The 57671-nt window shown below is 42.0% G+C and carries 40 protein-coding genes (2 of these 40 running past the window's edge); 19 read left to right on the forward strand and 21 right to left on the reverse strand.

Translation table 11 applies throughout. The features are described from left to right. The 6 genes from DWZ47_RS04555 to DWZ47_RS04580 form a co-directional block, all read right to left on the reverse strand. A protein-coding gene (locus DWZ47_RS04555) for an efflux RND transporter permease subunit (protein WP_004307479.1) crosses the window boundary here: on the reverse strand, positions 1-2064 show its 5' portion. 1368 nt of this gene lie to the left of the window's left edge; only the first 2064 of its 3432 coding nucleotides appear in the window; it begins with the start codon at positions 2062-2064; its stop codon lies off the left edge, out of view. Positions 2065-2079: 15 nt separating this feature from the next. Beyond that, positions 2080-3255 (reverse strand): efflux RND transporter periplasmic adaptor subunit, encoded by a 1176-nt coding sequence (locus DWZ47_RS04560; protein ID WP_032841908.1) that lies wholly within the window; start codon positions 3253-3255, stop codon positions 2080-2082. Positions 3256-3439: 184 nt separating this feature from the next. Beyond that, positions 3440-6547, reverse strand: coding sequence for a glycoside hydrolase family 2 TIM barrel-domain containing protein (locus tag DWZ47_RS04565; protein WP_117512396.1), 3108 nt, complete (start codon positions 6545-6547; stop codon positions 3440-3442). A 283-nt stretch (positions 6548-6830) separates the two neighbouring features. Then, complete coding sequence (locus tag DWZ47_RS04570; RefSeq protein WP_004298336.1) at positions 6831-7307, reverse strand: HU family DNA-binding protein; 477 nt, start codon at positions 7305-7307, stop codon at positions 6831-6833. 333 nt (positions 7308-7640) lie between these two features. Next, a complete protein-coding gene (locus DWZ47_RS04575; RefSeq protein ID WP_004307475.1) occupies positions 7641-7985 on the reverse strand; it encodes a hypothetical protein in 345 nt (114 codons plus the stop codon). Positions 7986-8461: 476 nt separating this feature from the next. Beyond that, entirely contained in the window at positions 8462-9073 is a 612-nt protein-coding gene (locus DWZ47_RS04580) for a DsbA family protein (RefSeq protein ID WP_117512397.1), read from the reverse strand. Positions 9074-9410: 337 nt separating this feature from the next. Here DWZ47_RS04580 and DWZ47_RS04585 point away from each other — a divergent pair, with 337 nt between their 5' ends. After that, entirely contained in the window at positions 9411-11327 is a 1917-nt protein-coding gene (locus tag DWZ47_RS04585; RefSeq protein WP_117512398.1) for an Ig-like domain-containing protein, read from the forward strand. After that, positions 11272-12147: a DUF3108 domain-containing protein gene (locus tag DWZ47_RS04590; RefSeq protein ID WP_087317595.1), complete on the forward strand. Its 876-nt coding sequence runs from the start codon at positions 11272-11274 to the stop codon at positions 12145-12147. Before DWZ47_RS04585 ends, DWZ47_RS04590 begins: the two co-directional genes overlap by 56 nt. Positions 12148-12316: 169 nt before the next feature. Here DWZ47_RS04590 and DWZ47_RS04595 read toward each other — a convergent pair whose 3' ends face one another. The 3 genes from DWZ47_RS04595 to DWZ47_RS04605 form a co-directional block, all read right to left on the reverse strand. Next, positions 12317-12727, reverse strand: coding sequence for a PaaI family thioesterase (locus DWZ47_RS04595; protein WP_004298330.1), 411 nt, complete (start codon positions 12725-12727; stop codon positions 12317-12319). Between the two features lie 32 nt (positions 12728-12759). Next, a complete protein-coding gene (locus DWZ47_RS04600) occupies positions 12760-13752 on the reverse strand; it encodes a FecR family protein (RefSeq protein ID WP_004307470.1) in 993 nt (330 codons plus the stop codon). A gap of 101 nt (positions 13753-13853) precedes the next feature. Further along, positions 13854-14450: an RNA polymerase sigma-70 factor gene (locus DWZ47_RS04605; RefSeq protein ID WP_004310927.1), complete on the reverse strand. Its 597-nt coding sequence runs from the start codon at positions 14448-14450 to the stop codon at positions 13854-13856. A gap of 405 nt (positions 14451-14855) precedes the next feature. On the opposite strand from DWZ47_RS04605, the gene DWZ47_RS04610 reads away from it, so the two are divergent. The 9 genes from DWZ47_RS04610 (at position 14856) to DWZ47_RS04650 (ending at position 32193) form a co-directional block, all read left to right on the forward strand. Next, positions 14856-16580 carry a hypothetical protein gene (locus DWZ47_RS04610; protein ID WP_004307469.1) on the forward strand — a complete coding sequence of 575 codons (1725 nt, stop codon included), beginning with the start codon at positions 14856-14858 and terminating at the stop codon, positions 16578-16580. Between the two features lie 57 nt (positions 16581-16637). Next, complete coding sequence (locus DWZ47_RS04615; protein ID WP_117512399.1) at positions 16638-20138, forward strand: TonB-dependent receptor; 3501 nt, start codon at positions 16638-16640, stop codon at positions 20136-20138. Between the two features lie 20 nt (positions 20139-20158). Beyond that, positions 20159-21991: a RagB/SusD family nutrient uptake outer membrane protein gene (locus DWZ47_RS04620; RefSeq protein WP_374938660.1), complete on the forward strand. Its 1833-nt coding sequence runs from the start codon at positions 20159-20161 to the stop codon at positions 21989-21991. Between the two features lie 26 nt (positions 21992-22017). Further along, positions 22018-23103 (forward strand): family 43 glycosylhydrolase, encoded by a 1086-nt coding sequence (locus tag DWZ47_RS04625; protein ID WP_004307466.1) that lies wholly within the window; start codon positions 22018-22020, stop codon positions 23101-23103. A gap of 3 nt (positions 23104-23106) precedes the next feature. After that, positions 23107-24183, forward strand: coding sequence for a metallophosphoesterase (locus tag DWZ47_RS04630; protein WP_008023982.1), 1077 nt, complete (start codon positions 23107-23109; stop codon positions 24181-24183). Between the two features lie 39 nt (positions 24184-24222). After that, entirely contained in the window at positions 24223-26031 is a 1809-nt protein-coding gene (locus tag DWZ47_RS04635; RefSeq protein ID WP_117512400.1) for a glycoside hydrolase family 2 protein, read from the forward strand. Between the two features lie 282 nt (positions 26032-26313). Continuing rightward, entirely contained in the window at positions 26314-27516 is a 1203-nt protein-coding gene (locus DWZ47_RS04640; RefSeq protein ID WP_117512401.1) for a glycoside hydrolase family 88 protein, read from the forward strand. 151 nt (positions 27517-27667) lie between these two features. After that, positions 27668-29218, forward strand: coding sequence for a sulfatase (locus tag DWZ47_RS04645; RefSeq protein WP_032847435.1), 1551 nt, complete (start codon positions 27668-27670; stop codon positions 29216-29218). Positions 29219-29331: 113 nt separating this feature from the next. Continuing rightward, positions 29332-32193 (forward strand): chondroitinase family polysaccharide lyase, encoded by a 2862-nt coding sequence (locus tag DWZ47_RS04650; RefSeq protein WP_117512402.1) that lies wholly within the window; start codon positions 29332-29334, stop codon positions 32191-32193. A gap of 139 nt (positions 32194-32332) precedes the next feature. On the opposite strand, the gene cysS is transcribed toward DWZ47_RS04650, so the two are convergent. Together cysS and DWZ47_RS04660 are read right to left on the reverse strand one after the other, a co-directional pair. Beyond that, positions 32333-33814 (reverse strand): cysteine--tRNA ligase, encoded by a 1482-nt coding sequence (gene cysS / locus DWZ47_RS04655; RefSeq protein ID WP_117512403.1) that lies wholly within the window; start codon positions 33812-33814, stop codon positions 32333-32335. Between the two features lie 231 nt (positions 33815-34045). Beyond that, positions 34046-34858 (reverse strand): Cof-type HAD-IIB family hydrolase, encoded by an 813-nt coding sequence (locus DWZ47_RS04660; protein ID WP_032847443.1) that lies wholly within the window; start codon positions 34856-34858, stop codon positions 34046-34048. A gap of 166 nt (positions 34859-35024) precedes the next feature. Between DWZ47_RS04660 and DWZ47_RS04665 the strand changes: the two genes are divergently transcribed. Beyond that, the gene (locus DWZ47_RS04665) at positions 35025-36194 is read left to right on the forward strand and encodes an ATP-binding protein (protein WP_004324308.1); all 1170 of its coding nucleotides are present in this window, start codon (positions 35025-35027) and stop codon (positions 36192-36194) included. Positions 36195-36254: 60 nt separating this feature from the next. Here the strand turns inward: DWZ47_RS04665 and DWZ47_RS04670 are convergent, their stop codons facing one another. The 3 genes from DWZ47_RS04670 to DWZ47_RS04680 all read right to left on the reverse strand — a co-directional run bounded on the left by DWZ47_RS04670 (position 36255) and on the right by DWZ47_RS04680 (position 43752). Further along, the gene (locus tag DWZ47_RS04670) at positions 36255-38240 is read right to left on the reverse strand and encodes a PL29 family lyase N-terminal domain-containing protein (RefSeq protein WP_004324310.1); all 1986 of its coding nucleotides are present in this window, start codon (positions 38238-38240) and stop codon (positions 36255-36257) included. A gap of 24 nt (positions 38241-38264) precedes the next feature. Further along, the gene (locus DWZ47_RS04675; RefSeq protein WP_117512404.1) at positions 38265-40766 is read right to left on the reverse strand and encodes a DUF4955 domain-containing protein; all 2502 of its coding nucleotides are present in this window, start codon (positions 40764-40766) and stop codon (positions 38265-38267) included. Between the two features lie 145 nt (positions 40767-40911). After that, a complete protein-coding gene (locus tag DWZ47_RS04680) occupies positions 40912-43752 on the reverse strand; it encodes a DEAD/DEAH box helicase (protein ID WP_117512405.1) in 2841 nt (946 codons plus the stop codon). Between the two features lie 53 nt (positions 43753-43805). Between DWZ47_RS04680 and mnmA the strand changes: the two genes are divergently transcribed. After that, positions 43806-44963: a tRNA 2-thiouridine(34) synthase MnmA gene (gene mnmA / locus DWZ47_RS04685; protein ID WP_117512406.1), complete on the forward strand. Its 1158-nt coding sequence runs from the start codon at positions 43806-43808 to the stop codon at positions 44961-44963. A 180-nt stretch (positions 44964-45143) separates the two neighbouring features. Here mnmA and DWZ47_RS04690 read toward each other — a convergent pair whose 3' ends face one another. Then, positions 45144-46670: a GH3 auxin-responsive promoter family protein gene (locus tag DWZ47_RS04690; RefSeq protein WP_117512407.1), complete on the reverse strand. Its 1527-nt coding sequence runs from the start codon at positions 46668-46670 to the stop codon at positions 45144-45146. A 137-nt stretch (positions 46671-46807) separates the two neighbouring features. Here DWZ47_RS04690 and DWZ47_RS04695 point away from each other — a divergent pair, with 137 nt between their 5' ends. After that, the gene (locus tag DWZ47_RS04695; RefSeq protein ID WP_099147220.1) at positions 46808-47818 is read left to right on the forward strand and encodes an ATP-dependent 6-phosphofructokinase; all 1011 of its coding nucleotides are present in this window, start codon (positions 46808-46810) and stop codon (positions 47816-47818) included. Here the strand turns inward: DWZ47_RS04695 and rnc are convergent. The 3 genes from rnc to DWZ47_RS04710 are packed head-to-tail and all read right to left on the reverse strand — an operon-like array spanning position 47760 to position 50304. Next, a complete protein-coding gene (gene rnc / locus DWZ47_RS04700) occupies positions 47760-48824 on the reverse strand; it encodes a ribonuclease III (protein ID WP_117512423.1) in 1065 nt (354 codons plus the stop codon). The two genes, DWZ47_RS04695 and rnc, sit on opposite strands and share 59 nt — an antisense overlap. Then, positions 48790-50052, reverse strand: coding sequence for a beta-ketoacyl-ACP synthase II (fabF, locus tag DWZ47_RS04705; RefSeq protein WP_004307441.1), 1263 nt, complete (start codon positions 50050-50052; stop codon positions 48790-48792). The genes rnc and fabF overlap by 35 nt, the downstream gene beginning before the upstream one ends. Before the next feature lie 15 nt (positions 50053-50067). Further along, positions 50068-50304, reverse strand: coding sequence for an acyl carrier protein (locus tag DWZ47_RS04710; protein ID WP_004291965.1), 237 nt, complete (start codon positions 50302-50304; stop codon positions 50068-50070). Positions 50305-50402: 98 nt separating this feature from the next. On the opposite strand from DWZ47_RS04710, the gene purN reads away from it, so the two are divergent. Further along, on the forward strand, positions 50403-51029 hold the full coding sequence (gene purN / locus DWZ47_RS04715; RefSeq protein ID WP_004307440.1) for a phosphoribosylglycinamide formyltransferase: 627 nt from the start codon (positions 50403-50405) through the stop codon (positions 51027-51029). 106 nt (positions 51030-51135) lie between these two features. Here the strand turns inward: purN and pdxB are convergent, their stop codons facing one another. Continuing rightward, positions 51136-52176, reverse strand: coding sequence for a 4-phosphoerythronate dehydrogenase PdxB (gene pdxB / locus DWZ47_RS04720; RefSeq protein WP_004322488.1), 1041 nt, complete (start codon positions 52174-52176; stop codon positions 51136-51138). Between the two features lie 117 nt (positions 52177-52293). Here pdxB and DWZ47_RS04725 point away from each other — a divergent pair, with 117 nt between their 5' ends. Genes DWZ47_RS04725 through DWZ47_RS04735 form a run of 3 tightly spaced genes read left to right on the forward strand, consistent with a single transcriptional unit; the run spans position 52294 to position 55068 of the window. Next, positions 52294-52899 (forward strand): DUF4254 domain-containing protein, encoded by a 606-nt coding sequence (locus DWZ47_RS04725; RefSeq protein WP_004324325.1) that lies wholly within the window; start codon positions 52294-52296, stop codon positions 52897-52899. Between the two features lie 3 nt (positions 52900-52902). Beyond that, positions 52903-53934: a glycosyltransferase family 9 protein gene (locus DWZ47_RS04730; RefSeq protein ID WP_004307437.1), complete on the forward strand. Its 1032-nt coding sequence runs from the start codon at positions 52903-52905 to the stop codon at positions 53932-53934. A gap of 57 nt (positions 53935-53991) precedes the next feature. Continuing rightward, complete coding sequence (locus DWZ47_RS04735; RefSeq protein WP_117512408.1) at positions 53992-55068, forward strand: glycosyltransferase family 4 protein; 1077 nt, start codon at positions 53992-53994, stop codon at positions 55066-55068. Here the strand turns inward: DWZ47_RS04735 and DWZ47_RS04740 are convergent. After that, on the reverse strand, positions 55051-56109 hold the full coding sequence (locus DWZ47_RS04740; RefSeq protein WP_004298301.1) for a glycosyltransferase family 9 protein: 1059 nt from the start codon (positions 56107-56109) through the stop codon (positions 55051-55053). The genes DWZ47_RS04735 and DWZ47_RS04740 overlap by 18 nt on opposite strands. A gap of 232 nt (positions 56110-56341) precedes the next feature. Between DWZ47_RS04740 and DWZ47_RS04745 the strand changes: the two genes are divergently transcribed. Further along, complete coding sequence (locus tag DWZ47_RS04745) at positions 56342-57253, forward strand: lipopolysaccharide kinase InaA family protein (RefSeq protein WP_004298299.1); 912 nt, start codon at positions 56342-56344, stop codon at positions 57251-57253. Here DWZ47_RS04745 and DWZ47_RS04750 read toward each other — a convergent pair whose 3' ends face one another. After that, positions 57254-57671, reverse strand: partial view of an FkbM family methyltransferase gene (locus DWZ47_RS04750; protein ID WP_004298298.1) — the 3' portion only. Its footprint extends 395 nt past the window's final position; only the last 418 of its 813 coding nucleotides appear in the window; the start codon falls outside the window, past its right edge; the stop codon is at positions 57254-57256.

Below are 57671 nucleotides of genomic sequence, written 5' to 3' on the forward strand. Positions count from 1 at the left end.
GATAAAGCTGAATCCGGAAATCATTGTACGTGACAATACCGCAGGATCGGAAGCGATCAGACTGTCTACACGTGCCAAAATCTCTTCGGAACGGTCTTGAGAAGTACCCGGAGGTAATGTTACTGCTCCCATCAGTGTTCCGGTATCTTCATTAGGTACCATACCTGTCGGGGTGGTGTTCATGAAGAATACAAGTATCGCAATGGAAGCGACAACTAATCCCATAGACAACCATTTCTTCTGGATAAAGAACAGTACTCGTTTCTTATAACGTTTCAGGATTGATTCGTATGTATCGTTGAATCTGTTTTTAAACTTCTTCGTACTCATTCCAATCAGTGCCAGAATACTAAGCACTACGAAAATAGCAGTAACTATCGGATTGATACTGAACAAACCAAAGATCATGCCGAGAATGGCAATAAGCGTGAAAGTAAGTGTAATTCCCGGATGCAACATCTTCCCGATAGCTTCGGTATATCTGTTGATCATAGTTGTATGGGCTGCCGTATAGGCTACTTTCATACGTTCTTTCAATGTGGAGTCTTCCGTTGTTCCGTCTTCTTTTTTGTGAGGTTTCAGAAGAACGGCACACAAAGCCGGACTCAAAGTCAATGCGTTCAATGCGGACAGACCGATAGCGATAGCCATAGTCATACCGAACTGACGATAGAATGTTCCTGCTGTACCTCCCATGAAACTTACCGGAACGAATACAGCCATCATGACCAACGTAATAGATACGATAGCACCACCCAATTCATTCATGGCATCGATAGAAGCCAGACGGGCAGATGTATAACCTTGGTCAAGCTTGGCATGCACACCCTCGACGACCACAATCGCATCGTCGACCACAATCGCAATAGCAAGCACGAGCGCACATAACGTCAACAAGTTCAAACTGAATCCTACCAGGGACAGGATGAAGAAAGTACCGATCAGAGCTACCGGAATGGCGATAGTCGGAATCAATGTCGAACGTAAATCCTGCAAGAAGATATACACTACGATAAACACCAGGATAAATGCTTCGATCAACGTCTTCAATACTTCATGGATAGAAGCGAAGAGGAAGTCGTTGGCATTCATGGAGATGTTCAGTTTCAATCCGGTAGGTAACGTTTTTGATGCTTCATCCAACAATGCTTCAATATCACTGATGGTCTGTGTCGCATTGGTTCCTGCCATCTGGTATACGATACAAGTCACAGATTTGTGGCCGTCTACCCGGTTGGTAAAGTTATATCCCAAACGGTCCAGCTGAATTTCTGCTATATCTTTCAGACGGAGTACTTCACCGTCAGGAAGAGATTTGATAACGATATTTTCAAACTCTTCAGGCTGTTGCAAACGTCCTTTATAGCGGATAGTATATTGGAAAGTTTGGTTACTTCGTTCACCGAACTGTCCTGGAGCTGCTTCGACATTTTGTTCTGCCAGAGCAGTGGAAACATCACTAGGTACGAGCTTGTATTGTGCCATGACGTCCGGTCGTAACCAGATACGCATAGAATAATCCTGACCCAAAACGTTAGCATCACCTACACCTTGAACACGTTGTACTTGTGGGATTAGGTTGATTTTAGCATAGTTTTCAATAAATGATTCGCTATATGTATCTGTCTCGTCATATAGAGAGAATACTACCAGCATGGAAGTCTGGCGTTTTTGGGTGGTTACACCGACTTTAGTTACTTCGGCAGGCAACAGACCTTGTGCCATAGAGACACGGTTTTGTACATTGACAGCGGCCATGTCCGGGTCTGTTCCTTGTTTAAAATATATGGATATCTCACCGGAACCTGTGTTTGACGCAGTTGAGGTCATATACATCATGTTTTCTACACCGTTGATCTGTTCCTCCAATGGAGCAATCACGGAATTCAATACGGTCGATGCACTGGCTCCCGTATAGGTGGCTCTTACCGAAACGGTAGGAGGCGCGATGTCCGGATACTGCGTGATAGGCAGTGTCGCCAATCCGATAGCCCCCAGGATGACTATCAGGATAGAAATAACGGTTGATAGTACCGGACGGTTAATAAATCTATCTAATTTCATATGATTATCTGATTATTAGTTGAAGGCTGTGGCTAAATTACCGTCGCGTTGGTCTTTCAAATGTTGTTGATAGTTTGCTTCTTTCTGCGCTGGTGTGATAGGTTGAACCTTCTGGCCATCTTTCAGGTTTTGTACTCCTTCGATTACAATTTTATCTCCTGAATTCAAACCGGAAGTAACCAAGTACTCTTTCCCGTTATCCAGATTAAAGATTTTGATTTCTGTATATTTCACTGTGTTGTCCGGTTGCAGAACATAAACGAACTTCTTATCCTGGATTTCTACTGTTGCAGACTGCGGTATAGTGATTACATTCTCCATGGTATAAGGAATCAGAGCGTTTGCCGTGCCTCCACTACGCAATACATGTTCCTTATTCGGGAAGATAGCACGAATGCTTACCGAACCGGTAGATTGGTCGATAACGCCTGTGATAGCGTCTACTTTTCCATCTACATCGTATGTGGAACCGTCGATTAGTTGCAGTTTGATAGTCGGTATCTTGCTGATTTCTTCTTTGATTGTGCTACCGGACTTGGTCATTGCCAGCAATTCCTTTTCTGTCATTGAGAAGTATACGTATACTTCGTCAATTTCGGATACGGTAGTCATCGGTGTAGCGATAGAAGGGCTTACTAGTGCCCCTATACGATAAGGAATATCGTTGATAACACCATCTGACGGGCTTTTAACTTGTGTGAATGACAAGTTCTGTTGAGCAGTGGTCAGTTGTGCTTTTGCCTGTGCCAACTGTGCTTTGGTTTGTGCCAGAGAGTTTTCTGCCATTGCCAGGTCATAGTCACTGATAATTTGCTTCTTGTTCAACTCTTTCTTATTGTCATACGTCATTTGTTGAGTGCTCACTGCTGCTTCGGCTGTAGCAACTGCTGCTTTGGCAGTGCGTACGGCTGCTTCATATTGAGTCGGGTCAACAATGAACAACACTTGTCCCTTACGTACAGTTGCTCCTTCGTCTACGCACAGTTTCGTGATGAAGCCCGATACTTGGGGGCGGATTTCTACATCTTGTTTACCTTTGATTGTAGCCGGATAAGCGGTTGTTAAATTGGCAGTTGTTTTTTGTAACTCTTGTACTGCATATTCAGGAGCCTTTCCTGTGTCATTGCCCTTATTGCCACAACTAGACAAGAGGGCTACGCAAAATGCAAATAAAACAATTCTACTTTTCATACTTAATAAATATCTGTTTTTTAATTTAATGCGTTTGTTGCCAGTGTGCTGTTCGTCCATATAGATTAAGGGGGTTAAGGAAGAAAAAGCCGGAAACTAATTCGGTTAAATTAGTTTCCGGCTGCAAAAGTACTTTAAATTCGGTATTCTTGTTCTCTGATACCGTGTTTTTTAACTATGTTTTTTACTTTATTTTATGATATACAGGAGTCATAATAAAACTTAACTCATAATCTTGGTAAGGAAGACGGTATTTTTCCAGTGGTATAGCTCCCCAACTGTTCACACAAGCAAGCCCTGCTTGTGCCTTATCGATACAGAAATTGGTGAAGTCTGCCTTTTCTACTTCCGGTGAGTGACGTTGATCTTTACCGTCACCGTCATCCAATGACTCGATGGTATAATTCAGGGCAGAAGCAGAGAAAGGAGCATCCGATATGAATTGCAATCCGTTACCACTAATGTTCAGAAGTCTCCACCAGCGGATATCCGTTTTGGTTCCGGTTTCCTGCGGGCGGATGTAAGGATAGAATTGTTCTTCTACTGTCTGGCGGTATTTGCCTAGCATGGCTCCGTGGTTACGGTCAGCATAGTTTTCTCCCGGACCACGGCCGTAGTACTCTACCTCGTTGAAGTTGACAGGCATACGCATTTGCATACCGAAGCGGAACATTTCAGAAACCTTCTTACTCTTGTCTGCCACCATCTTTTGAGTAACCTTCACTGCACCTTTATTATTAATAGTATAAGTCAGTGACAATGTTCCACCTATCGACTTCATGTCATATTCTGCACGAACCACTGCCTGATCGTTTTCAATAGCATGTTTCAGAGAAGTCAGTTTCAGTTCCGGATTCTTCCATGCAGCGTATTTATGTTGCAGTCCGGCTCCGAAATCATTGTCGGTCGGTGCACGCCAGAAGTTAGGAGTCAATGCGCTGCCGTCTTCCATCATTTGCATACCATTGACGTCGTAGCGACAAAGGTAACCATTGTGCTTATTGAAGTCCATAGAGAAGTTTTCACCTTTAACAATCAGGTAATTGCGGTCGTTGTCCAAAATACTGGGCACGATAACCGGAATATTGGAAGCCTGTTGATTTTCCAGTTTCAGTTCCGGTGCTTTGTAGTCGCGGATGCTTAACTGGTCGTAAGCGATAGTCGTTCCTGCCGGCAGCAACGTTTCGGCGGCTTTCAGTTTATAGCTCACATTCAGCAACAATTCCTTGCAAGGACAGATATTCTTCACGTCAAACGGAATTTGCACTTTCACAGTTTGCTGGGGTGCAACTTTCAGGTCGGATACAATGCCTGTTTGCACTACTTCCCCGTTTGCCAGTAATTGCCATTCCATATAATATGCAGAGAGGTCGCGGAAGAAATATTCGTTGAAGATATTGATTTCACCTTTGGCAAGATCCGCAGGAGTGGTCCATATATCCTGATAGAAATAAGCTACTTCATAAGCATGCGGATTAGGCATGCGGTCGGGGCTGATTAAACCGTTATCGTTGAAGTTGTTGTCCGAAGCGTCGTATTTGTTGAAATCGCCGCCATAACCATAGATATTTACTCCGTCTTTGTTTTTCCAGTGGCAGGACTGATCTACAAAGTCCCAGATAAATCCACCCTGATATTTCGGATATTTGCGGATGATGTCCCAGTATTCTTTGAATCCTCCCTGTGAATTACCCATTGCGTGCGCGTATTCGCATTGGATTAACGGCTTTTGGATGTCGCCTTCGCTATATTTGATACAAGCGTCGTAGTCATAATACATCGGGCAGAAAATATCGGTGAATTCGCTGGTTCCTGCTTGCTCATACTGTACGGCACGTGTCTTGTCTTCGTTCTTAATCCAAGTGTAGCATTTCTCAAAGTTCGGTCCCATGCCGGCTTCGTTGCCCAGTGACCAGAAGATGATGGACGGATGGTTGTATCCGCGTTGTACATTGCGTTGGTTACGCTCCATGTGAGCTTTAGCGTAACTCGGGTTCTTTGCCAGTGTCTGATCGCCGTAACCCATTCCGTGAGATTCTACGTTGGCTTCGGCCACTACATACAGACCATATTGGTCACAAAGGTCATACCAACGGTTGTCGTCCGGATAATGACAAGTACGTACAGCGTTGATATTCAATTCTTTCATCACTTTGATATCCTGCAACATACGTTCGAGAGAAACGACATAACCGCCGTCCGGGTCCATTTCGTGACGGTCGGCTCCTTTGAAGAGTACCGGTTGCCCGTTGACGAGTATCTGTCCGCCTTTCAGCTCAATCTTGCGGAATCCTACTTTAACGGGGATTACTTCTACTACGTTGTTGCCGTTTTTCAGTGTAGCGGTCAGCGTGTAGAGATTAGGCGTTTCGGCAGTCCATTTGGCCGGGTTGGAGATGGATAGGGTAGTGTTTAATTTGCCAGAGCCTTTCAGGTCGGCAGTTGCTACACTGTTACCTTGAGTATCTGTCAAGTCCAAGGCAACTGTGCCGCTTCCTTTCAGATCAATGGCTATGTTCAGCGTACCGTCTTTATATTGGCTATCCAAATCTGGAGTGAGGCGAATATCCTGGATGTATTTCTTGTCACGTGCGTAAAGATAGCAGTCACGTCCTACGCCAGAGTAGCGGAAGAAGTCCTGATCTTCCAGATAACTGCCGTCGCACCAGCGGAATACCTGGAAAGCAATCACGTTTTTACCCGGTTTCAGGTAGTTGGTCAGGTTGAACTCGGCTTCCAGTTTGCTGTCCTCGCTATATCCTACGTAACGTCCGTTCACCCAAAGGTACATGTTGGAAGTTACCGAGCCGAAATGTGCGAAAATTTCTTTGCCTTTCCAGTCGGCAGGAAGGATGATTTCTTTGCGGTAAGAGCCTACGTGGTTGTTTTCTGTCGGCACTAGCGGAGGGTTGTTTTTGAATTGGCTTCTCCAGGCATATCCTACGTTGACATAGATAGGGTCACCATAGCCGTTCAACTCCCAAACACCGGGAACTTGAAGATCATCCCAACCTTTGTCGTTGAAATTAGTCTGGTAAAAGTCGGTCGGGCGTGCGTCTGCGTGTCTCACCCAGTTGAATTTCCAAAGACCGTTCAGGGTCATGAAATTTGCGGAATTTTCTTTAATGCCGGCTTTAGCTTCATCAGCCGATGCGAAAGCAAAGTAATTAGTGTGCATAGCGGAGCGGTTTGCGGAATTCACTTCCGGATCTTTCCACTCGTTGAAGCTTTGCGCTTGAATTGCTGTCAGTCCCAATGCAGCCAAGCAGCAAGAGAGTAGTTGTTTCTTCATGGGTTTTTTGTATTAGGTTTGAATTTCGGGAGTCAAAGATAGGGAATATTTTATTCAGTGAAGGTCAAAAAATCATTCAATTAAGGCTAGTTTTTAATAAATTAGCTAGAAAATAGAGTATTTTACTTACTCTAATCAGTAAAAACGTGAGATACAGTTTTCCACCGCGGTGGAAAAGGTATCTCACGTTAATAAAAATTGGCTGTTATATTAGTCAGTTCTTATACGCTGTTTATACGTAGACTTGCGTATAACTAATACATATATAGATATGATTCATACGTTATGCTGCAGGATCCGGAGCCTCACCGCTACCGCCTTCGTCCGGATTTTCCGGTTTATTTCCCCCTCCATTTCCGGAAGAGGTGCCGCCGTTTCCTTCCGTCTTGTAAATACTTACATTATCCAGCATATCCTTAAATTTATATCCCGGCGTAAATACAATTTTCACTCGACGAACGGTATCGGCATCTACATCTTTTTCCTCTTTCTGGCTTTTGCAACTCATGCCCGGACGGAAACATCCGAAGTCACCTAATTGCACAGACAATCCTTTGTTGAGGTTCGTGTTCAACGCATCAATCAGTGCGTCAATCACGTGCTTCACTGCGCCTTCGGGAATCATACCGAACATGGATACTTCCTTGCATAAATCTCTGAAATTTACCGTATTGGTAATTACATTCTGTGCTACATACTTTTCAGTCTTTGTTTTGTCAAAGCCGAAAACTCTTTTCTTGACAACATACTTTAATGCCATAGTCTTTCTTCTTTTAATAGTTAGTTAATCTGTTTTATTGTTGTTTTGTGATCACGACGCAAAGATATGGTTTCCGAAATTCATGACCAAGCTGAAAAAGAATTGTGCGTTAATAAATTAGTTAATAAGTAGAATACTGCTGTATTGGGGAATTTTATGTAAAAAAGATTTGGCAGAAAGATAGAAGAAGAGGATGCCGATCAAGATATTGGGGTATCAAGTGTGGGGAAGGCATCCTCTTCGAAGATAGAACGAAAGGACTACTTGCACAAGCAATCTTTTTCGCTTTGTTTTCTATCTTCTATATATACTGGTAAGGGTTATGATTCTGAATTATTCCGTGTCTTCTTTGGTTCGCAGGCTGACTAACTCTGTCCACTTGCTTATACTTAAGTCGAACCCTCCTTTCTCCAGATGTTGGAGGGCGGTTCTAAAATGTCGTATTACTTTTTCTGTATCATTGGTTGTTTTATACTCAAGCTCTCCAAGTGCATATTCAAGACGTGCCATTTGGATGTAATCTAATAAGGTATAGTTTTCGTCAACGGATAAAGTTGAAAGATAGTTCAACAAGTCGAATGCTTTTTCTCGTTCTTCATCTGATAAGTTGGAGATGGGGCGGCGCGCGATAGGGTGCTGCATTACTAGAATAATGTTTTCTTTCAGGTCATCGTACATATCTTTGTTATGTTTGTCGCATCATTTCCCTATGGTGCGCGGTTTAAAAAAGAGAGCGTGGGAAACTATCAACTGTACGCCAACCATAGGCTCGGCAAAGACCCTCCGCGACATAAGTGATAGTCCCACGCCCATTGGGTATATAAACAAATTATATACAGAAGTGTGCGCGAGACCTGACATCACTTATTGTCATTCGCGGTAAATTTTTGCCGAATTTATGGTTGAATGCAATAAATAATCGTTCTCTATAAAAAAATAAAATGTTCCTCTCTACGTATGAAAGGAAACCGCTACAAAAGTAGCAATAAATATTGATAAAGCAAGTAATCTTGTTTTATAATTTCATAGATAGTTCTGATTTACTAAAAGTCAGTATAAATATGATTAATATAAAAAGAACCCTACACTGAATTATTGTTTTTTTGTTCAGTTCAGAATTGGAATTCCAGGTAATTCTGCTAGATGATTTTAACTTAACTTTCTGTTTTCTTTGCATAAACCACCTGTTTGCCTGTTCCATAACGGATTAAGAGTCCACGTTCGATAAAAGCATTCAGTTCTTTCAAAGCACGTTTTTTGTCGTGTCCTGTCAATCGGCTATAGTCGGTGCGGGTCAGGCAGGGATATTTGTTCAGATGCTGGTTGATTATTGTCAAACATTCTTCTTCGCTGTGCCCTTTTCTGTGGTGACGAGTCATCGATTCTCCACGTTCCAGTCTCATTTGCTGGCCTACTTCTTTCTTAAACTGGCTACTTACCCGGAAATTGACATTTTTCAGTTCTATGGATTGTGCGTGTACATCTTTTTTCTTCATTACACGAGGTCCCTTCAAAGACACTGAAAAATATCCGATATCTCCCAGTTCCACAATCCATCCGTTGGCAATCAGGTCTCTCAACTCGTTTTGGAAAGACTGCATGGCGCCCGCCAGTAAACTGCGGCTTATTCCTGTGAATTTGTGTACACGGTCTAGAAGTTCTTCCTGATCGACGGTTCCTTTGAATACTACGCGGGGATGAAGCGGTTGTGCGTCGCCTGTTTGTTGAATGTCAGGTGTGTCGTAAAGGTCATATTGTATACTCATATTCGTTTTTATTTAGTGTAGGCACATTGATAAATCCGTTTGCCTATCCGGATTTACTTCACTTGCTACTTTTATTTCGTTCCACTATAGTTTCTCTTTCGTCCCACTATAGTGCTCCGCAAGGGAAACTATAGTGTTCTTTGCGGAACACTATAGTGGAACGAAAAAAGATTAGGCAACAAAGGTAATCTCTTTAGGCAATAAAACTAATTATATTAGCAGGAAAAAAATAAAAACGTCGCAAATATTGTTTATTACCTTAAGTCACCCTTTCCTTTTTTAATAAATTAGCTAGAAAGTGTGGTGTTTATTGAATAAGAACGCTTATTTTTGCAGCATGTTACAATTTGAGAATCAAAAGATAAAACAAATAGTTCGCAAGGTGCTTCCGGTAGTAACGCTGGGGGCGATGTTATATTCCTGCGCCAGTATTGGACGGCCGGACGGTGGACCATACGATGAGACGCCGCCCCGTTTCATCGGCAGCACTCCGGAGGCGGGGGCTTTGAATAATAAAAGGACTAAAGTCTCTTTGATGTTCGACGAGTTTATTAAGCTGGAGAAAGCGACCGAGAAAGTCGTTGTTTCCCCTCCCCAGATACAGCAACCGGAAATCAAGGCTTCCGGCAAGAGAATACAAGTCAACCTGCTCGACTCTCTGAAGCCTAACACGACCTATACGATTGACTTCTCGGATGCAATTGTCGACAATAATGAAGGTAATCCGTTGGGTAACTTTGCATTTACGTTCTCTACCGGTACGGAAATCGATACGATGGAAGTAGCAGGAACGATGCTCGATGCCTCTAACCTGGAGCCTATTAAAGGTATGCTTGTCGGACTACATTCCAACCTGAACGATTCGGCTTTCAACAAATTGCCTTTCGACCGTGTGGCACGTACAGACAGCCGTGGACGTTTCTCCATCCGTGGTGTAGCTCCCGGCAAATATCGCATCTATGGATTGATGGATGCCGACCAGAATTTTACCTTCAACCAGAAGAGTGAGATGATCGCTTTCCACGATTCGTTGATTATTCCCCGCATGGAAGAACGCATCCGCATGGATACGGCTTGGGTGGACTCATTGACTTACGACACGATTGTTGAGAAGAAATATATGCATTATTTGCCGGATGATGTCATTCTCCGTGCTTTTAAAGAGCTCAACTATTCGCAATATCTTATCAAGTCGGAAAGACTGGTTCCTCAAAAGTTCACTTTCTATTTTGCCGGTAAGGCGGACACTTTGCCTGTCTTGAAAGGTTTGAACTTCGATGAAAAGGATGCTTTTGTCATCGAAAAGAATCAGCGGAACGATACGATCCATTATTGGGTGAAAGATTCTCTGCTCTTCAAGCAGGATACGCTGGCCATGAGTCTGACTTATCTTTATACAGATACTTTGAATCAGCTAGTGCCCCGTACAGATACGCTGAACCTCGTTTCGAAACAGAAATATAAGAAAGAGGAGCCGGATAAGGACAAAAAGAAAAAGAAGAAAAAGAAAGGGGAAGAGGATGAACCCGAACCGACGAAATTCTTGCCGGTGAATGTCAATGCCCCTTCGTCAATGGATGTATATGGATCTATTTCTTTGAATTTTGAAGAACCGATAGCCAGTTTCGACACTGCCGCCATACATCTGCGGCAAAAAGTAGATACGCTCTGGAAAGATATACCATTCGAATTTGAGCAGGATTCAGTGAATCTGAAGAAGTTTAATCTGTATTATGACTGGGAACCGACATTGGAATATGAATTCTCGGTAGACTCGACTGCCTTCCACGGAATATACGGATTATTTACCGATAAGATAAAACAAGGATTCAAGGTGCGTAGTGAAGATGAATATTTCACGCTTCATTTCAATGTGACGGGAGCGGATTCACTGGCCTTTGTCGAATTGCTTGACGCCCAGGACAAAGTGGTCCGTAAGCGGAGAGTGGAAGAGGACGGAATGGTCGATTTCTACTTCCTGAATCCGGGAAAATATGCAGCCCGATTAATCAATGACACAAATGGAAATGGTGAATGGGACACGGGAGACTTTGCTAAAGGCATCCAGCCGGAGGCTGTTTACTACTATCCGACGATATTGGAATATAAAGCGTTGTGGGATGTGACCCAACCGTGGGATATTCATGCGACTCCAGTGGATAAGCAGAAACCGGACGAACTTAAAAAACAAAAACCAGATGAAGACAAGAAAAAGAAAGATAGGGATCGAAATAATCAGAACCGCCGTCGTTGACGTTCGACGTAACCTTATTATTGGATTGGTGGCATTACTGACGGGAATCTTCGCCCTCCCTGCCAGTGCCCAATGTGAAGCGAAGAATGATGCGTTTCAATCCGGCGAACATGTAATGTATGATTTATACTTCAACTGGAAGTTTGTCTGGGTGAAAGCCGGACTCGCCAGTCTGACAACGAATGCGACCACTTATCATTCGCAGCCAGCCTACCGGATCAATCTGCTTGCTTTGGGCAGTAAACGGGCAGACTTCTTTTTCAAGATGCGCGATACGCTGACTTGTGTGATCGGTGAAAAACTGGAACCGCGCTATTTCCGCAAAGGTGCCGAAGAGGGAAAACGTTACACGGTCGATGAGGCTTGGTTTTCTTATAAGGACGGTCTTTGCCTCGTAAACCAGAAACGTACTTACCGGGATGGAGCGTTTGATGAATCTGAAGCTAGCGATAGCCGTTGTATATACGATATGTTAAGCATCTTGGCGCAGGCACGTTCTTACGACCCTGCAGATTATAAGGTGGGAGACAAAATCAAGTTCCCGATGGCTACGGGCCGTAAAGTGGAAGAGCAAACGCTTATCTACCGTGGAAAAGAAAATGTGAAAGCGGAGAATGGAGTTACTTACCGTTGCCTGATCTTCTCATTGGTAGAATATGATAAGAAAGGAAAAGAAAAGGAGGTGATTACTTTCTTCGTGACGGACGACTTGAACCATCTTCCTGTCCGTCTGGATTTATTCCTGAACTTCGGTTCGGCAAAAGCATTCCTGAATAATGTGACGGGTAACCGGCATCCGCTGACTTCTATCGTTAAATAGATATAGAGAAAAAACGAAGGCATATCAGAAGTAAATGGCCCTGCCAACCTGTTATTTTTTAGACGCGGATAACGCGGATGACACGGATTTATTATCTTTTTATCCGTATCATCCGCGTTATCTGTTTCTAAAAGGTATACTTTTAAAAGTGTTGATGCGCTTTCCTGTTTTATTCCTGAACTTCGAAAGGCACTTTCTGATCCTTTCGGAATACGCTAGATTCAAAAGTTGCAATCAACTCTCCGTCTTGGTTTGTTATATCTACCTGATAGCAACCTGTACTTCGACCGATATAGCGTTCGCGTGCTTCGGCAAAGAGAGTATCTCCGGGGCCGCTGGCACGCAGAAAAGTAATAGTGGACGAGAGAGAGAAAGCTAGTGTGCCGTGCGAGTTGGCAGCTGCGGCAAGCGCAAGGTCTGCCAGCGTAAAGATCGCTCCTCCTTGTGTGCGGGCACCTGCGTTAAGATGTTCGGGTTTTATTTCTAATTTGGCTTTACTGTAACCTTTGCGTACTTCCAGCAGTACTACTCCTGCATTTTCGGCAAACAGATCGTTCTTAAAAAACTCTTGTGCGGTCATGATATTATTTTTGAAGATTCTTTAATCGTTTCTTATTTTTTCAATGAATGGATATATACCTTATCTTTTTCAATTGAGTAGCTAAATTTATTTGTTTCAGACATAATATCCAATATTTTCTCCAAATTATTTGTTTCTATAATAAAACTTCCATGGAAAATCAAATTCTTGAGTTGCTCTGACTCAAATGCGAATGTCACATCAAACTGGCGCTCCAACTCTTTAGAAATGATCGACATAGGAACTTCATCCCAGAATACTTTGCAGTTGATCCACTGTTCAGCATAGTCAGCACTCTCGGTCAGCTTATAAGTTTGGTCAAGCTTATTAACTGTCATCGTTTGATTAGGCTTCATTATAAACTCTTGGTTGATGCACAATAAGACAATGGAACCTTCTAGGAGTGATACCTTTATATAATTCTCATCACCATAATTTTTAACGTTAAACTTAGTACCCAGTACCTTGATCTGTGCGGAGTCTGTTTGTATAACAAATGGATGCTCTCCATGCTCTACCTCAAAATACCCTTCGCCTTCCAGCCGGACATTGCGATTCTTTCGACTAAAACTCTCGGAGTAAGAAAGCTTGGAATCTGCGTTTAACCACACTATAGAACCGTCAGGAAGCTTCATTTTTAATTTCGATTTTCTTGGAGCGTATACTTCGGAAATCAAAGAATCATCAGGTGTTGTAAAATTATAAATTATAAAAGGAGTGGTAAACAGTAATATAATGATTGCCGCTGCGTAACCTGCATACTTCACAAATAAGGCTCTTCTCATCTTTCCTGCCGGAGCACTCTTATGTTTGCGGATTCGTTTCGCAAATCTGTTATAGGCTTGTTCTTCGTGTACAGATACATTTTTATACTCGGCAGACAGAAGCCAGATTCGTTTCTGCTGTTCAAAATATTTCTGATTCTCCGGATCGGAGTATATCCATTCGTTCAACTTATGCAAGTCCTCTTTGGTGATACTTCCCGAGAGGAAATCATATATCAGTCTGTCAAATTCTTCTTTCATACCATCTTAAACTTAATATCTATTGAAAATCATATACCTGCGCTATCATCAGGACAGTTTGTCAATAGAAGAAGTATAGTGAATTACTTTGCTTTTTAATATTAATTAAATATATTCGTAATAAACATTACAATCAGGGCAAGATAAGATCTTGCTGCTTCCTTCAGTTTATCCAGTGCACTTCGCATGTGATATTTCACTGTATGAATAGTGATTCCCATGATTTCGGCAATTTCTTCTTGTCTTTTGTTCTCAAAACGACTCAATAAAAATACCTTCCGGGTTTCCGGAGATAAGCCGTCAATCGTCTTCTGGATAATAGAATGTAGCTCTTTACCCTCTAAATGCTCAACCGGATTTTCGCCCAAGGACCATAAATCGCTGTAAATGACCAGGTCTTCTGACGAGCAGGCCGTTTCCCTTCTCACATATTCAAGCTGAAGATAATTGATACACTTATTGGCTACACTTCTGAAAAGGTAGTTCTTCAATGAGGTGTTAATTGTTATTTTAGAGCGGTTTTCCCATAGACTATACACCAAATCTTCTACTATAGATTCTGATAGATAAGAGTCTGTCAAATACCCTCTCGCTATCCGGCAAAGATCTGTATAGTAAGTTTTATAGATGTATCGGAATGCCTCCTCTTTACCCGATTTCAGGGCCTCGATAATCTCTGTTTCCAGGTTTTTTTCCATTATGTCTTTCAGAAATCGTATATTTGATTTATTAGTTAATATATTAAGGTGAATACTCACAGGTTCTGTTTCTCCGATGGATAATTCGGGGGCAAGGTATTGAAAAAATGTAAGATGACCAAACTCACTAATAAAAAGATGAGTTGAAGGGCTGAACGAATAAAAAAATCATTTCTCACTATACTTTTTATTAATCTGGCTGTCATATTAATGAATAGGCCAATAAAGCATATTTTAACCTGAATCTCTATGAATGGTAAAAAGAAGGATTGTAAAAGAGCATAGCGCGACACTCTTTTTTAAGTTATAAGGTATACAAACAGCTGTTTTAGTTTAGTCATGCAGGATAAAGATTGTTTTCAGGAATAACAGAAAATAAGCTATTTCTTATTTAAATAATATTGTATGAAGAAACTACATTTTCTATTAAGCACATTCCTTGTGTTTATATTCACGTCATGCGGAGAAGATGAACTGAAAGGTGTTGTCTTATCCGAAGATCCGGGGTACGTAAAAGAACCATTGGTAGCCATACAGGCAGAAGATGGCACAGGGAACTGGATAAATGGTCTTATTGACCAGAACAGTAGGGTCATAGCCTTAGATTTTCGCATTTTGGACGACCAAAGTGCGGTGAATGTGAAACTCAAACTGGCGGATGAATGGGCAAAGCCCATTGATCCGCTCACTACTGATGCTGTACTGGACTTGAGCAGCGGTATCACCCGTATTAAAGTGAATGATGGAGCAGATGATATTGAATATACCATTTTCAGCACTTCTACCCAGTTGCTTCGAGGTGTAACGGCTACTTGTAACACAGAGCAGGTTAGTGCTAACTTTATTAATGGCATCGCTTCGTTACGTTTCAAACAAAACACTGTATTTGCAAACGTAGTGTTGATGCCGACTTTGGCAGATAACGCAGAAATCATCTCTACGGATCCCTCCAGTCAAAAAGATGAAAATGGGAACCTGATTGTTGACCTAAGTAGCACACTTACTATTACTGTAAAAGACAATACGAACAACATGACTAAAAAATATCAGTTGAGTGCTGTAAATGGAATTATTGACGCAGGGGTAAACTGGAAAAATATTACTGCTGATCTAAAAAGCCAACACAGTAGTATTTGTATTCCTGATTTCATGATTGTCTATGAAAATAAAAACTTGCATGGAAGGAGCGGTAATACGGGATGGTTGATAACTATTCCTGCCGGTAGAATAAATATGAAGGTTAGCTGGGATATGAATAAAGACAATGTAACATGGGCTGAACCCACTGCTCAACATCGTACAACAGCTATCATGAATGATAATATGGATTATTCATTGTTTGTTCCGGGATTGTCCGGGCAATTCTGGGTACCGATATTTTATAGCCTCGGGTGGAATGATAGTGGGCTGCTATCCGCACCGCGTCTCGGATATAACCTATCTACTTCTTTGAAGTATTGTCCGGGAACTCTGGGAATTACAGCTGATGGAAAAGCGGAGATTTCGTATGCAGAAGTGATAGATAATAACTTGTATAAGTTTACCAGCGGCGGAGCCGGCAAACAAGCTGCCAATGGAGTACAGTGGTCTCCAACCAGTGCTGTCAGTGGATATTCCTATCCGTTGCAAAAAGGGCAGATCATGATTGCCGGAGAAAATGCAGAACTTTACAAGACATTTGCCACTAATGAAGGAAGAAATACTTCGACCCGTAACAGAGGAATGGATGGAGCATTGTCAGGAAGTAATTCATGGGCTGCTAATCCGGTAAGCATCTGGACTTTTGATGGCAAGCCTGTAGGACGCCGGGCTGTCGGTATCACGGAAGAAGGAGACTTGGTCATTTTTGTAAGTAATCGTTTTACGAATTCTTATAACTCGGTAAAAGCAGCTTGGAATGTCTTTAGTGATGGCTCTTCTTTACGGGAAGTTGCTGTGGCATTGCAGGAAGTGGGTTGTACGGATGCCATTGTGTTTGGTGAGAACTATCATAGTCCTGTTGTTATTCGGGATGATAGTAGAGGGGTGCCTTTAGGAAAGGTAGCCGGTAGATACGACTGGGAAACGAACGGCAATGTTAAAAATGCGGATAATGAGGCTAGTTCGCAATCCTGGATAATGTTTAAATAAGAATATTGTAAAACAATGAGTTAGTAACAAAAGATATACACATAAAAACTTAAATCAATGAGTAAAATCATCAAATACATGTTCTTCGTGCTATTAGCTGCAGTTCTTCCACTGTCGGTTCACGCACAGCAGGTGACCTTACATTTGCAGGACGTAACGGTGCGCAAAGCGTTCCGGGAGTTGGAGGTCAAAGGAAATGTATCCTTAGTATATGAGAAAAATGATCTGGACCTGACCCGTAAGGTAACTGTAAAGGTAGATAATCAACCGATAAGCAAGGCACTGGATCAGATTCTGAAAGGGCAGGAGTTGATTTATAAAATAAAAGATAATCATATTATTATCACCCGGCCTGTCGTTCAGAAATCGGATAAGAAACGACGTATCAATGGTGTCATCAGCGATGTCAATGATGAATTGTTAATTGGAGTATCGGTATCAATTCCCGGTACTAATATTGGCACGGTGAGTAATATGGAAGGGAAATTTGAACTGGAAATACCGGAGGACGCTAAGAAATTGCAAGTGTCTTATATCGGTTTTGACACGCAGGAAATTTCATTGTCGCCCGGCAAGACGACATTCAACATTGTAATGGGAGAGAATGTGAAAATGCTTTCAGAAGTAGTAGTGGTTGGTTATGGCACACAAAAGAAGGTGAACCTGACCGGTTCGGTTGCTACGGTAAATTTGGAAAAGGAATCACTTTCCCGTCCTTTGGTCAGTGCTTCGCAGGCGTTGAGCGGTATGACAGCCGGTTTGCAGGTGATGCAAAGCTCCGGGACTCCATATAATGAAGGCTTTTCTTTCAATATTCGGGGGGTAGGTACCCTGAACAGTTCTTCACCACTCGTGTTGGTGGATGGGATGGAACAAAGTCTGAATAATGTAGATCCCAACGATATTGCTTCTATTTCCATCCTGAAAGATGCGGCCTCGTGTGCTATTTATGGTAACCGAGGGGCAAATGGGGTTATTCTGGTTACTACCAAAACCGGACAAACAGGAAAGGTCAGCGTGTCCTACAATGCTACTTTTTCACTGAATCAACCTACCAAACTGATAAAAACGGTATCTAACTACGCCAAGTATATGGAATTGATGAACGAAGCTGCTACTAATATAGGAGAATCTGCTCCTTTCAGCGACATTACCATCAATCAATGGCGTGAGGCGGAAAAAGATCCGAATGGCATTTCGGCTTCCGGCTATCCTAATTATGTAGCTTATCCTAATACAGATTGGTACGATGAGATATATAGTAACGACTGGATGATGAAACATTCGCTTTCCGTCACTGGACAGGAGGGACGTACCGGATATAATCTTTCTATATCTTATACTGACAATCCGGGATTAATCAAGGATACCGGATACCAACGCTATTTTTTGCGTGCCAATGTTTATTCGGATATTACTAAGTGGTTACGTATTGGTACTCGCGTATGGGGGTATCACACTGACCAGAAGAAAAGCGATACCGGTTCACTCACCAATATCAATACCCAAAAAATGATACCGGGCGTATATCCATATTATGACGGAAAATATGGTGCGCCGGAAGCGAACGAGGAAGATCCGCAATCTCACAATCCTCTGTGGGACATGGCACAATCGGAAGGGCATATCAAAAACACGCAGTTCTTTACTACTTTCTATGCCAACGTGAAGTTTCTGAAACACTTTTCATACGATGTTAATCTGAACTATAAAGATTACCGTTATGAATCGATGTCCGTAAATACGGATTATGGGAAATATAGTTTTAGTACAGATCAGTGGATAGCTGCCCCCAAAGATCCTGCCGATTTGTATACCCGTATGGCGTATGTCCGTGAAAACCATTGGAAATTAACGCACTTGCTCAACTATAACCAGACTTTTTATAAGCATGATATTGGTATGTTATTGGGCTTTGAAGAAGAACGTTTTGTCAAACGGACTACCGACACTGCCAAACTTGGATTAATAGATTCGTCTGTGGGTGATTCAAGTTCTGCTACTACTCCTTCTTCCATAGGTGGTACAGGTGAGGAATTTACATCCCGTTCTTACTTCGGTCGTATTAACTATGCTTTCGACAGCCGTTATTTATTCGAGGTTAATATGCGTTATGACGGTTCCTCCCGTTTTGCTCCGGATAATCGCTGGGGGCTTTTTCCATCTTTCTCTGCCGGGTGGAGAATCAGTGAAGAGAGATTTATGAAAGGACTTCCTATCGACAATCTGAAATTACGTGCTTCGTGGGGTAAGTTAGGGAACAATGCGATTGGTAACTACGAATGGCAGGCTGTATATAACTCGGCAAAGTACGCGTTTGGTGGTAGTCTTAATAACGGATTGGCAGTCACTTCTATCTCTAATAACCTGTTGGAATGGGAGAGCACTGCTATTACGAACATTGGTGTCGACTTTGCAACTCTTAGAAACCGTCTGACGTTCGAGGCTGAATTTTATAATAAAGTAACGGATGGAATTTTATATCGTCCTGATATGTACATGTCTCTTGGGACAGCCAGTGGCCCTCGTCAGAACATTGCGGAAGTGACTAACCGCGGTATTGAAATGACCCTGAATTGGCAAGACCGTATCGGTAAAGTAGAATATCGTGTATCCGGTAACTTTGCCTATAACCAGAACAAGGTCAGTAAATACAAAGGAGAGTTGCAGCGTGGCTGGGTGACAGATGAAAACGGGAACCGTGTTTATCAAACCAATATCGGCGATGTCTCTACCGGAGGATCTACCCGTGTAATAGAGGGTAAAATGATTAATGAATACTATATGTTGCAACCATATAAGGGCAGTGGAAACGGTTTTAACGCAGATGGAACAGTCAATATCAACGGTGGTCCGAGAGACGGAATGATCCGTACAGTAGACGACATGAAATGGCTGAATGCTATGGTAGGGGCAGGGTATAAGTTCTATCCGCGTCAGAACGTCAGTAAGAGTGGCATTTGGTATGGTGATTACATCTATGCTGACTTAAATGGCGACGGTGTATATGGTAATGACGCTGATAATGAGTTTCAGGGATGCTCCAATGTGCCCAAGTATAACTTCGGTCTGCAGGCAAGCGCTAATTGGAAAGGCTTCGATTTCTCCATGAACTGGTCCGGTGCGGCAGGTTTCAAGATTTACTACTATCGTTTGGCATTGAACAGCAGTGCTACCATCAAAGGATATGCTATTGGGGAAGCAATAGCAAACGATCACTATTTCTTTGATCCCAAAAATCCCAATGATCCGCGCACGAACTTGAGTTCAAAGAATCCTCGCTTGACAAATAACTCCGGTAACGACCAAAGTGGTATGACACAGTCATCAGTACATTTGCAAAAAGGGGATTATATTAAACTGAAGAACCTGACTATCGGATATACATTGCCTGCTGTCCTGTCGAAAAAAGTATATGCACAGAATATCCGTTTCTTTGCTTCCGGTGAAAATTTATTTACCATTACCGGGTATGAAGGAATGGACCCGGAAATGCGTACCGCAGTGGGATATTCTACTATGAGACAATATGCATTCGGTGTAAATATCACTTTCTAAACTTACTCTAAAACGATTTTATGATGAAAAACAAAATAAAAATATTTCGGAAATTAGTAAGATGTGCATCTATTGCCTTGCTGTCTTTCTCTATGGCTGGATGCGGTGCGGACTTTTTAGATACTACTCCTACCAATAACATAAGCGGTAGTAGTATCTGGACGAAAGCAACTTTGGCCGAACAGGCTGTTATCGGCGTATATAATGTCTTTCTGGATCAATATTGTCCTAACTCCGGCATTTTGGATTCGCACCGGATTCCATGGGATGCTTATTCTTCTGTGATGGATACAGACAAGAACTGGATTAAGCGAATGCCTAATTGTACAGGAGCAGCTACTCCCTCAAGTGGCCTGTTCAGTGATATTTATAAACGTTTTTATACTTTTATCTATCGTGCTAATGATGTGATAGATAATATTGGTCAGGTTCCTGATATGTCGACCGGAGAGAAGCAACGGGCTATCGCCGAATGTAAATTCTTGCGTGCATTTGCTTATATGCGCTTGAATATCTTGTATAAAGGAGTGCCGTTATATATGAATGCAATCACGAGTCCTGAAAACGGTAACAAAGCCCGTTCTTCAGAAGCGGATGTTTGGGCGGCTATACTCCAGGATCTGACAGATTGTGTGAATGAACCCAATCTACCGGGTAAATATAATTCGGGTGACTCTAACTATGGACGGGTAACCAAAGGAGCTGCTTATGCATTACGCGGACAAGTATATATGTGGCAGAAGAATTGGGAGGCGGCGGTTGATGATTTTAATTCTGTGGCTGACTGTGGTTTCGGGTTATATACTAAGGCCGGTGCTACCAGTTATAAGCAGTTGTTGAAAATAGCAAATGAACAATGTGAAGAAATGATATTCTCTGTGCAATGCATCAAGCAATACGGCTTCTCCAATACAAGGAACATCACTTACGGCAACCGTTGTACAGCAGGTTCTATGTGGAATAACTATTTGCCTAATCCGCATTTTGTAGAATCCTTTGAAACGGCAACCGGAGAAAAATTTAATTGGGATAACTACTTGCCGGGCTATAGTACGATGAAAGAAAAAGAACGTGTGGTGTTTTTTCTACGTGACGGACTGTCCGCGGCAGAAAAGGAACGTATGACTGCCTATGGGGCCGATATGAGCAAATATCTGGATAGTGGCAATGAAGCACGTATCAAAAAAGCTTACGAGAGCCGTGATCCACGTCTGCAAATGGCTGTCATTACCCCTTACGCACAATACAATGGTGCTTCTTCTGGAATAGCTCATACTTATACATTGCGTTGGCCTTATCGTGGCTCGGACAGTGCAGAGCCTTTTGATATCCGTACTGATACAAACGATAAGTTTTACTATCTATGGAGAAAGTTTGTACCTGAAGGTCTGGAACAGACAGAACGTGATACTTATGGATTGGATATTCCATTAATACGCTATGCGGAAGTATTGCTCCTGAAAGCAGAAGCGCTAAATGAATGGGGAAGTACCCATGAAAGCGAAGCAATCAGATGTGTTAATGAAGTAAGACGTCGTGCAGGGCATGTCGAATTGAATAATGCAACTTATCCTGCTACGAAAGTTAACGGGCAGAGTGATTTGCGTGAACGTATCCGGAATGAGTATTACTGGGAAATCGGTGGCGAAGATTCCATGTATTTCCATGAATTGCGTTGGGGAACGTGGAAAGATAAGAAGTTTGATAATAATCGTAACGGTCTGATGCAGATGTGGGGTGAAACGACTTATACCTGGTACTGGTTGGGAGATCAGTGCTGGAGCTGGCCTATTCCTGCTAAAGAAATGGAAATGAACTCGAATTTGGAACAGAATGAAGGTTGGATAAATTAATCTTAGTTTTAACTAATAAAGTATATATGAAAAAATTATCTTTTTTAATTGCAACAGCATTGTGTATCATGGCATGTTCCGGTGGCTCTGACGAACAACCGGATGGGCCGGGTAACGGTAATGGAAATGGGGGTGGGGGGAGTACACCTAACCCTGTTTCATTCTCCAATCCTATAGTCGGCAAACAGTTGCCTGATCCGACAATAATTCATGCGGCAGACGGGAACTTTTATTTGTATGTTACCCAACAGGATAATATCTATATTCCGATTTACAAATCTACTAATATGACACAGTGGACTTATGCTGGGGCAGCCTTTCTGCAAAAACCGAACTGGCAGCCGGACACTCGCTTATGGGCTCCGGACATTAACTATATCAATGGCAAATATGTGCTCTATTATACTCTCGGGCACTGGGACTTGCCTAAGAATAGTTGTATCGGGGTGGCGGTCAGCGACTCTCCTGTAGGACCTTTTACGGATCACGGAAAACTTCTTGACTACAATTCTGGTACTATGCAGTGCATCGACCCTTGTTATTTTGAAGATAATGGTAAGAAGTATCTTTTCTGGGGAAGTTATAATAGTACTTCTAAAGGCTATGAAGGAGGTATCCGTTATGTAGAGTTAAGTGCTGACGGTCTATCCATTAAAGGGGCTGTTTCCGAAAAGATAGCGGGTCCTTCAATAGAAGGCATCATGGTTCATAAACGCGGGAATTATTATTATCTATTTGGCTCTACGGGTAGTTGTTGTGAAGAGGAAAGAAGTACGTATCGTGTAGTGGTGGGGCGTTCTAAAAATATCGAAGGTCCTTATGTGGGTAAAAACGGTACTGTGATGAAAGAAAATAGTAGTTATAATGAAGTAATTCTACAGGGTAATAACCTGTTTGCCGGAACCGGACACAATTCCGAAATTATCACGGATGACGAGGGTAATGACTGGTTCTTCTATCATGCCTGGCAGAAAGCGAAAATAGATAATGGTCGTCAATTGATGTGTGACCGCATACAATGGAGCAGTGATGGCTGGCCTTATATTACTAATGGCACACCGGCATCCGTATCTCGTGCACCTGTATTTAAAAACGAAGAAGAAAAAGAGTAATCTATGAAACTATTCAACTATTTATTGGCCGGGATATTGTGTGCTTCTGTCACTTGTCTCCCGGCGCAGCATCGGGCTGATCCCCAGAAATTGGTCAATCCGGAATCCTTTTCTATGATTTTGCTCGGTGATCCACAGGGATATACCAAGTATGATATTAACCAGCCGCTTTTTGATCTTTGTACCGCATGGATTGCGGACAATATAGAGTCGCTTAAAATTAAAGCTGTCCTTTGTACAGGCGATTTGGTGGAGCAGAATGATAATAATGTATTAAACCGTAAGATGCTGAACCAGACCAGTCGTGAAATGTGGGAGGCAGCATCGCAGGCTTTGAAAAGACTGGATAACAAAGTACCTTATATTATTGCCGCAGGCAATCATGATTATGGATACAAAGCCGCAGAAAACGGTCGTACTTATTTTCCTGATTATATTCCTTTTGAACGAAATTCTACCTGGCGGAATATCTGTGTCAGTGAATTTCCTAATCGTGAAGGCAGGGCGTCTTTAGAGAATTCGGCTTTTGAGTTTGATGAGCCGGGATGGGGAAAGATTTTGGTTATAGCAGTAGAGTTTGTGCCTCGTGATGAAGTTCTGCAATGGGCGAAAGATTTGGTAAACAAGCCGGAATACAAGAATCATAAGGTGATTTTTATCACTCATTCTTATCTTGATATAGGTAATAAGCGCGTTACGAAAGATGGGTATAAGATTTCTCCACAAAACTCGGGGCAGGCTATTTGGGAGAAACTTATTTATCCTTCTTCCAATATCCGTCTCGTACTTTGCGGACATGTGGGAAGAGGCACCGGTGAATATGAGAATAATGTGGCTTATCGGGTGGATAAGAACAGTGCCGGGAAAGATGTATCACAAATGACGTTTAATGTACAATATGTAGGAGGCGGTCCGGAAGGGAACGGAGGGGATGGTTGGCTTCGCATTCTGGAATTTATGCCGGATGGTAAAACGATCAAAGTACGTACTTATTCTCCCTTGTTTGGGATTTCAAAATTGACCAGGCATCTGGCACATCGTACGGCACCTTACGATCAGTTTGATATTATATTGGAATAACTTGACCTAGTAAAAATACTCTTAATAGAAATAATGTAGATGAGAAAAATTGTATGTTCTTTAGTGATACTTATTAATAGTGTTTATCTATTTGCACAGTGGAAACCGGTTGGCGGTCGAATTATGACGGAATGGGCGGCGAAAATAGATGTTGAAAACGTGTTGCCCGAATATCCCCGCCCAATTATGGAACGTGCTGACTGGATAAATCTGAACGGATTGTGGAATTATGCTATTTCTCCGGTAGGTCAAGCTATGCCACAAAGTTATGATGGTCGGATTTTAGTTCCTTTTGCTGTAGAATCAAGCTTGTCCGGAGTGGGGAAAAGTCTTGGGGAGAAGAATGAACTTTGGTATCAGCGTCAATTCTCGGTTCCCTCCAAATGGAAAGGACATAGGATCTTATTGCATTTTGGGGCTGTTGACTGGAAAGCGGATGTTTGGGTAAATAAGGTAAAGGTGGGACAACATACAGGAGGATTTACTCCTTTTTCTTTTGATATCACGCCTGCCTTGCTGAATGGGGAAAATGAATTGATCGTGAAAGTGTGGGACCCGACTGATAAAGGTCCTCAACCTAGAGGAAAACAGGTTAGTAAGCCGGGAGGTATCTGGTATACTCCTGTCAGTGGTATTTGGCAAACAGTTTGGCTAGAACCTGTGCCAATCCGGTCGATTGGCAATATCAAAACGACTCCTGATATTGACAGGAATAAGTTGACAGTAGAGGTTATGACAGATCATCAGATGCTTTCAGATAAATTGGAGGTGAAGGTATTAGAAGGAAAGCAGTTGGTGGCTGTAGGAAGTTCCGTAAATGGTATTCCGGTTGAAATTGCTATGCCGTCTGATGTAAAGTGGTGGTCGCCGGATTCTCCGTTTTTATATGATATGGAAATTTGTCTGTATTCAGAAAATAAGTTGATCGATAAGGTTAAGAGCTATACTGCCATGCGTAAATATTCAACGAAACGCGATAAAAATGGAATTGTACGTCTACAATTGAATAATAAGGACTTGTTTCAATTTGGTCTTTTAGATCAGGGCTGGTGGCCGGATGGCTTGTATACGGCACCTTCGGATGAGGCCTTAGTATATGATATTCAAAAGACAAAAGATTTTGGATATAATATGATTCGCAAACATATAAAAGTAGAACCTGCCCGTTGGTATACGCATTGTGATCGTTTAGGGGTTATTGTGTGGCAGGATATGCCGAGTGGCGATAAGAATCCCGAGTGGCAGAATCGGAAGTATTTTGAGGGAACAGAATTCAAACGGTCTGCTGAATCAGAGGCTATTTATCGTAAAGAATGGAAAGAAATTATCGACTGCCTTTACTCTTATCCTTGTATTGGCACATGGGTACCTTTCAATGAGGCTTGGGGGCAGTTTAAAACCCTTGAAATAGCAGAATGGACAAAGCAATATGATCCTTCCCGTTTAGTGAATCCTGCCAGTGGAGGTAATCATTATACCTGTGGTGATATGCTCGATTTGCATAATTATCCCGGTCCGGAGATGTATTTATATGACGCACAGCGTGCAACTGTACTCGGAGAGTATGGAGGAATTGGTTTAGTGCTGAAGGAGCATCTTTGGGAGCCGAATCGTAATTGGGGGTATATTCAGTTTAGTACTTCCAAAGAAGCTACTGATGAGTATCTGAAGTATGCTAATATGCTGAAGGATATGATTGCACGCGGATTCTCGGCTGCTGTTTATACACAGACTACAGATGTTGAGATCGAAGTGAACGGATTGATGACATACGACCGCAAAGTAATAAAACTGGATGAACAGAAATTGAAGAGGGCAAATACGGAAATTTGTGAAAGTTTAAAGTAAGAAGCCGGATTAGCTATTTGGCTGAACAAGGCAACTCATCTGTAGCCATTCGAATTATAGATATAGTTTGCAATATTATATAATTGAGAAAACAGAATTCAGATACTTTCTTTGTATCTGGACTCTGTTTTTTTGAATATATAATTCTATCCATTCCTTCATTTTTCAGTGAAATGTACCAAAATTGTCCTTCATTTGGATTATTTAGGTCGGTCAATTCTATTTAAATGCACTACTTTTGCCATCAGGAAAATTAATCACTTAACAAATAATCCCTGTATTATGAAAACAATTCTTAGCGCATTAGGACTTTCCCTATTGATCTTTACGAGTTGCGGTGGACAAAAAAAGGTTGAAGTAGACTTTATTCAGGACAACATCGACAACGCTGTGGCACAGAACACAATCCAGACGGACATTATCGAGAAGTCCGGTAAAATCTTGAATCCGAGAACAATCAACGAAGATGGGAGTATCTCTTACATACCGATGGAAGACTGGTGCTCCGGATTCTTTCCCGGTAGTATATGGTTGACTTATAACCTGACGGGTGATAAGAAATGGTTGCCGCTGGCTGAGAAATACACAGAAGCTCTTGATTCTGTGAAATATCTGAAATGGCATCATGATGTAGGTTTCATGATTGGTTGCAGTTATCTGAACGGCTATCGCATGGCAGATAAGAAAGAGTACAAAGACGTCATTATAGAAGCTGCCAAATCATTGTCCACTCGTTTTCGTCCGAATGCAGGCGTTATCCAGTCATGGGATGCCGATAAAGGTTGGCAGGGAACACGGGGATGGAAATGTCCGGTGATTATTGATAATATGATGAATCTCGAACTCTTATTTGAAGCAACAGCTCTTTCCGGAGATTCTACTTTCTACAATATTGCAGTGAAACATGCTGATACAACAATGGCTCACCACTTCCGTCCGGACAACAGCTGCTACCATGTGGTAGATTACGATCCGGAGACAGGAGAAGTGCGTAAGAGACAAACTGCACAGGGATATGCGGATGAATCTTCTTGGGCCCGTGGACAAGCTTGGGCACTCTACGGATACACTACTTGCTATCGTTACACGAAAGACAAGAAATATCTCGACCAGGCACAAAAAGTCTATAACTTCATCTTTAATAATAAGAACCTGCCGGAAGACCTCGTACCATACTGGGATTATGATGCTCCGAATATTCCGAACGAACCGCGTGATGCTTCTGCAGCAGCTTGTACAGCCTCTGCCCTTTACGAACTGGATGGCTATCTGCCGGGCAACCACTACAAAGAAACGGCTGATAAGATAATGGAAAGTTTGGGCTCACCTGCTTATCGCGCAGAAGTTGGAACAAATGGAAACTTTATCCTGATGCATTCGGTTGGCAGTATTCCTCACGGTCAGGAAATTGACGCTCCTCTGAACTATGCTGACTATTATTTCTTGGAAGGACTGATGCGTAAAAGAGATTTGGAAAAGAAATAAGAAATAGACAATGAACGGTAAACAGTGAACGGTGAATGCTTAGCGGATTCTGACGGAACATGTTTACCGTTTATCATTCGCTACTTATTATCTATAACTTTCTATTGACCGTTTGTCATTTACCTGTTTTAATTATTTATCATAAACTATCATGAATAAACCTATAAACCTTCTTGTAGGAGGCTTGACGCTGTTTGCCGCACAAGGTTGCAAGGCTCCGAAGCAAGCGTCCCAACAAGCGGAGCATCCTAATATAATCTATGTATTTCCCGATCAATACCGTAACCAGGCGATGGGCTTCTGGAGGCAGGACGGATTCCGGGATAAAGTAAACTTTGAAGGAGACCCCGTGCATACTCCTAATCTGGATGCCTTTGCACGTGAATCTATGGTCTTGTCGTCTGCACAGAGCAACTGTCCGTTGAGCAGCCCTCATCGTGGAATGTTACTGACCGGTATGTATCCGAACAAAAGCGGTGTACCATTGAATTGCAACTCTACACGTCCGATCAGCTCCTTGCGCGAGGATGCGGAATGTATCGGTGATGTATTCAGCAAAGCAGGTTATGACTGTGCTTATTTTGGTAAACTTCACGCTGACTTCCCGACTCCGAACGATCCCGAACATCCGGGACAGTATGTGGAAGAAAAACGTCCGGCATGGGATGCCTATACACCGAAAGAACGCCGGCACGGCTTTAACTACTGGTATTCTTACGGAACATTTGACGAACACAAGAACCCGCATTATTGGGATACGGATGGTAAGAGACACGATCCGAAGGAATGGTCACCTTTGCACGAATCAGGCAAAGTCATTTCTTATCTGAAAAATGACGGTAACGTACGTGATACCAAGAAACCTTTCTTCATAATGGTGGGCATGAATCCTCCTCACAGCCCGTATCGCTCCTTGAATGACTGTGAAGAGCAGGATTTTAATCTTTATAAAGATCAGTCTCTGGATAGTCTGTTGATTCGTCCGAATGTCGATTTGAAGATGAAGAAAGCGGAGTCTGCACGTTATTATTTCGCTTCCGTTACCGGAGTAGACCGTGCTTTCGGACAGATTTTGACGACATTGAAAGAATTGGGATTGGACAAGAATACAGTCGTAATCTTTGCTTCCGATCATGGTGAGACGATGTGTAGCCAGCGCACTGATGATCCGAAGAATTCCCCTTATTCTGAATCCATGAATATTCCGTTCCTGGTTCGTTTTCCCGGTAAGATTCAGCCGAGGGTGGATGATTTATTGCTCTCCGCTCCTGATATTATGCCTACGGTGCTTGGCTTGTGCGGACTGGGTGATTCTATTCCGGCGGAAGTGCAGGGACGTAATTTCGCTCCTCTTTTCTTCGATGAAAAGGCTGAAATTGTTCGTCCTACAGGTGCACTGTATATTCAGAATGTAGATGGCGATAAAGATGAAAATGGATTGGTGCAGACTTACTTCCCTTCTTCAAGAGGTATCAAGACGGCTCAATATACATTGGCGTTATATATCGACCGTGATACGAAGCAATTGAAGAAAAGCCTCTTATTCGATGATGTAAAAGATCCATATCAACTGCATAACCTGCCTTTGGAAGAAAATAAGGAGATTGTGGCACAACTTTGCGGTGAAATGGGAGCTATGTTGAAGGAAATTAATGATCCTTGGTATACGGAAAAGATTCTGTCAGATCGGATTCCTTATTAGCGATTAGTAATTTATAAAACGCTGATTAACTCAAATAAGTTCCAATTTTAGGAGTAAATCTCTGCGACAATAATAGGTGTTAATCCGCATCCGCGTTTAAATTGAAAATAGTAATGAAAAACAGTTGTTTTATAGTATTATTCCTTTTGGGAATCATTCCTTCAGCTTTCGCTCAACTCATCGGATTTGAAGAAGAAGTGCCCGAAGCATTTACAGTTTCCGGAAAGGGAGAAGTGAAAATCTCTTCTCTTTTTTACAAAGAGGGTGAAAGTAGTCTGGAATGGGACTTTCAGCCCGGTTCTACGCTGGATGTTCAAATTGCTCCTTTATCGTTGAATACGAGAAACGAGAAGCAGTTCGGCATTACCTTGTGGATTTATAATGAGAAACCACAGCAGGATTCTATTCGTTTTGAGTTTCTGAATAAGGAGGGAGAAGTCTCTTATTGGTTCTCTTATCGTTTGCAGGCAGCAGGTTGGCGGGCTTGCTGGATCTCTTTTGAGTATATGCAGGGCGACAAGAAAGATAAGAAGATCGTAGCCTATCGACTGGTTGCCCCGCAACGGAAAGGACGTATCTTTCTTGACCGTCTGATTTTTCCGGAAAAGAAAATGAATCTTCGTACCACTCCCGACCAACAGTTGCCTACCAATAATGGGCTGTCTAATCGTGACCTGTGGCATTGGTGTCTCGTGTGGAAATGGGAACAACAGTCGTATGATATTCCTCTGCCTTCTAAATTGTCAAGCGAACAAAAGAAAGAATTGAAGACTATCGAACAACGTTTGACTGACTTTCTGGAAGTGAAAAAGGCTCCGCAAGGACCGATTAATGCTGCCTATAAAACATTTGAGAAAGCGGCTATCAGTCCATCCATCGCCGGAACGGGATTTATAGGAACTCCTATTGTTGCTCCTGATGAACAGGACAAGAAGAAAGGAGAAATGTCATGGAACGATATTGAAACGATGCTTTCCGGTTTTGCCTATGATGCTTGTTATAACCAGAACGAAACATCAAAGAAAAACTACTTTACCGTATTCGACTATGCTATCGATCAGGGATTTGCCTATGGTAGCGGTATGGGTACCAATCATCATTATGGTTATCAGGTACGTAAGATATATACAACTGCCTGGCTGATGCGTGATGCTATCTATAAACATCCTCATCGGGATGCTTATCTCTCCACATTGCGTTTTTGGGCGGCTCTGCAAGAAACTCGTCAGCCATGCTCTCCAACACGTGATGAATTGTTGGATTCCTGGCATACGTTATTGATGGCGAAATTTATTTCCGCTATGATGTTTCCCGATGCAAGAGAACAGGCGCAAGCGTTGAGCGGATTATCACGTTGGTTATCTTCTTCTTTGCGTTATACTCCGGGAACGATCGGTGGTATAAAGGTAGACGGTACGACTTTCCATCATGGCGGTTTCTATCCGGGATATACCACTGGAGTACTTGCGACTGTAGGAGAATATATTGCATTTACCAATGGTACAAGTTTTGAACTGACCGAAGATGCGCGCAAACACATGAAATCAGCCTTTATTGCTATGCGCAATTATTGCAATTTCTATGAATGGGGCATCGGAATCAGTGGCCGTCATCCTTTTGGAGGGAAGATGGGAAGCGATGATATCGAAGCATTTGCCAATATCGCTTTATCTGGCGATTTGTCCGGTCAGGGAAATACGTTTGATCGTGGTCTGGCTGCCGACTATTTACGTCTGATACGCAATAGTGATACTCCGAATGCGCGTTTCTTCAAGAAGGAAGGTATTCAACCGGCACAGGCTCCACAGGGATTCTTCGTTTACAACTATGGTTCGGCAGGCATTTTCCGTCGTGCGGACTGGATGGTGACATTGAAAGGGTATACCACTGACGTATGGGGCTCTGAAATTTATACGAAAGATAACCGTTACGGACGTTATCAGAGTTATGGCTCCGTGCAGATTATGGGGAAAGGAAATCCCGTGTCACGTGCCGGAAGCGGTTTTGTGCAGGAGGGATGGGACTGGAACCGTTTGCCGGGTACAACTACCATTCATTTGCCTTTCGATTTGCTTGATAGCCCATTGAAAGGAACGACTATGGCACGCTCCAAAGAGAATTTCTCCGGAAGCAGTTCTTTAGATGGTAAAAATGGAATGTTCGCTATGAAATTGGCAGAACGGGATTATGAGAATTTCACACCAGACTTTGTGGCCCGTAAATCCGTATTCTGTTTTGATAACCGGATGGTTTGCCTGGGAACAGGTATTTCGAACTCCAATGCGGATTATCCTACGGAAACGACTCTTTTCCAGACAAAATATAATGGTAAGGAGCCCAAAGTAGGAGAGGATAACTATTGGCTTCATGATGGTTATGACAATTATTATCATGTAGTGGACGGAACCGTTCGCGCACAGGTGGCAGAACAGGAATCACGGCACGAAAAGACGCGTGAAGTTACTAAGGGAAAATTCTCTTCTGCCTGGATAGAACATGGCAAGGCACCGAAAGAGGGGACTTATGAATATATGGTATTGATACAGCCTTCTGCTTCCGATCTCGACGAACTGCGTAAAACTCCTGCATACGAGGTGTTGCAACGCGATCAGACTGCTCACGTTGTTTATGATAAAAAGACTGGTATCACGGCGTATGCCGCTTTTGAAGCTTATCAGCCTGCCGCTGATAAAGTGGTCGTCGCTATTCCTGCGGAAACAATGGTGATGTATGCAAAAGAATCTGATAAGGGTATCCGTTTAAGCGTCTGTGATCCGAATCTGAATATAGAAGAGAAGACGTATACAACGAAAGAGCCCAGTCGTCCTATTACTAAGGAGATACGGCTTAAAGGACATTGGAGATTGACAAGCCCGATGGAAAATGTCCGGTTGGAACAGCAGGGAGACCAGACCGTACTGACAGTAACCTGTCAGCATGGACAGCCGGTCGAAATGCTCATGGAAAATAAATAATTAGTGAATAAGATAAGAGAAAACAAGAATTTAAAGAGAGGTATTAGTCATCATGTTTCTATGAAAAAAGAGAAGACCGGTTCATGGGGAGCCGGTCTTCTTTGTATTTACACGGTGCGTTGAGCACTTTCTTTTCTTGTTACTTATTCAGTCTCCATTCGAAACCGTCTTTAGTATCTTTGATTTCAAATCCGAGTGCTGTCAGTGCGTTGCGGATTTCGTCGGAAGTAGCCCAGTCTTTGTTGGCTTTCGCTTTCATACGTTGTTCCAGTAACATATCTACTACCTTGCCGTAAGCTGCTTCACGACCATCTGAAGAGCCTTTTTCTTCTTTCAATCCCATGATGTCGAAACTGAACAGATGGAATGTTTCTTTCAGGTCTTTCAGGTCTTCGGCGGAGATGGTGGCATTACCGGCAATGATATTGTTTATAATGCGGGCGCCTTCGAAAAGCTGTGCGATGACAATCGGTGTATTTAAGTCGTCATTCATTGCTTCGTAGCATTTAGCGCGCAGTTCTTTCACGTTGATTCCCTCTGAAGTTGCCGATGCGGGAGTAATCTTATCCAATGCGTCAATGGCTTCCATCAGACGCTGCAGGCCTTTTTCGGATGCTTGCAGTGCTTCATTGCTGAAATCTACCGTGCTGCGGTAATGAGCTTGCAGGATGAAGAAACGGATTGTCATTGGTGTGTAGGCTTGTGCCAGCAGCTTATGAGTACCGGTGAAGAATTCGTCCAGCGTGATGAAGTTGCCAAGTGATTTACCCATCTTGGTTCCGTTGATGGTAATCATGTTGTTGTGCATCCAGTAGTGAACCATGTCATCACCTTGTGAGGCTACCGATTGTGCGATTTCACATTCGTGGTGAGGGAAAATCAAGTCCATTCCTCCTCCGTGAATATCGAAGTGTTCACCCAGGTATTTGCGTCCCATAGCGGTACATTCGGCGTGCCATCCGGGGAAACCATCGCTCCATGGAGACGGCCAGCGCATGATATGTTCAGGTTGTGCCTTTTTCCAAAGGGCAAAGTCGGCGGGATTGCGTTTCTCGCTTTGTCCGTCGAGGTCACGGGTGGTATTCAAGACGTCGTCCAGATTACGTCCGGAAAGTTTTCCGTAGTGGTAATCTTTATTGTATTTGGCTACATTGAAGTAAACGGAGCCTTCGCTTTCATAGGCGTATCCGGCATCCAAAATCTTCTGTACCAGTTGGATTTGTTCAATGATATGTCCTGAAGCATGTGGCTCAATGCTTGGAGAAAGTACATTCAACGCTTCCATTGCTTTATGATAGCGGTTCAGGAAATATTGAACAACCTCCATTGGTTCCAACTCTTCCAGACGTGCTTTCTTGGCGATCTTGTCTTCTCCGTCATCGGCATCGTGTTCCAGATGACCTACGTCGGTAATATTTCGTACGTAGCGTACTTTATATCCTAGGTGGGTGAGATAGCGGAATAACACATCGAAGGTTATAGCCGGACGGGCGTGTCCTAAATGGGCATCTCCGTAAACAGTCGGTCCACACACATACATGCCTACATGAGGTGCATGAAGCGGTACAAACAACTCTTTCTTTCTATCTAAGGTGTTGTAAATGGTAAGTTGATGTTCCATAACATTTTATATTTGTTTTATTGGAACCGCAAAGTTAGTATAAAATCTGAATATGCGCCCTATCTTTAATCGGTTGATTTTAAGTGTCGGGTCGTTTTTACCAGTAATGTGATTTGTTTCCCGGTATGAAACTAACAGTTTCACACCGAGGAACCAATAGTTTCATTCCTTGAAACCAAAGGTTTCTCACCGAGAAACTAAAACTCTGCCGGCATGTCAGTAAATGTTTGGCTATTGTTGATTGCAAAACTTATTGATTGCTTCGGCTACACCATCCTCTTCGTTACTCAGGGTGATGTAATCTGCTGCTTTCTTTACAGGTTCTTGAGCATTTCCCATGGCAATCCCCAGTCCTGCAAACTTAATCATGGATAGGTCATTATAGCCATCACCTATGGCTATAACTTCTTCACGTGCTACTCCTATTTCTTTTAACAGGACGGCCAAAGAAAGAGCCTTGTCGATACCTTGCGGGACTAATTCGAGAAAATAGGGTTCTGAACGGAAAACATTAATGCGACCTTGTAACCGGAGACAAAGTTCGGCTTCAAGTGGAATCAGTTTATCGGCATCTCCTACGATGAGGCATTTGGCTACGGGAAGCGTGATGTCTGTCAGGAAGTCATTTGTCTCCCGAACTGCCATTTTATTGAGAAAGGCTTCTTTTAATACGTATGGATCTTGAGAGTTTTCGGTTATTATCTCTGCTCCGTCATAGGTTAATATACTTAGTTGATGGGTACGGGCACATTCGTAGAGCACTGGAACAACTTCATTAGGCAACACATTTTCATATACCATCTCTTGTGTTTCCCAATTAATGATTTCTCCTCCGTTATAGGACAGGATGAATCCACCGAATTCATTCATACGTAACTCATTAGCTAATGGCACAATACCATAAGTAGGTCGACCGGAAGCTAATACCAGTCGTATTCCTTGCTCTTGCATACGTATCAGAGTTTCCCTGTTGCGGGGAGTGATTTCCTTTTTAGAGTTGGTGAGTGTGCCGTCAAGATCGAGCACGATAAGTTTGTATTTCATGTAGGGTTGTTTTGGATGCAAAGATAAATTAAAAAAGTTTTTCTGCAAGGTGGTGGGGGAAAAGATGTGGCTTTAGCTGAAATTGCACTGTGAAAGTGCAATTTGTTTTGTTATTTGCACTATTATAGTGCAAATAATCGTATCTTTGTCTATAAACCAATGCTATATGGATAAGTTATTTGAGTATTTTCACAAGATGATACGGGAGACTAATATTGAGTTTCACCGGTATATTTATTCCAGGATAAATTGGAATAGTCGCATGATAGGGCTTACGGGACCTAGAGGAGTAGGGAAGACGACTCTTGTATTACAGCACATTAAAGAAAAGCTGAATTTAAATGACTCTTTATATGTGACGGCTGAAGATTTTTATTTTGCCAGCCATCGTTTGCTTGACTTGGCAGATGCTTTTGTAAAAATGGGAGGCAAGTATTTGTTTATTGATGAAATTCATAAATATAAAGATTGGTCGAAAGAGCTTAAATTGATTTACGATTATCATTCAGAGTTGAATATTGTTTTTACAGGTTCATCTGTATTGGATATTAATAAAGGAGCTTCAGATTTGAGTCGTCGCGCTGTCATGTATCAGATGCAGGGACTTTCTTTTCGTGAGTATTTGTATTTATTTCATCGTATTCCTTCTGGAATATACAGTTTGCAGGATATTGTAGCGCATAAAGTGGAAATTCCGGGTTTGGAGCATCCGCTTCCACTCTTTCATGACTATTTGCAGAAAGGCTACTATCCTTTTGCATTGGAGGAAGATTTTGATATACGTTTGCGACAGATCATCAATTTGACTTTGGAGTCGGACATACCTCAATTTGCTGATATGAATGTTTCCACTGGGCGTAAACTTAAGCAACTTCTTGCTATCATTGCTAAGAGTGTGCCGTTCAAGCCTAATTTTAGCAGTATAGCTAAAATTCTTGAAGTGAGCCGTAATAATATATCCGATTATTGCCTTTATATTGAAGAGGCAGGGTTGATAGCGCAGTTGAGAGATGCTACCGGCGGAATACGCGGGTTAGGGAAAGTAGATAAAATTTATCTGGATAATACCAATTTGATATATAGTCTGGCTCAAGATAATTCTAATATTGGAAATATCAGGGAGACTTTCTTTTTGAACCAGACCCGTATTTTTTCGGATGTAGTAGCTTCTCCTGTTTCTGATTTCTTGATTGATGATATGACATTTGAGGTGGGAGGAAAGAAAAAGGGACAAAAGCAGATTCAGGAGGTACAGAAAGGATTTGTGGTGAAGGATGATATTGAAAGAGGCTTTATGAATGTGGTGCCGTTGTGGCAGTTCGGAATGGGATATTAGTCAATAAAAAAAGGATATCCAAATTCGGATATCCTTTTTTATTGATGTTGTAATGTTTTCTTATTCTATGTTTGCTCCGTATCCATCCATATCTGTTGCCAAGACAAATATACCGTTTTCTACATCAGTAATGGTCAGTGGTGCAGTGGCGTGAGGAGTCAATACATAGGGGTCAACTTTCGCACTTGCATCACAGTTGCTATGGTAATTATACCATTTACTGTTACTTGTTAATCCATATACGATATTATCTTTAACATCTACTGTAGTTACACTTACAGGATGAGTATCATTTCCCACGTAAGTATAAAGGTTGCTATTCTTTGCAAAACTTGAGTCTACATAAAAGATGTTTTTTGTCATCGTGAGACTACCTTTATTATGTCTGAAATATGGATTGTTTCCTGCAATATTAATTACTGTATTATTAGATATTATTGCAGTAAGATTTCCTTCTGTAAAGTCTGTTTGTAATCCCCAATTCAATATTTGACCCACATAAGGTGTTTTACTGTATACTATATTATTGGTAAATGCAAATTTCTTGTATGGAGCCAAGTTTTTGGTTGTATATAGATGTATGAGAGCTTTGTTGTCTGCATTGACCATAATACGAGTTCTATTAATAATGATCGTATTGATACCATTCAAATTGTCTTTTGCTGTATCTTGATAAATTGGGTTTTTAACGTCGCTGATCTTACATTCATCTATGATCAAAGCTGTGAAATCAGTAGCACTTGAAGTATTCGAATTGTTGAAATATTGTCCATCAGTAGTGAAACTACTCATATCTAAATGAATATTCTTTATGAAGATATTTCCAGAGACTGTTTTCCAAACCCTACTAGGTTTAATGACAGGTTTAGAATCAGAATATTTCCCAATGATAATAATTGTATTATTAAGGTTTACAGGATTGATTGTTGTAAAATCATTATTTCCTGTTAAGAATAAGATTTTGACTTTCTTGGAATTATTGATATAGCTGTCAAGTTCTGGTTCTGTTCCATCCAACTCTACTACTTCTGCATCGGGATAAGTATTTTTATCAAATGTGATATCACCGATTGTTATACTTTCTCCGTTATCGAATTTTGCTTTATAGTCAATCCGTGTTTCTGCTTCTCCAAGCTCTACCTGTATTTTTGCGATGGCAGCATATGCTCCTGAAGTTGCAAGAATAGATACGTCTTTGGTATTATCAGCGACGGCACGCGATAGAGTTTTTGCTGTTGCAGGAGCTTTTATTGTCAATGTTCCTTCATCGTTATCTGCGGACGGTTCAGACAAAGTCGCTTCCCAACCTTCGGGAGCGGTAATGATATAAGATTCTACTCCCTTCATGTGTACAATGAAATCTTTCGTAGATCCTGCTGCGATTCTTTGTATACCTACAATACTTTCATCAAACTTGCAGTAGAAGTTGCTGATGATAGGGATAGATAACTTTGTGCCATCTCTTAATTCAATATTGAAGTTGTTGCCAACCTTTTCTACAGAGTTGAAAAATTTATCTTTTACGGCTTCCCCGTCGGTTGCTTTTACAGGATTGCCTGCAGAGTCCTTTACGTTCTCATAAGTACTACCGTCGTAGCTGACTTGCCAGTATCCTGTTGCTGCATCGATTTGGAAAAGAGGAGTCTTTCCATTTTCAGCCGTTGCTTTTATAGGATTCCCGCTTTTATCTTTCAGTTGTGTGAAAGTGCTTCCGTTGTCATAGCTTACCGTCCAATAACCATCGTTGTCGATGCCCATTTGAGGAATCAAGGCACCCGCTCCGGTTTCTTCAACGAGTTTGAGTGTCTTGCCATTACTTAATGTAATGGTATATATACCATCCTTTAATTCAATATCAGTAATGGTAGCGCCTTCTTTGCAAAGTTCGCGTACGGCTTCAATGTTCCAGTTCAAATCTTGAACGGTTTTTTCAAGGGCGGTAACACGAGTCTTTAAATCGTTAACGTCGTCCCATAAGTCGTCTGTCTTATTGCATCCTACCAGACATACAGTCAGTAACATACATACGTACCAAAGTTTCTTCATAATTGTATCTTGTTTTTAAAGTTATTACTGGAGTGAATTTAACCAAGCCGGAACTGCACCTAAACGTTTGCGTAATTGGGCTTCATAGAGTGAATATGGAGTAACGGTATTACCCTGTTCTTCATTCAACTTCATTTGGCTTTCATCGAAATGAATACTACCGCCATGATATCCCACTACGATAGGAGGAAGGAACTTCCACCAAAGAGAATTGTTGTCCCACCAGATGAATGGAGAATCCGCAACATTGTTCTTGGCATTAAAGTTCCACAAAGTCAAATCGGCTAAGTGATTAGGCATTTGGTTGTAATCACCTCCCTGGCGGAATCTCATAAAACCACCTGTACAACGGTCAATCAGCGTTGCACGAGGTTGTGTGGCATGAGACTCAAAGCAACCGTCAGTTCCCCAGTCTACATTCCAAATGACAGCACCTATACTTTGCTTGGATACACCACATGCGTGGTATTGGCCTGCTCCTTGTTCGTATACATTTTTGTTATCTATAAGGAATCCGTTTGATTTGTCCGTCACTTTGCCTATAAATACGCGTGACGAGGCTTGCGAACGGATAGCTGCGTGACCACGGTTTCCGTCAATGACCACATCGTATACGGATACATTGGAACTGTTGACGATCGAACTTGCTTCGCTGACGCTACGAAAGCCCACGCGGCGCATCCATGAATTTGTCAGGCGAATAAGATTGATAGGCTTGTAGGCTCCATCGTCCTCCCATGAACCGTGATGAGTAAAGTCAACTTTAGCTTTTCCTTCAAAGGTCATATCTTCCACACCTACATTCTCATAGTGGGGATATTTTTGGATAGTCCATTTCCATTGTGGATCTACAGCATGCATGATTGGCTCTTTGAAAGTAACAGTTTGCCCGTCGATGGCTGCTACTAAATGATAATCGAAGACCTGTACGCCATCTTCATGTAGATTAGTCATGTTTGAAGTGGGTTGGTAAGGTGCTAATTCTGCTTTGATAAGTTCCGGACTATTATCAGCCAGTTGTAAACATACCCAATCTCCGACTTTAATACCTGTGGTGGAGGCCACTTCTACTGAGAAAGTCCCCTTTTCGGCGTTTCCCGTAACCTCGGTAATAGGGGATAATCCACTATTATGCTTGATTTCCAGCATGACAGGTGAGGAATACATGACACTTGGATTGGTCGGTTGGTTAGGGGCATCCATTTTTATGACAGTTTGGTCGCGTCCGTCACCTTTCAGGATTACTCCTCCCATTAATAACTGAATTGTTTGTGATTTTCCATCTACATCATCGGCTGCCGTATGCAGAATGTATTCTCCTTTAGGAAAATAGATTATCGCCTTGGCATTGTCCACTTTTGAGCCTATTTTGGCTAATATTTTGGTTAAGGCTTCCCGGTCGGACTTGCCGTCATTGGGAATAGCACCGTAATCTTTTACATTATATACAGTGTAACCTAAAGACCATACATCGGGAGGTGCGACTTCACCATGTTTATAACCAGCATAAGAGAAATCTAGCAGTACATTATCTGCTTGTCCTAAGTTAAATTTGTTCCATACATCACATGTGTTGGCATCGTAGCCTGTTGTCAGTAGTCGTACTTTGAAAGATATTATGCGGATATAGTTTTTAGAAGAAGTAATAATAATATTGATTGTTTCTTCTTTATTCTCTATATCATTTGCTTTCGGTGAAGTAATGGAAAGTTCATTATCTTTTAAAACGACATTCCATCCTTGTGGAGCTTTAATCACCGCTCCTGTAACATCTTGTTGTTCCACTTCATAAAGGCGTGTTTCGTTTAACGGGAAAATAGGAGTGTTTTCCATACCTTTTATCTTTAGATAGAATGTATCGATCACTTGAAGTTCAATGGTCTTATCGCTACCATATATAATGGTTAGTTTCTTGCTGGTAGTATCATATTCTACCTTGTCAAAGATCGAATTTTTTCCGGCACTTTCAATGGCTTCAATTTTGCTGCCGTCATTATTGGTCAGATACTGATAAGTTTTTCCATTATCATAGCTAACTAGCCAATAGCCTTCTGCATCTACTTTTAGTTTAGGAGATTGAATAGGGGTGGACGGCCCGTTAGGATCGGTCGGCTTACTGGTTGGAATGGCATATATCTTATTGCCATTAGCATCTTTTAGAGGCATGTAGGTGGTGCCTCCATCAGTGCTATAAATCCAGTATCCTTCGTTATCTACGGATAAAGTGGGGACTAGCGCATTAACGTTTTCTCCACTCATGACGGTGATACTTTTTCCGTCACTTAATTCTACAGTATAGCCATTTTCGATAGGTGTGATACCCACGATGACCGGATCATTTAATAAATACTGTAAACTTTCGATAGAAGTGTTCAGTTGATTAGCTGTTTCTTCCAATACTTGGACGCGATTTTTTAGCGAATCAATTTCAGAACGCAGGTCATCCGTTTCTTGGCAAGATTGCAGAACGAATAGCATGCTGCAAATACCAAATAGTAATAGGTAGGTAATGCTCCTGTTTTTCATACGTTTATTATTTCGGGTTATTTATAATTTTCACAATGGCAAAGATAACCGGATAAAATAAGAGTATATGGATAAAAAAATTCAGGAATACGATGAAATAATACATTTTACACGTCTCTGTGATAGATTGCGACTTTATGTATTATTAGAGCAGGTCTACCCATTGCTCGTTGCTTAATATAGGTAATGGCTCACTATCGGCAACAAATGTTTCCGCTAGTTTTCGTTTCTCATCTTGTAGGTGAAGAATCTTTTCTTCGATACTGTTTTGGGTAATGAAGCGGTAAGCAATTACTTGCTTGTCCTGCCCGATACGATGGGCGCGGGCGATCGCCTGCGATTCGGCGGCAGGATTCCACCAGGGGTCTATGATAAATACATAGTCGGCTTGAGTCAGATTAAGTCCCACGCCTCCTGCTTTTAGTGAAATCAGGAATGCCTGGACGTCTTTTTGATCGGTGAAATAGGCGATTTCGGAAGGACGGTTGTTGGTCGATCCTGTTAATAAGGCATATTTCCAACCCCGTTCGTGGAAAGCTTCGGCGAGCACCTCCAGATGTCTGACGAATGAGGAGAAAATTAAAACTTTGTGGCCTTCGCTCTGTAGCGTATCGAATGTTTCGATTATCTGTGCCGTTTTTCCGGATGTTCCGGTATAGTCGGGAAGGATAAGTTGCGGGTGGCAAGATAGTTGTCGTAAACGTAAGATGCCATTTAATACACTAAACGAATGAAGCCTGTCGGTACTTTGAGGATGCTGAAGAAGGATGTTGCGCAGGCTGTTTTTCTCCTGTTCGTAACAAGTATTCTGCTCTTCAGTCATGTCGCAGTAGATGGTCTCTTCGGTAAGTGCCGGAAGTTCCGGAGCTACCTCTTTCTTGCTTCTACGGAGGATAAATGGGGCTGTCAGTTGTTGCAATAATACTTTTGCACGGGCATTCCCCTGACGAATCGGCATTATAAACTGCTTTTGGAAAGCATTTTCCGTACCCAGTAAGTCTGGTTGTATAAAGTGAAATTGAGCCCACAGGTCCTTTAATGAGTTTTCGATGGGAGTGCCAGTAAGTACAAGCCGGTGTTTACTTTGTAGTCGAATGGCTGACCGGAAGGTGAGCGATTCGCTATTTTTGATATTCTGGCTTTCATCGAGCACGATGTATTCGAAACGGTATGAACAGAGTATATCAATGTTATTCCTCATCATGCCATACGTCGTAAAGATCAAGTGAAAATGACCGAAGAATTTTTCCGGTTGTTCCTTGTCTATAGCCATGGTGTTGTTGTATTCCGCCATCGAGAGTGCTGTAAAGCGTTTGGCTTCCCGTCGCCAGTTATGAAGTAGCGATGTGGGGACAACGATCAGGGTAGCCGGTTGTCTGGGGGTAGATGGTTTATATATATACTGTAATAGAGTAAGAGTTTGGAGTGTCTTCCCAAGCCCCATGTCATCTGCCAGGCATCCGCCAAATCCTTGTTTATGCAAATGTACCATCCATGAGAATCCTTTCTGCTGATAGGGACGTAACGTTGCTTTGAGGTTTTTGGGTACGGCAATATTTTGTATCTGTTGCTTCACCGGAAATTTCTTTAATTCCTCTTCACCTAAGGCGGTCTGTGCGGCACCTACAAATGTATGTTTCAAGCGGATTCCTTTTTCCGTTTGAATTCCCATCTCTAGTAAATTCGCATATTTGCTGAACCATTCCTCTGGCAGGAGAATCATGCGGCCATCAGGTAACAGATATTCTCTCTTTTCCTCCAGGATATGTTTGCGGAAGCGTGAAAAAGGAATACGCAGATTGCCGATAACAACGGTGATGTGCAATTCAAACCAGTCGACCTCATCGTCACAACTTTGCTCGATGCGTATCTCGTCCAGGCAATAAGGTGTGTTTCCCATATTGCTGGTGAGATGGAAGGACTGCTGCAACATCTCCCGATGGTTGTTGATCCATTCGACGATCGTTTTCTCCGGAGCTTCAGGGGATAGGCTGAAATGTGTATTATTGAGTTGTTGCAGGCCTGCATCCGTTAAGAGCTGAACGACTTGTTCTTCAGCAGTAATGTTCCGGCGAAAAAAGAAGATTTCACCGGATGTTTTCCGATAAATGATTTTTTTCATTTCAAGGGCACTATCCGATGTAAATGTCTGATCTCCATAACGGAAACCAAGCTGCAATGCTTGTCCGTTGTACGTGGTATCTTCGAATGAGAGAATTGCTTCACAGGGGCATTTCTCTTCCATTATACTCAAACCGTGAGTCTCGATTTCATGATAACGAGCAATCGGGATAACAATGTTATCTATGTATTTTTCAATTTGGGAAGCGTCTACGCTGATCGATCTTTTCTTTGTAAAAGGTAAGATGCGTGCGCTTTCAATGTGCGGAAAGAAGTATAGCTCCATTCCCAATAATAGCGTGGCTGGTGCGGATGTCAGTACAACCACAGGTTTCAACTCACTTAAAGAGAATGGCTGTCCTTCATAATAGCACTGCAACTGATAACGAAACGTTTTATTGTCAACATGAAACGTTACACGAATTTCTGCATTATGAGGATTTATGTGATAGGCATGATGGGCGTATAGTATTTTACTGCCGGCTTGTTTCTGATAAAAAGGCAGTCCGTTGTCCCGTATCAGTATCAGCATTTCCAACAGTTTCTTTTCGATAGATGGACGGATATCATTCTTTATTCGTTCCGGATCTTCGGATAATTTATGTAAAAAACGCGATACTGTTTTTTCGCGGGAGTAGACACTCATTAGATGCTTCTCTGTATAATAAGAGGCGATATGAATAGCTTGTCTTTCTGCCTCACTCATCTTGCTCATAGCTTCGGGAGAGGCGTGAAATGCTTGTTCTACCAATTGCAAGGTACCATCGTCCAGCTTTTCCGCAATATAGGGAATCAGCAATATGCCGAGTATCGGATGCTCTGTGAAAACGATTATAACTTGTCCGTTAGTTGGTCTCTCTTTCATTCTCTTTTAGACTTTAACAAACAAAGATACGGGAAAATACTTAATTTTGCAGCATGATGGAGGAAAACAAACGAGTATTGCTTGGAATGAGTGGCGGTACAGATAGTTCTGTTGCTGCTATGCGATTGCTGGAAGCCGGTTATGAAGTGATCGGAGTAACCTTCCGTTTTTATGAATTGAATGGCTCGACAGAGTATCTGGAAGATGCCCGTAATCTGGCAGAACGTTTAGGAATACGGCATATAACATACGATGCCCGTGAAATATTCAGTAAACAGATTATTGAATATTTTGTGCAGGAGTATCTGGCAGGACGGACTCCAGTCCCTTGTATATTGTGCAATAATTACCTGAAATGGCCTCTGCTTGCTAAAATTGCCGATGAAATAGGCGTTTTCTACATCGCTACCGGGCATTATGCACAGAATATACAACTAAATAATACCTTTTATATAACATACGCTGCCGACTCGGATAAGGATCAAACCTTCTTTCTATGGGGATTGAAACAAGATATTCTTTGCAGGATGTTGTTGCCGATGGGGGATATTACGAAAGTGGAAGCTCGTGTCTGGGCTGCGGAACATGGGTTCCGGAAGGTGGCAACTAAAAAGGATAGTATAGGCGTTTGTTTTTGCCCAATGGACTATCGAACTTTTCTGAAAAACTGGTTGGCTCAAAATAATGAGGCATTGGCAGAAGAAGAGCAGATGATGGGGGAGAATCAAGCATTGGTTGGAGATTGGCAAGTATTGGTTGGAAGCAATCAGGCAGGACTCAATAAAGTGAAACGAGGAAGGTTTGTCGATGAAAAGGGAGATTTTATTGCCTGGCATGAGGGTTATCCTTTTTATACCATTGGACAGAGACGTGGCTTGGGCATTCATTTGAACCGTCCCGTATTTGTGAAAGAGATTAATCCTGAAAAGAACGAAGTAGTATTAGCTTCTCTTTCAGCTCTGGAGAAAACAGAAATGTGGTTGAAAGACTGGAATCTTGTCAATCAGGAGCGTACTTTAGGGCATTCTGACATCATTGTGAAAATACGGTATCGCAAACAGGAAAACCATGCTACGATTACCATTACACCAGATCATCTACTGCATGTGCAACTTCATGAGCCTTTAACCGCCATTGCTCCGGGACAAGCTGCTGCATTCTATAAAGATGGCTTATTATTGGGAGGAGGGATAATAGTCAACGCCCGGTAATTAGCCGACATAATTTAGGCACGGATTACACGGATAAACACGGAAAGAGAATAAACTTTATCCATGTAATTCGCATAATCCGTGCCTGGAAGAAATTGGAGAGGTGCTTCGAAACGCTCTCCTTGTACAAGTAATCTCTGTAATAAAGAAAACTAGTGTCGGTTATGTCTTGGTTTTTGGTTATTCTTCCGAAAGAATGCTGTCATTCAGCGCTAACATTGTTTCTATATATTCGCGCGTATTACTTAATCTGGGGACTTTGTGTTGTCCTCCCAACTTTCCTCTCTGTGCCAGCCAATCATGGAATAATCCCTCACGGGCAACGATTACTTCCAATGGTTGCAGAGCTATATCTTTCCATCGTTTCGCCTCATAATCGGAGTTGACCTCCTTCAGTGTGGCATCAAGTATCGCTGCAAATTTTTCTACTGAATCCGGCATCTTAGCGAACTCTATTAACCACTGGTGCCGGCATTTGGCATTCTCATCCATAAATACAGGTGCCGCGGTGTATTCACTAACTTGTGCTCCGGTTTCGGCACAAGCCTTTGCCAATCCTTTTTCAGCGTTATCGACAATCAGCTCTTCGCCAAATGCGTTGATGAAATGCTTTGTTCTTCCTGTGATGACAAACTTATAGGGATTCTTGCTGGTAAACTTCACTGTATCCCCAATCATGTATCTCCATAAGCCGCAAGAAGTAGAAATGACCATTGCATAGTTCTTGTTGAGCTCGACTTCTTCAAGGCAATAAGCTCGTGGACTCTCTTTTCCTACTTCCTCCAGCGGAACAAATTCGTAGAAGATTCCGTAGTCGATCATTAATAACATGGCAAGATCAGAGAGGTCGTTTTGAGTTCCAAAATATCCTTCCGAAGCATTATAAGTCTCTACATAATGCATTTTCGGTGTTTGAATTACCTGCTTGTATTGCTCACGATAAGGAGTGAAAGCCACTCCACCGTGGAAGAAAACTTCCAGGTTGGGCCATACTTCTTCCAAAGCCTGTTTTCCTGTCTTTTCAAGAACACGTTTGATAAGTACCAGCATCCACGACGGTACGCCGGACAAGCTTGTCACATTTACCGGAATAGTGCTGTTGGCGATTGCTTCTATTTTGGTCTCCCATTCGCTCATCAATGCAATTTTCTTGCTAGGTACACGAATGAAATTGATAAGCGGATTCACATTTTGAATCAGAATAGCGGATAAATCTCCTACTAAACTATGGTTAGAGTTGAGGTTCGGACTATGGCTACCCCCGAGAATCAGTCCCTTGCCGGAGAAAAAATGGCTATCCGGATTGATGCGGAAATAAAGAGCTGCCGCGTCTTTTCCTCCTCTGTAATGAATGTCTTCCAGTGCCTCTTTGCTGACGGGAAGGAATTTACTTTTATCATTAGTCGTTCCGGAGGATTTTGCAAACCAGCGTATCTCCGATGGCCAAAGCAGATTCTGTTCCCCGGCTCGCAAACGTTCTACATAAGGTTTGATTTCTTCGTATGTTTGGATAGGAACACGTTTTCGGAAATCTTCATAGTTACGGATAGAGGAATAATCGTACTTTCTTCCCCATTCAGTTTGAGCGGCCTGGCGTGTTAAGCGGCTTAACACACGATGCTGTATCTCACTAGCCTGACTAGCATATAGGTCTATCTGTTTTAAACGGGAATCGAAAGTCTTACTAATAATTTTTGTAATATTCATTTCTGCTTTAACATAATAATGTTTAGTCGTGCAAAAGTAACTTATTTATCTTTTTTTTCTATCTTTACGACGGAAATAATCGTTAAAAATTGACGACTTTCATATAAATCCCGAATTTTAGACTAAAAAATGCGACAATGAGAATTGGAATCTTAACATCCGGCGGGGACTGTCCCGGTATTAATGCCACGATTCGTGGCGTGTGCAAAACTGCCATCAATTATTACGGAATGGAAGTGGTAGGTATTCACAGCGGTTTTCAGGGCTTGCTGACTAAAGATGTCGAATCTATTACAGACAAGTCGCTCTCCGGTTTGCTCAATCTGGGTGGAACGATGTTAGGAACTTCTCGTGAGAAGCCTTTCAAAAAAGGAGGCGTTGTCTCTGATGTTGACAAACCGTCTTTAATTCTTCAGAATATCCATGAAATTGGGCTGGATTGTGTCGTTTGTATCGGTGGAAATGGAACGCAGAAGACTGCAGCCAAGTTTGCTGCAATGGGAGTTAACATCGTATCTGTTCCTAAAACCATTGATAATGATATTTGGGGCACGGACATCTCTTTTGGCTTCGACTCGGCGGTAAGTATTGCTACCGATGCCATTGACCGTCTACATTCCACCGCAAGCTCTCATAAAAGGGTGATGGTGATTGAAGTGATGGGGCATAAAGCCGGTTGGATTGCTTTGTATTCCGGTATGGCAGGAGGAGGGGATGTGATTCTCGTTCCTGAAATCGCTTATAACATTAAGAATATCGGCAATACGATTCTGGAAAGACTAAAGAAAGGCAAACCCTATTCTATTGTAGTGGTAGCGGAAGGAATTCAGACTGACGGGCGTAAACGTGCTGCTGAATATATCGCGCAGGAAATTGAATATGAAACCGGTATAGAAACCCGCGAAACAGTTTTGGGGTATATCCAGCGTGGTGGTTCGCCTACTCCTTTCGACCGCAATCTTTCTACCCGCATGGGCGGGCATGCAACAGAATTGATAGCCAATGGCCAATTCGGGCGTATGGTGACTTTACAAGGAGACGATATAGCATCTATTCCTCTTGAAGAAGTTGCAGGAAAACTGAAATTAGTTACTGAAGATCACGATTTGGTGATTCAGGGTCGTCGCATGGGGATTTGCTTTGGCTAGTTGCCGGAGCTTCTGTGGCCTGCACTGTGGAAATCTCATCGACGAGGATGTTTTCTTCTGAAACATTTTCCGGTTCTATCTCGGGATTTGTGTTCAGTTCGGTTTCGGGCTCATTCTCAAGCCCGCTTGCCAATTCAGTCTCAGAATTAGTCGCAAATTCAACTTCCATTTCTGTTTCCATTTCAGTAGCAGTTGCCGAATGTTGTATTTTAATCTCTTCGATGGTTGACATAAATGTCGGTTCCTTTACCTTCTTTATAGCCATCTGGGCGGCATTCTGTTGAGACTCCTTCTTGGAATATCCCGTACCTGTTCCTGCCGGAAGTCCTTCAATACGTACTTCAGTTTGGAATACAGGGTTACTGTCATGATCGAGAAACTGCTCGATTAATTCAAAGGAAACCTCCATTTTGTTCTTTTGGCTCCATTCGATAAGTTTGGATTTGAAATTAACCTCTTTTCGGGATATTTTATCCAGATCGATATAACGGTTGATAATCCGTTGTTCCATAAACTGTTTGCAACGTTCATATCCCTGATCCAGATAAATAGCTCCGATAAACGCTTCAAAAGCATTTCCGTACATGTAGCTGTTGTGAGAGGAAGAGCGGGTAGAATACTTGATGAGCTTATCCAGGCCGATTTCAACGGCCAACTTGTTCAACGTCTCCCGTTGTACAATCTTGGAACGTGTATTGGTTAGGAAACCTTCCCGTTTCCCTTCGAAACGTTTGTAGACAATATCTCCCACGATGGCGTCGAGGATGGCGTCACCTAAAAACTCCAGCCGTTCATTGTTGAGGGGACGTCCCTTGTCGGAGCGGACAGAAGTCGATTTGTGCAGGAGAGCCTGCTCATAAAGCTGGATATTGCGCGGGTAGAACCCGAGTATCCGGTAAAAACAAAGATAAGACTCTCTATCCTTGCGGAACAAGAGCCTTATCTTATCTATTTCGTTACGTAACACGATATTACTCTGCGTATTTCTTGAAGATAACACACGCATTGTGACCACCAAATCCAAATGTATTGGACAAGGCAACATTAACTTCGCGTTTCTGTGCTTTATTGAACGTGAAATTAAGGTTGTAGTCGATGTTCTCGTCGTCGTCACCTTCTTCGTGGTTGATAGTCGGAGGAACAATGCCGTTCTTAATGGCAAGGATGCTTGCAATAGATTCTACCGCACCGGCAGCTCCCAGCAAGTGACCTGTCATTGATTTGGTTGAACTGATGTTCAACTCGAACGCATGATCACCGAATACTTCCTTGATTGCTTTTGCTTCTGAAATATCACCAACCGGAGTAGATGTACCGTGTACATTGATATAGTCTACTTCTTTCGGATCCATTTCCGCATCTTCCAGTGCATTCATCATCACCAGTTTCGCTCCCAGACCTTCCGGATGAGAAGCAGTCAAGTGATGTGCATCTGCAGACATACCTACACCGGCAACTTCTGCATAGATTTTTGCACCACGAGCTTTAGCGTGTTCCAGTTCTTCCAGGATCAAGCAACCGCCACCTTCGCCCATAACGAAACCATCGCGGCTTGCGCTAAACGGACGTGAAGCTTTAGAAGCTTCGTCGTTGCGTGTTGACAAGGCGTGCATAGCGTTGAAACCGCCTACACCTGCCGGGAAGATTGCTGCTTCCGAACCACCGGATACAATTACATTTGCTTTACCCAAACGAATCAGGTTGAAGGCATCTGCAATAGCGTTGGTTGAAGTAGCACATGCTGAACAAGTCGCGTAGTTAGGACCATGGAAACCATACATGATAGAAATCTGTCCGGCTGCAATATCCGAAATCATCTTTGGAATGAAGAACGGATTAAACTTCGGACCCATTTCCTGACGAGTGTAGTAGTTGCCTACCTCTTCTTCAAATGTATGTATACCACCAATACCGGCGCCGAAAATAACACCGATTTTGTTCAAGTCTTCTTTCTCGACGTCAAGACCGGAATCACTCACCGCTTCTTTAGCAACAGCGATGGCATATTGAGTATACAAGTCCATCTTTCTTGCTTCTTTGCGGTCTATGTATTTCGTTGCATCGAAGTCTTTCACTTCGCATGCGAATTGGGTCTTGAATAACGACGCATCAAAATGAGTAATAGGCCCTGCTCCACTAACCCCGTTCACAATGTTTTCCCAAAATTCGGGAACGCTGTTGCCAACGGGAGTAATGGCGCCAAGGCCTGTTACTACCACTCTTTTTAATTCCATATTGATGAAATCGAATTACTTAGCGTGTTCTTCGATATAAGATACAGCATCACCTACAGTACCAATCTTTTCTGCTTGGTCATCAGGAATAGAGATACCGAATTCTTTTTCGAATTCCATGATAAGTTCTACAGTGTCAAGAGAATCTGCTCCCAGGTCGTTAGTGAAGCTTGCTTCGTTAGTAACTTCTGATTCTTCTACGCCTAATTTATCAACGATAATCGCTTTTACTCTTGATGCAATTTCAGACATAACTTTAAGTTTTTAATTAATAATTAGTTTTATTTCTTTAAATTTGCGGTGCAAAGGAATGAATATTTATCGTTTTGCGCAAATATTTGACTAAATAAATGCAATGTTTTGCACATTTTTCACTGTTTTGTGCATCGAATTTGAGAGTTATGAAGAAAAACATCGCAATTTTCGCTTCCGGTTCCGGTTCAAATGCCGAGAATATTATCCGGTATTTCCAAAAAAACGATTCCGTTCAGGTTTCGTTGGTGCTTTCTAATAAAAGTGACGCCTATGTTTTGGAACGTGCGCATCGCTTGGGAGTGCCTTCTAACGTGTTTCCAAAGGAGGATTGGATAGCCGGAGATGAAATTTTGGCTATTTTGCAGGAGTACCGCATTGATTTTGTCGTGCTGGCTGGCTTTCTGGTTCGTGTGCCTGATTTACTTTTGCATGCTTATCCCGATAAAATTATAAATATACATCCTGCTCTTCTGCCGAAGTTTGGAGGCAAGGGGATGTATGGTGACCGGGTTCATGAAGCGGTAGTGGCTGCCGGTGAGAAAGAAAGCGGCATTACTATACATTATATAAATGAGCATTACGACGAAGGAAATACGATTTTTCAAGCTACTTGCCCTGTTCTTTCGACTGATTCTCCGGATGATGTAGCTAAGAAGGTGCATGCTTTGGAATATGAACACTTCCCGCAAATCATAGAACAGGTATTAAATAATAAGAATTAAGTATCAGGTATTAAGTATTACGTCGTACAGATAATCCTTTGACAGAATTTTATTAAATTTTTCAGTCGATGCGATTAATGTCTGATACTTACTTGAAACTTAATACCTAATACTTAATAATGTATGCTTTCTCTTCTCTCCGCAAAGGATAATCTCCGCGTAGGGTTTCGAATAGCTCCGGTTGATTTTTTAGCCGGTTGCTGTCTTCGGTTGGATTATACATTTGGAGGACTGCTTCTTCGTGGTTTTTTGCATGAATAATGGGGGAGACAAGTGCGGGTGCGTTAATTTCATAATCCCCTTTTATTTGGAAAAAATTGCAGATGGCATCCAATGACATACGTGTGGCGTTTGCTTTTCCATCTGCAGAGTAACCTGCAATGTGAGGAGTTCCGATAAATGTCTTTTCCAGTAGATCACGGTTGATTTCCGGTTCATGCTCCCATACGTCAATGATGGCATCCGAAATCATCCGGCTGTTCAAGGCTTTTAAAAGAGCATCAGTCTGGATGACTTCTCCCCGTGAGGTATTGATGATAACAGGTTTCCGTTTGAGTGACTGAAAGAAAACTTCATCCGCCAAGTGGAACGTTTTATACTTTCCTTCCTTATATAAAGGTACGTGAAAAGTGATGATGTCACACTCTTCCGCTATTTTCTCCAGTGAAGAGAATCGTTCTGCACCTTCTTTTTCTTCCCGTGGCAAATCATTCAATAAAACACGCATGCCAAAATCCTGGGCAACTTTAGCTACTTTACTTCCGACATTTCCTACTCCTATGATTCCAATCGTCAGTTCATTCAGTCTTTTATTCCTGACGGACTTCCATACAAGAAGCGATGACTGTATATATTGGGCGACAGAAGCCGAATTACATCCCGGTGCATTCGTCCATTCGATACCGGCCTGTTTGCAATACTCCGTATCAATATGGTCGAAACCTATGGTTGCCGTCGCTATGAATTTCACTCGACTACCTTCCAATAAATCCCGGTTGCAATGTGTGCGGGTACGGACAATAAGTGCATCCGCATCCCGTACGAGCTCCGGAGTGAAATCTTTCCCCGGTGCATAAACTACCTCATCGGCTATTCTCTGTACCGCTTCTTTTATATAAGGTATTTTATTGTCGATAATAATTTTCATATACAATTCATCTTTTATACCCACAAAGGTAACAAATAAAAAAGTAAGAAACGGTTGCTTGTCTGAAAAATATTACATAGATTTGCCCTATTATATATCTATTAGCTAGTTAAGATTATGACATTTAGTAACCTTTGCAACGAGATTTTTTGGAAATCGACAACAGATTACCATGTAACGGATAGTGTGGATGCTCCGATGAACAATCCTTACGAGTTGAAAACTATTGAGTATTATTTATATCTAAAGAACTGGATTGATGCTGTGCAATGGCATTTTGAGGATATTATCCGTGACCCGCAGATTGATCCGGTAGAAGCATTGGCCTTGAAAAGAAGAATTGATAAATCAAATCAGGACCGTACAGACCTGGTGGAATTAATTGATAGCTACTTTTTAGACAAATACAAAGAGGTGAAACCTCTCTCTGACGCAACGATCAATACGGAAAGCCCTGCATGGGCAATTGACCGCTTGTCAATTCTTGCATTGAAAATTTACCACATGCAGCAGGAGGTGGAACGTACGGACACTACCGAGGAACACCGTGCTCAATGCCAGACTAAGTTGAATATCCTGCTGGAACAACGCAAAGACCTTTCTACGGCTATTGAACAGCTGTTGGCTGATATCGAAGCCGGAAGAAAATATATGAAAGTATATAAACAGATGAAGATGTATAATGACCCGGCATTAAATCCGGTGCTTTATGCGAAAAAATAACGAATGGCGCGTATTCTCATTATTCGTTTTTCAGCTCTTGGCGATGTAGCCATGACAATCCCGGTAATACATTCGCTGGCTGTGCAATACCCGCAGCATGAAATAACAGTGTTAAGTCGTGCTGTATGGCAGCCACTCTTTCAGGGGTTGCCTGCCAATGTGGGTTTTGTCGGAGCTGATTTAACAGGCAAGCACAAGGGGCTTTGGGGCTTGAATAGCCTTTATTCGGAATTGAAAGCAATGCATTTTGATTACATTGCTGATTTTCATCATGTACTTCGTTCTAAGTATTTATGTTTGCGATTCCGTCTTGCCAATAAACCGGTAGCTTCCATTTGTAAAGGAAGGGCAGGCAAAAAGAAGCTGGTTCGCCGTCATGATAAGGTGATGGAAAATCAGAAGAGTTCTTTTCGTCGTTATGCCGATGTACTTGAGAAGCTAGGTTTACCGGTACTATTAAATTTCTCTTCTATTTATGGTGAAGGAAAAGGAAACTTTGCGGAAATAGAACCAGTCACAGGGCCTAAAGAAGATCAAAAGTGGATTGGTATAGCTCCTTTTGCCAAACATGCAGGTAAGATTTATCCGTTAGAACTGCAGGAGCAAGTTATAGCACATTTTGCTGCCAATCCCAAAGTAAAGGTTTTCCTCTTTGGAGGCGGTAAAAGCGAGCAGGACGTATTTGATGCATGGATTGCTAAATATCCTTCTGTCGTTTCAATGATCGGTAAACTGAATATGCGTACCGAACTGAATCTGATGAGTCATCTGGACGTGATGCTTTCAATGGATTCTGCCAATATGCATTTGGCATCCCTGGTCAATATTCCGGTTGTCTCTATTTGGGGAGCCACCCATCCTTATGCCGGTTTTATGGGTTGGAAACAATTGCCGGTCAATACCGTGCAACTCGATTTGTCATGCCGTCCCTGTTCTGTATATGGTCAGAAGCCTTGCTGGCGAGGTGATTATGCCTGTTTGAGGGATATAAAGCCGGAGCAGGTCATTGCGAAAATAGAAGGGCTTGTAGATTAATCCTTGCTGAAGTTCAAATTAGCTGTTTATTGAGCCGAAAGAGCGTAGAATCAAATAATGATGAAAGAGATACAACGAAAGAAAAAGGTACTGATAGATCTTACGAATTATGGTAGTCTCACAGCCGGCTTCGGGCAGATTGCGGCCAACTATGCAACCGCCTTTTCGTCTATGCCGGTAGATGATCTTCATTTTGTATATTTATTGCGGCAGAAATATATGCAGGAATTTGGTCCGAATGTGACCTCTGTTCCGGTACGTCGTATCAATAAGTTTTTTCCTTTTACCCTTCCCAAGGTAGATGTATGGCATGCGGTGAATCAACAGCGCAAGATGTTGCGTATTGCCGGTGGTACAAAGTTTATCTTTACTATACACGACTTTAATTTCTTAACAGAGAAAAAGCCCTGGAAGGCGAAAATGTATCTTCGCCGGATGCAGAATAAGGTCAATAAAGCAGCGGTCGTGACTACGATCTCTCATTATGTGGCAGATGTCATTCGGCAGCATGTAGATTTGAAAGGGAAGGAGATCCGGGTCATCTATAATGGAGTGGAGAGAATCGATACATTGGAAGGAATAAAGCCGTCGTTTGCTACAGGGCGTCCTTTCTTTTTTACGATTGGACAAATCCGTAGAAAAAAGAACTTCCATCTCTTGGTTGACGTAATGCGTTATTTCCCGGAATATGATCTATATATTTGTGGCGATGCTCATTTTGCTTATGCTGAAGAAGTGCGCAATCTGATCCGTGAGAATCAGCTCACTAATGTCTTTTTGACGGATGTTATTTCTCAAAGCGAGAAGATCTGGTTATATCGGAACTGTGAGGCATTCCTGTTTCCTAGTGAGGGAGAAGGCTTTGGATTGCCGGTGGTGGAAGCTATGCAATTTGGGAAGGCTGTATTTGCTGCTAATCGCACTAGTTTGCCGGAAGTTTGTAATGGACACGCTATCATGTGGGAACATTTGGATACAGAATTTATGGTGGAAAGTATCCGGGAGCATCTACCTGATTTTTATAAAGATAAGGAACGCTTGGAGAAAATCAAGGAATATGCCGCTTCATTCAGTTACGAGAAGCATATACAAGCCTACCTTGATTTATATCGGGAGTTAGCTCAATTGCCTTAGTATTGGAATCAATTGCTCGTATACCTTTTCGGGAGTAATTAATGCAAAACGCTCCTCATAGGGTAATGTCGCCTGTTGTTCCGGTGGAAGAATGTCGTCAGGACTAATTCCTTCGGCGAGTACGGAATTGGCGGGTAACCACATTGACTTTGACGCACTTGGTGAATAAATGGCAAATGAAGGAACTCCAAGAGCTTGGGCGATGTGTCTGGCTCCTCCTTCGTTCCCGAAGTAAAATGAACAGTTGGCACAAAGTGCTGCCAGTTGTCGTAATGAAGAAGCTTGTATATCGATCTTGATACGTTCCGGACATCCTAATTCCTTGTAGATATTTCTGGCATCTTCTTCTTCGTACCCCGGCGCGTAGTTGAAGATCATTTGTATGTCCTTGTATTCCTCTAATATTCTTTTCAGTGTGGCTACCATGAACTCCGTATTCCATTTTTTATGGATGAGTTTGGTTGTGACTCCTATTAATAATACAGGGCGTGCAAAATCAATCCCTTCCTTTTCCATATAATATCGGAAATCTTCTTTTTCCCGGTCAGTCAGATATAACTTGAATTCTTTTGTGTATTGAATAGGTCTAATCTTTTCTAATGGTGCTGCAAGCAATAGATTGCGTTGTACCATGTCAGTTGTCAGATTCTTACTGTAAGTGTCTGTCCGGTAGTTCAGTAGAAAATGTGTATATCCTTTAATGCGTCCTATCCGGAAAGGAGTTCTTAATGAAAAAAGAGAGAAAAAAAGGGTCCGGATAGTAGAGCGCATATCGATGATTACATCGTATCTGTTTTTATGCATTACCTGCCATACTTTTTTTATATAAGCAGTGAATGGTTTATTCTCATTCTTGTCAAATGTAATGACTTTATCTATATCCGGATGCCCCTCATAGAGTGGAGCAATATTTTTATTAAGCACGAAGTGTATCTCTGCATCGGGAAAACTTTTTTTCAGCGTGCTGCACAATGCAACAGCCAGAATTGAGTCGCCTATTTGTCTAAATCGAATAATTAGAATTCTTTTGATTGGTTTCATGCTTAAACTTCCTTATGCTTTTTATCGTGCAAACATAACTAAAAAAAAGCATTTATGTCTAAATATAAATGAAAAGAAAAAAGAAAAAATGACTAAAGCGGTTCGTAACAGGACTTATATGTAGAGAGAGTTAGCCAATCTTTGTGAGAAAAGAGAAAAATATAGTCGGAATATGGCCTAATTTCTTTATCTTTGCTCAATCTTTGTAATTAGTATTATATAGGAGAGTGTAATGAGAGTGATTGTAAATCCCAAGTACGCACATTTGCAGAAGGAGATAGAAGAAATTCCAAGGTCCTTCCAGAAAGAAAGAGATGTGGTGTATGATGGTCGTAATGTTTTAAAACGAATTGGCTTGGGCAGTATTGATGTTGTGGTGAAGAGCTTTAAGAAGCCTCACATCATCAATCGCGTTGTATATTCGTTTTTCCGGCAATCAAAAGCAGAACGTTCCTATATTTATTCTATGGAGATCCAACAGCATGGTTTTGACACTCCGGAGCCAGTGGCTATGATTGAACAATTTCAGAATGGTCTTCTTTCACATAGCTATTATATTTGTTGTTATGATGGTGGCGAAACTGTCCGTTCCCTGATGGATGGGAAAGTAGAGGGAAATGAAGATAAACTTTCTGCTTTTGCGCGCTACACTGCTGCTTTGCATCAGGCAGGTATTCTCCATTTGGACTATTCTCCCGGTAATATACTGATTCATCAGAATGAAACGAATGAATACAGTTTCTCTCTGGTCGACGTGAATCGCATGCAGTTGCTATCGGATATTGATTGTGATATGGTATGCCGTAATATGTGCCGTTTGTGTATTTCGCGTGAGGTACTGACTTACATCATGACAGAATATGCTTCTTTGCGTGGATGGGACGTCGAATCTACGGTCAGTCTGGCCCTTCGTTACAGCGATCAGTTTTTTACTCATTATATTTATCGTCGTGCGGCACGGAAAGAGAAAGAAAAGCATATTGTATCCCTGATTTTATTCTTCCGTTTATACCGTTCCGTACGTAAATTCTTTTCTTGGGAACCGCATATCTCACGTTTCTTATTGAAAAAGGAAAAGCATATCTATGATACATACCTGTGCAAGTATGATTATTGTGAATTGCTTTCTGCTGATTATCAATGATTACTTCTTACTTCCGCGCATCACTACACTGCGGATTTTATGCCTGAAAAACCCTTTTTGATTAATATATGTGCAGTTATGTTTGTCCAGAAATGCAGAGATAACTTCTTCGTCATCACGCAAGTGGTATGTGCAAATGGCAAAATCCAGCTTCTGGCAATTCTGGAATAAGTTATTGCATCCGGCCAATGCGTGCCGTTCGGCTCCTTCTATATCCATTTTAAGAAATAGATGTTCATTCGTCTGGTTGTTGAAGAAATCATCTAGTGTTTGCTCTCTCGAAGAATTATGGTCACTCACATACTTCTGGACAATCGTCACTTTATCCTGCCATGGTTCGAAGGTAGCTCTGATGGCTTCCAACCATTGCTCGTCCTGCTCAAACAAATAAACATGTTTGGCTTCTTCGATAATTTCC

The organism is Bacteroides sp. AF32-8BH, from assembly GCF_003435205.1.
In the GTDB taxonomy this organism is placed as follows: Bacteria; Bacteroidota; Bacteroidia; order Bacteroidales; family Bacteroidaceae; genus Bacteroides; species Bacteroides ovatus.

Bases quoted from the DNA above. Each gene is read 5' to 3' on its own strand.
- DWZ47_RS04560 (WP_032841908.1), bottom strand. From the start codon at position 3,255: ATGAAAAGTAGAATTGTTTTATTTGCATTTTGCGTAGCCCTCTTGTCT.
- pdxB (WP_004322488.1), bottom strand. From the start codon at position 52,176: ATGAAAATTATTATCGACAATAAAATACCTTATATAAAAGAAGCGGTA.
- DWZ47_RS04590 (WP_087317595.1), top strand. From the start codon at position 11,272: ATGAAGACAAGAAAAAGAAAGATAGGGATCGAAATAATCAGAACCGCC.
- DWZ47_RS04605 (WP_004310927.1), bottom strand. From the start codon at position 14,450: ATGGAAAAAAACCTGGAAACAGAGATTATCGAGGCCCTGAAATCGGGT.
- DWZ47_RS04610 (WP_004307469.1), top strand. From the start codon at position 14,856: ATGAAGAAACTACATTTTCTATTAAGCACATTCCTTGTGTTTATATTC.
- rnc (WP_117512423.1), bottom strand. From the start codon at position 48,824: ATGCGTGTGTTATCTTCAAGAAATACGCAGAGTAATATCGTGTTACGT.
- DWZ47_RS04575 (WP_004307475.1), bottom strand. From the start codon at position 7,985: ATGTACGATGACCTGAAAGAAAACATTATTCTAGTAATGCAGCACCCT.
- DWZ47_RS04565 (WP_117512396.1), bottom strand. From the start codon at position 6,547: ATGAAGAAACAACTACTCTCTTGCTGCTTGGCTGCATTGGGACTGACA.
- DWZ47_RS04690 (WP_117512407.1), bottom strand. From the start codon at position 46,670: ATGAATATTACAAAAATTATTAGTAAGACTTTCGATTCCCGTTTAAAA.
- DWZ47_RS04675 (WP_117512404.1), bottom strand. From the start codon at position 40,766: ATGAAAAACAGGAGCATTACCTACCTATTACTATTTGGTATTTGCAGC.
- DWZ47_RS04695 (WP_099147220.1), top strand. From the start codon at position 46,808: ATGAGAATTGGAATCTTAACATCCGGCGGGGACTGTCCCGGTATTAAT.
- mnmA (WP_117512406.1), top strand. From the start codon at position 43,806: ATGATGGAGGAAAACAAACGAGTATTGCTTGGAATGAGTGGCGGTACA.
- DWZ47_RS04730 (WP_004307437.1), top strand. From the start codon at position 52,903: ATGGCGCGTATTCTCATTATTCGTTTTTCAGCTCTTGGCGATGTAGCC.
- DWZ47_RS04585 (WP_117512398.1), top strand. From the start codon at position 9,411: ATGTTACAATTTGAGAATCAAAAGATAAAACAAATAGTTCGCAAGGTG.
- DWZ47_RS04665 (WP_004324308.1), top strand. From the start codon at position 35,025: ATGGATAAGTTATTTGAGTATTTTCACAAGATGATACGGGAGACTAAT.
- DWZ47_RS04620 (WP_374938660.1), top strand. From the start codon at position 20,159: ATGATGAAAAACAAAATAAAAATATTTCGGAAATTAGTAAGATGTGCA.
- DWZ47_RS04615 (WP_117512399.1), top strand. From the start codon at position 16,638: ATGAGTAAAATCATCAAATACATGTTCTTCGTGCTATTAGCTGCAGTT.
- DWZ47_RS04625 (WP_004307466.1), top strand. From the start codon at position 22,018: ATGAAAAAATTATCTTTTTTAATTGCAACAGCATTGTGTATCATGGCA.
- purN (WP_004307440.1), top strand. From the start codon at position 50,403: ATGCAATGTTTTGCACATTTTTCACTGTTTTGTGCATCGAATTTGAGA.
- cysS (WP_117512403.1), bottom strand. From the start codon at position 33,814: ATGGAACATCAACTTACCATTTACAACACCTTAGATAGAAAGAAAGAG.
- DWZ47_RS04630 (WP_008023982.1), top strand. From the start codon at position 23,107: ATGAAACTATTCAACTATTTATTGGCCGGGATATTGTGTGCTTCTGTC.
- DWZ47_RS04580 (WP_117512397.1), bottom strand. From the start codon at position 9,073: ATGAGTATACAATATGACCTTTACGACACACCTGACATTCAACAAACA.
- DWZ47_RS04595 (WP_004298330.1), bottom strand. From the start codon at position 12,727: ATGACCGCACAAGAGTTTTTTAAGAACGATCTGTTTGCCGAAAATGCA.
- DWZ47_RS04680 (WP_117512405.1), bottom strand. From the start codon at position 43,752: ATGAAAGAGAGACCAACTAACGGACAAGTTATAATCGTTTTCACAGAG.
- DWZ47_RS04710 (WP_004291965.1), bottom strand. From the start codon at position 50,304: ATGTCTGAAATTGCATCAAGAGTAAAAGCGATTATCGTTGATAAATTA.
- DWZ47_RS04645 (WP_032847435.1), top strand. From the start codon at position 27,668: ATGAATAAACCTATAAACCTTCTTGTAGGAGGCTTGACGCTGTTTGCC.
- DWZ47_RS04600 (WP_004307470.1), bottom strand. From the start codon at position 13,752: ATGAAAGAAGAATTTGACAGACTGATATATGATTTCCTCTCGGGAAGT.
- DWZ47_RS04635 (WP_117512400.1), top strand. From the start codon at position 24,223: ATGAGAAAAATTGTATGTTCTTTAGTGATACTTATTAATAGTGTTTAT.
- DWZ47_RS04640 (WP_117512401.1), top strand. From the start codon at position 26,314: ATGAAAACAATTCTTAGCGCATTAGGACTTTCCCTATTGATCTTTACG.
- DWZ47_RS04660 (WP_032847443.1), bottom strand. From the start codon at position 34,858: ATGAAATACAAACTTATCGTGCTCGATCTTGACGGCACACTCACCAAC.
- DWZ47_RS04725 (WP_004324325.1), top strand. From the start codon at position 52,294: ATGACATTTAGTAACCTTTGCAACGAGATTTTTTGGAAATCGACAACA.
- DWZ47_RS04740 (WP_004298301.1), bottom strand. From the start codon at position 56,109: ATGAAACCAATCAAAAGAATTCTAATTATTCGATTTAGACAAATAGGC.
- DWZ47_RS04570 (WP_004298336.1), bottom strand. From the start codon at position 7,307: ATGGCATTAAAGTATGTTGTCAAGAAAAGAGTTTTCGGCTTTGACAAA.
- fabF (WP_004307441.1), bottom strand. From the start codon at position 50,052: ATGGAATTAAAAAGAGTGGTAGTAACAGGCCTTGGCGCCATTACTCCC.
- DWZ47_RS04670 (WP_004324310.1), bottom strand. From the start codon at position 38,240: ATGAAGAAACTTTGGTACGTATGTATGTTACTGACTGTATGTCTGGTA.
- DWZ47_RS04745 (WP_004298299.1), top strand. From the start codon at position 56,342: ATGAGAGTGATTGTAAATCCCAAGTACGCACATTTGCAGAAGGAGATA.
- DWZ47_RS04735 (WP_117512408.1), top strand. From the start codon at position 53,992: ATGATGAAAGAGATACAACGAAAGAAAAAGGTACTGATAGATCTTACG.
- DWZ47_RS04650 (WP_117512402.1), top strand. From the start codon at position 29,332: ATGAAAAACAGTTGTTTTATAGTATTATTCCTTTTGGGAATCATTCCT.